We start from the raw sequence: 56,992 nt of genomic DNA, 5'->3' as shown, positions 1-56,992 counted from the left end.
GCGGCGGTGCTGCTCGTGGCGGGCGGCACCGCGGGGGTGCTGCAGTTCCTAGGCCCGCCGCCGGACGCGGTGCGGGTCGCGCAGACAGGGCAGGAGGCCCGGGGCGCTCCACAGGGCACCCCACTGGGCACCCCGGCGGACACCCCGCAAACCGTTTCCCCGGGTACCGCGAGCGTCGCGCCACCTTCGCCCGAGGTCACTGCCGCGCAGGCGCCGGCCACTCCCGCTGATCCCACGCAGGCCGCCGCTCCGGCGGTTCGCGACCCGGCGCCTCCTGACGGCGCACTTCCTGACCAGGCAGCCCCGGCCCCATCCGCCCCTGGCTTGTCCGATCCTGGCTTGTCCGATCCTGGCCTGGTGGCGGACGGCTCGGCGCCGCCCGGTGCCGGAACGACGCAGTCTGCTTCCGCCGAAACGCCCCGGCCCCAGGGCGCGCCCGCCGCCGCAACGCCTGCCGCCACGATTCCGGACGCGCCGGCAACCGCGGCACCGGTGGCGCCCGCACCGGTCGCCGCCTCGCCTCAGCCCTTCGTGGTGCCGCCGATCACGCCGCCGGACCCGGCCCTGCAGGAAGCATCCCGCCACGGCCCGCTGCCGAAAACCGGTGCCGACGGGCGAACCGCCATCCGCACCTACGCCCGCGCCTTTCCGCGCGACGAGACCAGGCCGCGCGTGGCCGTGGTGCTGGGCAATATCGGCCTGAACAACGCCCTGAGCGAGAGCGCGATCCGGCGCCTGCCGCCCGCCGTGACCCTGGCCTTCAGCCCCTACGCCACCCGCATCGCGCCGCTGGCGGACACGGCGCGGCAGCGCGGCATGGAGATGCTGGTGGCGCTGCCGCTGGAGCCCGCGGGCTACCCGCTCGATGATCCCGGGCCCAAGGCGCTGCTCACCACCCTGTCGGCCGCGGAAAACGCGGACCGGCTGATGTGGGCCATGGCGCGCCTGCAGGGCTATGTCGGCGCCGTGGGCGCGCTGGGCTCGATGCGGGGCGAGCGCTTCGCGCAGTCGCCGGAGTTGCTGGGCGGCGTGCAGGACGTGCTGCGCAACCGCGGCTTGCTCTACGTCGATCCGCGCCCCACCGCGGCGCCCGCGGGACGGGCGGCGCGGGCCTGGGGCCGCACCGTCGACGTGGTGCTGGATGAGCCCGCGACCCGCGCCGGGATCGAGCGCCGCTTCCAGGAGCTGGAACAGGTAGCGCGGGAACGCGGCGCGGCCCTGGGCATCGCGGGCGATCCCACCCCGGCGCTGGTGGAACGCCTGTCCGCCTGGGCGGCCGGGCTGGAAGAGCGCGGCCTCGTGCTGGCGCCCGTGACCGCCATGCTGCGCCGACCCGATCGCGGCGCCGACCCGGCGGCGGGGCCGGGGCCCGTCGCGGGGGCCGCCGTCTCCGAAACCCCACGGGAGAATGCCGCGCGATGAGCGACCTGCCCTACCGGCCCAATGTCGGCGCGGTGCTGTTCAACCACGAGGGCCGCGTCCTGGTGGCGCGCCGCGCGCCGCAGCCCGGGCGCGGCGAGACCGGCAGCGGCGCCTGGCAGCTTCCCCAGGGCGGCATGGACGAGGGCGAGAGCCCCCGCGCCGCCGTGCTGCGCGAGCTGGCGGAGGAGATCGGCACTGATCGCGCCGAGATCCTGGCCGAGCACGAGGAATGGCTGCACTACGACCTGCCGGAACACCTCGTCGGGGTGGTCTGGGGCGGGAAGTGGCGCGGGCAGCGGCAGCGCTGGTTCGCGCTGCGCTTCACCGGTCAGGACAGCGACATCCGCCTTGATGCCGACGCCCACCAGGAATTCGACGCCTGGCGCTGGGCAGCACTGGAGGAGCTTCCGGACCTCGCGGTGGCCTTCAAGCGGCCGATCTACGAAACGCTGGTGCGGAGCTTTGCCCGCTTCGCCGTGCCGGTGGCGGGTCAGCCCGGCGACGGAGCCTCGCCGCCCAGCAGCTGAGGCAGGCCTTCGCGCAGCACCGCGTCGTCGGGAAAGCGTCGCCAGGCCTCCTCGGTGTGCCGCTGGAGGGCTTCCCGTTCGCCCTCGTCATGCAGAAGCTGCGCGTGCAGCATCCAGGTATGACTGTCCCCGCCGCGTTCCATGGCCGCCCCGGTCTGCGCGAGGGCCGCGGCGCGGTCGCCGCGCAGTGCCTCGATCCGTGCGAGGCGCGTCCGGAGGTCCCAGAGTTCCGGACGCTCCGCCACGGCCAGTTGGGCCGCCTCGCGCGCGAGCGCGAGTTCGCCACGCTCCCGATGGTAGAGGCTCAGGAGGTTGCTGACGCGCCAACCCTCGGCACCGAGTTCCCGCAGCGCCTCCACCTCCAGGCGCGCGTCGTCCCATCTCCCGTCCCGTAAGGCCTGCCAGAAGCGGGCTTCACGGTATTCCGCGCTCTGCTCCACCGCCGGGCGTAGCGCGTCGAAGGCGTCGTCGAGGGCGGGTTCGGGCGCGTGCCGGCACAGCGCCGCCCAGGCCGATGCCGCCGCGCCGCCCGGCAGCTGGGCCGTGATCCACTCCCCCAGCGCGCCCCGACGGAGCGGCGGGATGGCCGGCAGCGTGCGCGCCACCTCCACGAAGCGGGGAACGTTTTTCATGAACTCCCCCACGCGCGCGAGGCCGGGTCCGTCGAGCACCAGCCCGGCCAAGAGGCGGATCAGCAGCAGCGCCGCGGCCTCCTCCGGCCGGCCACGCGCCCGCGCCGTGTCGGCGGCCACGGAAACGAGGCATTCCAGCAGGATCAGGGGCGGGTCGGTGCGCGCCACCGTATCCAGCGCCGCCTCCGCCGCCGCCAGTCGCCCATCTGCCACCGCGGTGGCCGCTTCCAGGATGGCCGTGAGACGCCCCCAGTCCGCGCCACCGGCAGCCTCCGCGCCGGGCGGCTGCCGGTGCAGCTCCTCCAGCAGGATCGCCCGGTTGCGCGGGTGACGGCGCGCGAAGTCCTCCACGATGCCCTGTCCGAGCTGGAGGCCGCGCACCTCCAGCCCGGTTCGCAGCACCTGGTCGTGCAGCTCCGCATGGACGCCGCGCCAGGGCCGGTCGACCGACAGCACCGCCTGCCCGAACAGCGCCGCGGTGATGTCGGCCGCCCGCGAGGAGCAGACGGTGAGCTGGTCCTGCGCGTGGCCGGGCCGCCACCCGCCCGCGAGGAGGTAGAGCGCACGCTCCAACTCCTTCACCGGCGGCAGGGCTCCGGGGGCTGGCGGCACCACGTCGGGCCGGAAGCGCACCACCATGTCGAAGCGCCGACCCCGCCGCGTTTCCTCGGCCCGCTTGAGGGCGTTGCAGCGCCAGGCCTTGTAGAGCATCCGCAGGCTGTTGCGGTCGACGGTCGCTTCCTCGAAGTCGAGGTGCAGCCTCTCGTCCTCGAGGTCGATCACCGCCTCGGGGAAGTAGCGGCGGAGCTCGTCCTCGCTGGCCTCCCGGCTGCCATCCTCCAGACGTGGCGCCAGTTCCGGCAGAAGCACGTGGAAGCGCGCCTGCATGGGGCGCGGCACGGCGAAGGCCACCTCGGCGCCAAACATCCGGATCAGCTGCGACGGGTAGGCCGCCCCGGCCGCCTTGGTGCCGCGCCGGCGCCAGGTGCTGAGAAACACCGTGGCCCCGAGTTCCCGCGCGATCCGCGCTGTCTGGGGAAAGGACAGGTGCTCGTCGCGCAGCTGGCCGAAGATGCAGAAGGCGATGCTGGGCAACCCGTCCCCTCCCCCGGATGCCGACGGCGCGGCGCGCGCCGGAGCGCCGGCGGTCAAGCGCTGCGGAAGGCGTCCACCATGGCTTGCCAGTAAACCTTGCGGTTGCCCTCCCAGTCCAGCGGCAGACCGCGGTGCAGCAAACCATCGGCTCGCTTCACGCCTGGATCGGTGACCAGCCAGGAATAGCGGTCGATCAGGCCCCAGGTCAGGAAGGTCTTCACCCCGCCCGCCAGGGCGGCGTCCACGAAGGACCGGACCCTGTCGGCCACCAGCTGGTCGCGCGCCGGGTAGCCGTCCGGCACGCGCCAGGACTCCCGTACGTCGAGCTCGGTGATCAGCACGCCCAAGCCTTCCGCCGCCAGGGCACGGCAGAAGGTGGTGAAGGAGGCCGGGTTAAAGGGCCGGTCCATCTGCAGGTGCGCCTGCAGTCCCACCGCGTCGAGCGGCGCGCCGGCGCGGCGGATGCTGCGCACCAGGTCGAGCAGCCGGCGGCGCTTTTCCAGGCAGTGCGGCGCTTCTTCCTCGACGCCGTACTCGTTCAGCACCAGCCGCAGCGTCGGGTCCTGCGCCCGCGCCAGCCGGAGGGACAGCGGGATGTAGTCCGGCCCCAGCGCCCGCAGCCAGGGGCTGTCGCGCAGGTCCCCGGGCGTCGACTGCGGCGTGTCGCTGCCGGGCGGGTCCGCCACGACCTCGTTCACCACGTCCCATTCGCGGATCGTGGGGCGGGTGTGGTCGAGCACCGTCCTGATATGCGCGTCCAGCAGCGCCCTGGCCCGGTCCGGCCCTTCCGCCAGGGCGGCGGTCAGCCAGTCGGGCATGGCGTTGTGCCAGACCAGCGCGTGGCCCCGCACGGTCTTGTTCTTCGCGCGGGCCCAGCCCGTCAGCGCGTCGAGGCCGCGGAAGTCGAACTTTCCTTCCGCCGGCTGGAGCGCGGCCCACTTGCCCTCGTATTCCGGCACCAGCAGGGCGCACTCGGTCTCGTAGGCCCGCGCGTAGCTCGCGTCGCGCTCCAGCATGGCGGCCTGCACCGCGGCGCCGTAGCGCAGGCCGTGGTCGCGGGCGACCTCGCCCAGGCCCGGACCTTCCCGGCCCGGCTGCCCGGCAGCGGAACCACCCGTCGCCGGAGCGGCTTGCCCCTGGCTTGCTGGACCTTGGCCTCCCTGGGCCGGGCCGGTCTGCGCCCAGGCGGGCGCGACACCGGCCGCCAGCAGCGCCGAATGCAGCAGGGCCCGGCGGCGGAGGTCCAGGCTCAGGCTGCCACCCGCCGCGCGGGCGTGTCGTCGTTCACCGCGCCGTCCTTCGCCAGCTGCTGCTCGTAGCGGCCCCGGCGCCACTTGAGCAGCTTCCAGGCCCCCTTGGCCGCGAGGTCGGACATGCGGCCGCGTGGCTCCAGCCCGATCGACTTGAACACCATGCCCATGCTGCGCTCGATGTGGCGGTAGCGGTAGAAGCGCATGGCGCGGCCCATGTACTGGGCGATGCAGCGCTCGTGGCTGTAGGTCGCGCCCTCCGCGTCGTTGCCGCAGTGGTAGGCGAAGGCCAGCTCGTCATCCTCGCTCTCTCCGATGCGGCCGGCCGCGACCTTGAGGCGCTGGAGGAAGCTCAGCTTCTCGCGCGCCAGGTAGCGCCTCATATGGTCGTAGAAGAGCTTGAAGTGGCGGTACTCATCCGCCGCGATCAGCCGGCAGACCTGCTTGAGCACCGGCTCCTCGGTCGCGTCGCCCAGCGCGGTGTAGTAGGAGGAGGTGCCGACCTCCACCATGCAGCGGGCGATCAGCTCGCCGGTGCGCGATCCACGGATCGAGGCATCGACCTTGGTCTCGATCTTGTAGCCCTCGCGGTAGCGGCGGAAAGCCTCGTCGAAGTCCCAGTCCGGGTCGGCCAGCTTCGCCCAGCGGCCCAGCGCGTCGCCGTGCTGCACTTCCTCCACCGCCCAGTTGTCGGCGGCCTGGCTGAAGTCAGGGTCGCCCACGAAAACGTTGCGCAGGTAGATCGCGTAGTCGAGCCCGTTCTTCTCCACCATCGCCGCCGCCTTGATCAGCGGGATGATCGCGGGATCGAGCTTGGAGCGGTCGAAACTGTCCCAGGCGATCTGTTCGAGGTGCCAGTGCTTCATGCTGTCTGTTCGGTTCCCGGAAGGGGCCGGCGCAGTCGGTGCCGGAGGAGGATTGTCTTTTGAACCCGCCGGCGCTTCAAGTCACGGCTGCTTGGGCTTTCCGGAAGGACGGAGCGACGGCATGCCAACGGACATCCTCGTGATGGTGGAATCCTCGGAGGCAAGGCTGGGCAGCCTCCGCAGCCTGGGCGAGGTGCACTACGCCCCCGGCGCCACCGAGCGCGCGGCCGTGATCGCGGCGCACGGGCCGAAGATCCGCGCCCTGGTGACCAACGGCTCCATCGGCGTGCAGGCGGCGGAGATCGAGCTCCTCCCAGCACTCGGCATCATCATCGCGGTGGGGGCGGGCTTCGAGAACATCGACCTCGCCGCGGCCAGGGCGCGCGGCATCGCGGTGGCGCATGGGCCGGGTACCAACGACGCGGCGGTGGCGGACCACGCCTTCGCTCTGCTGCTGGGGGTCGCACGCGACCTGCTCCATTCCGACCGGCAGGTTCGGGAAGGCCTTTGGGACGCCTCGCGCCGGATGCGGCCGGGCGTCGCCGGCAAGCGGCTGGGCATCCTGGGCCTGGGGCGCATCGGCCTGGGCGTTGCCCGCCGGGGCGAGGGCTTTGGCATGGAGATCGGCTACCACAACCGCCACCGGCGGGACGACGTGCCCTACCGCTACCACGCGAGCCTGCGCGACCTCGCCGAGGCCTCGGACTTCCTGGTGGCGGTGGCGCCGGGGGGGCCTGAGACGCGGCACATCGTCGATGCGGAGGTCCTGCGCGCCCTGGGACCCAAGGGCTTCCTGGTCAATGTCGGCCGCGGCAGCGTGGTGGACAACGCGGCCCTGGCCGCCGCCCTGCACGGCGGCACGATCGCGGGCGCCGGCCTGGACGTGCTGGATGGGGAGCCCAATGTGCCGGCGGAGCTGCTGAGCGCGCCGAACCTCCTGTTCACGCCGCACGTCGCCGGCCGCTCGCCGGATGCCGTGGCGGCCGGCCTCAGGCTGCTGATGAGCAACCTCGCGGCCTTCTTCGAGGGGCGGCCCCTCGTGACGCCAGTGCCCTGAACAGATCCATGCCCTGAACAGCAACGGGGCCGCGGAGGATATTCCTCCGCGGCCCCGTCGGTTCAGCCGTTCCGGCCGGTGGGCGGCCGGGTCGTTGTCAGGCGGCGCTGGCCGCGTCGCGCATGGCGCGGGCCGCCAGCAGGCGGTCCATCACCCGGTCGCGCACCGCCTCGGGCTCGGCCGCCGCGGCGGTCAGCGCGGCTTCCGCCTCGCTCAGCCGCGACTCGGCCTCGGCACGGGACAGTTCGGTCACCGGCGTCGCCTCGTCGGCCAGCACCGTCACGCGCTCGGGCGTGATCTCGGCGAAGCCGCCCATCACGAAGAGCCGCTCGGTCTCCGCCCCGTTCTCGCGCACCCGGATGATGCCGCCCTTGAGGGCGACCACCATCGGCGAGTGTCCGGGCAGGATGCCCATGTCGCCTTCCCAGGCCGGGATGGTCGCCATCTCGACCGGGCGCGACAGCAGCAGCTTCTCCGGGCTGACCAGCTCCAGTTCGAAGGTGGCGGCCATGGATCAGGCCGCCTGCTTCAGCGTCTCGGCCTTCTTCACCGCCTCTTCGATCGAACCCACCATGTAGAAGGCGGCCTCGGGGAGGTGGTCGTACTCGCCGGCCACGATGCCCGCGAAGGAGCGGATCGTGTCCTCGAGCTTGCAGAAGACGCCCGGCGTGCCGGTGAAGACCTCGGCCACGTGGAAGGGCTGGGACAGGAAGCGCTGGATCTTGCGCGCGCGCGCCACCACCAGCTTGTCCTCTTCCGACAGCTCATCCATGCCCAGGATGGCGATGATGTCCTGCAGCGATTTGTAGCTCTGCAGCACGCGCTGCACCTCGCGCGCCACGCGGTAATGTTCCTCGCCCACCACGCGGGGGTCGAGGGCGCGCGACGTGGAGTCCAGCGGGTCCACGGCCGGGAAGATGCCGAGCTCGGCGATCGAGCGGTTCAGCACCGTCGTGGCGTCGAGGTGGGCGAAGGACGTGGCCGGCGCCGGGTCGGTCAGGTCGTCGGCGGGCACGTAGATCGCCTGCACCGAGGTGATCGAACCCTTCTTGGTGGAGGTGATGCGCTCCTGCAGGGCGCCCATGTCGGTGGCCAGCGTCGGCTGGTAGCCCACCGCGGAGGGGATGCGACCCAGCAGCGCCGACACTTCCGCGCCCGCCTGGGTGAAGCGGAAGATGTTGTCGATGAAGAACAGCACGTCCTGGCCCTGCTCGTCGCGGAAGTATTCCGCCATCGACAGGCCCGACAGCGCGACGCGGGCGCGCGCACCCGGCGGCTCGTTCATCTGGCCGTACACCAGCGCCACCTTGGAACCCTCGGTGGAACCGTTCTCGCCCAGCTTGATGACGCCGGCGTCGATCATCTCGTGGTAAAGGTCGTTGCCCTCGCGGGTGCGCTCACCCACGCCGGCGAAGACCGACACGCCGCCGTGCCCCTTGGCGATGTTGTTGATCAGCTCTTGGATGGTCACGGTCTTGCCCACGCCGGCGCCGCCGAACAACCCGATCTTGCCGCCCTTGGAATACGGCGCCAGCAGGTCGATGACCTTGATGCCCGTCACCAGGATCTCGGCCGCTGTGGACTGGTCCTCGAAGGAGGGCGCCGGGCGGTGGATCGTGTAGGTCTTGTCGGCCGTGACCGGGCCGCGCTCGTCGATCGGCTCGCCGATGACGTTCAGGATGCGGCCCAGCGTGCCGCTGCCGACCGGCACGGCGATGCCCTTGCCGGTGTCCACGACCTCGGTGCCGCGCACCAAGCCGTCGGTGGTGTCCATGGCGATGGTGCGGACGGTGCGCTCGCCCAGCTCCTGCGCCACTTCCAGCACCAGCGTGCGGTCGCCGACCTTGGTGGTCAGCGCGTTCATGATGAACGGCAGCTCGGAGGGGAACTGCACGTCCACGACGGCGCCCAGGACCTGGGTGACCTTACCGACGTTGTTCTTCATGTTGCGGAATCCCCTCAGACGGCCGAGGCGCCGGAGATGATCTCGGTCAGCTCCGTCGTGATGTTGGCCTGGCGCGTGCGGTTGTAGTTGAGCGTCAGCTTGTTGATCATCTCGCCCGCGTTGCGGGTCGCGTTGTCCATCGCGTTCATCTGCGCGCCGTAGAAGCCCGCGACGGACTCCAGCAGGGCGCGGTAGATCTGGATGGACAGGTTCTTGGGCAGCAGCACGGTGAGGAGTTCCTCCTCGCCCGGCTCGTACTCGTAGAGCGCGCCGCCCACGGTCGCCTGGGCGTCGCTGGCCGCAGCCGGCAGGGCCGCCGGGATCATCTGCTGCTCGCTCGGGATCTGCGAGATCACGGAGCGGAAACGGTTGTAGATCAGCGAGCAGACGTCGAACTCGTTCTGCTCCAGCAGCGCGGTGATGCGGTCGGCCACGGCCTGCGCCTGCTCGAAGCCCATGCGCTTCACGCTGGCGTAGGAGATTTCCTCGATGATGCGCGAGCCGTACTCGCGCTTGAGGTACACGGCGCCCTTGCGGCCCACCGTGATCACCTTGACCGTCTTGCCCTCGGCCTCGAGCGCGCGGATGCGCGCGCGGGCGAAGCGGCCGGCATTGGTGTTGAAGCCGCCGGCCAGGCCGCGCTCGCCGGTGACGACCACCAGCAGGTGCACCTGGTCGCGCCCCGTGCCCACCAGCAGGCGCGGCGCGTCGGGGCTGCCCGCCACCGCGGTGCCCAGCGAGGCCAGGATCCGCTCCATGCGCTCGGCATAGGGGCGGGCCGCCTCGGCCTGCTGCTGGGCGCGACGGAGCTTGGCCGCGGCGACCATCTTCATGGCCTGCGTGATCTTGCGGGTCGACTTCACCGAGGTGATGCGCGCCCGCAGGGCCTTGAGGTTCGCCATCGGCCTATCTTTCCCCCGTCAGCCTCAGGCGAAGTTCTTCGCGAAGCCGTCGAGGAAGCTGACCAGCTTGCCCTCGGTCTCCTTGGAGATCGTGCCCTCGCTGCGGATCGCGTCGAGGATCTCCGGCTTCGTGGTCTTCACCTCGGCCAGCATGCGTGCCTCGAAGGTGGTGACCTTGTTCACGTCCACCTTGTCGAGGTAGCCGCGGGTGCCGGCGAAGATCGACACCACCTGCTCCTCGACGGGCACGGGCTGGAACTGCGGCTGCTTCAGCAGCTCCGTCAGCCGCGCGCCGCGGGCCAGCAGCGCCTGGGTGGAAGCGTCGAGGTCGGAGGCGAACTGCGCGAAGGCCGCCATCTCGCGATACTGGGCGAGGTCGAGCTTGATCTTGCCCGCCACCTGCTTCATCGCCTTGATCTGCGCCGCCGAGCCCACGCGGGACACGGAGATGCCGACGTTCACCGCGGGGCGGATGCCCTTATAGAACAGCTCGGTCTCGAGGAAGATCTGGCCGTCGGTGATGGAGATGACGTTGGTCGGGATATAGGCCGACACGTCGCCCGCCTGGGTCTCGATCACCGGCAGCGCGGTGAGCGAACCGTTGCCGGCCGCGTCGCCCATCTTCGCCGCGCGCTCCAGCAGGCGGGAGTGCAGGTAGAACACGTCGCCCGGATAAGCCTCACGACCGGGGGGACGGCGCAGCAGCAGCGACATCTGACGATAGGCCACGGCCTGCTTCGACAGGTCGTCGTACACGATCAGCGCGTGCATCGCGTTGTCGCGGAAGTACTCGCCCATGGCGCAGCCGGTGTAGGGCGCCAGGAACTGCATCGGCGCCGGGTCCGAGGCGGTGGCGGCGACCACGATGGAGTATTCCATCGCGCCGCGCTCCTCGAGCGTGCGGACCAGCTGCGCCACGGTGGAGCGCTTCTGCCCGATCGCGACGTAGATGCAGTAGAGCTTCTTCGACTCGTCGGTGCCGGCGTTCAGCGGCTTCTGGTTCAGGATGGTGTCGATCAGCACGGCGGTCTTGCCGGTCTGACGGTCACCGATCACCAGCTCGCGCTGGCCGCGGCCGATCGGGATCAGGGCGTCGATCGCCTTGACGCCGGTCTGCATCGGCTCGTGCACGGACTTGCGCGGGATGATGCCGGGCGCCTTGACCTCGACCAGGCGACGCTCGGTGGACTGGATCGGGCCCTTGCCGTCGATCGGGTTGCCCAACCCGTCCACGACGCGACCCAGCAGGCCCTTGCCCACCGGCACGTCCACGATCTGGCCGGTGCGCGACACCGTGTCGCCCTCGCGGATGCGGGTGTCGTCGCCCAGCACCACGACGCCGACGTTGTCGGCCTCGAGGTTCAGTGCCATGCCCTTCACGCCGGCGCCCGGGAACTCCACGAGCTCACCGGCCATGACGTTCTGCAGGCCGTAGACGCGGGCGATGCCGTCGCCCACCGTCAGCACGGTGCCGACCTCGGACACGTTCGCCTCGGCGTCGAAGCCGGCGATCTGCTTCTTGAGGATCTCGGAGATTTCGGCGGGACGGATGTCCATGGTCAGGCAGCCCCCTTCATGGCGTAGCTCAGGCGCTGGAGCCTGGACTTGATGGATGTGTCGTAAAGGCGGGAACCGATCCGGAGGATCATCCCGCCCAGGATGGACGGATCGAGGGTCTCGATCAGGCGCACGTTGCCGAAGCCGGCCTCGGTCAGGCGCGCGGCGATCTGGGTGCGCTGCGTGTCGCTGAGCGGGTGCGCGGTGGTCACTTCGGCCGTCTGCTGCCCGCGGCTCTCGGCCAGCAGGGTGGCGAAGCCGGTCGCCACCGTGGGCAGCACCGCGAGACGGCGGTTGTTCACCAGCACGCCCACGAGGTTGCGCACGTCGCCCGACACGCCGGCCCGGTCGAGCACCGCGAAGATGCCCTTCATCTGGCTGGCGGCATCGAGGCGCGGGTCGGACACGAAGGCGCGGAAAGTATCGTCGTCCCGCCAAAGGGCGAGAAGGGTCTCCATATCGGCCGCGACCTTGTCCACCGTCCGCCGCTCATTGGCGAGGTCGAGGAGCGCCTGCGCGTAGCGTTGCGCAAGTCCGGTGGCGCGGGGCGCGTCGGGCGAGACAGTGGTCGCGTCAGAGGCCACGTGAGTTCCCGTATCGTGAGTTGAGCCACGGTGGAGCACCGGGCGCGCCAGGAGAAGCCCTCTCGCGGCGTGGGCGCCTTACCATATGGAAAGGCAATTCGGCAACCGGGGTGGTAACGGTTCCGCTACCTTCTCCCCGCGCAACGCTTGAAAAATCCGCCTACAGGTCAGCAACTTGCGGTGGTGGTCCGGGAACCCAAGGCACTGCCGGACGCTCTGCTTCCCGGTAGCGGAACAGGAGAAACCGCATGAGTGACAGTCCACGTAATCCCGGGGCGGGTAATCCCGGACCGCGCGACCCGGACCGTACCGAGGATCAGGGCATCGACGAGGCCGTGGAGGAAAGCTTTCCCGCTTCCGACCCGCCCGCCTACGGTGGCGTCACCGGCCCGGTGATCGATCCGCTCGAGGAGCTGCCGCCCGAGGAACAGGGCGAGGCGCCGCACGAGGTCATCCGCGACTGGCGCGGCGAGTTCCCGCTGCGGGGCGGCTGAGCCTCCCAGGGGATTTCCGCCGCGTGGCGTGTCCCCGGGGAAGACCGCCCAGCCGGCCAGGGCGTTCGGGCAGCGCCAGGGTCGCACGGCGCTGCCAGGCTGGCCTCAGCCTTTCTCGGCCGCAACCACGCGGCCGCAGGCAACCTCGGCCAGGCCCGATCCGGCGCGCCCCCAGGAGGGCGCCACGTGCCGGCCGGGCCGCCAGGGCAGGAAACGCCCTTCGCGCAGCGAGGTCTCGATCTCCTCGAGCGAGCGCCCGGCGGTTTCCGGCACGCAGCGCAGCACGAACACGAAGGAAACGAGGTTCAGCGCGGCGTAGGTCCACATCATGCCGCTCACCCCGGCATAATGCACCAGGGTCAGCGCCGTCGCGGTGACCACGAGGTTGGAGCCCCAGAGCGTCGCGGCGTGGAGGCTGCTCGCCTTGCCGCGAATCGAGAGCGGAAACATCTCGGAGCCCAGCAGCCAGCCCACCACCTGGATGCCGCCGGCGTTGAACAGCATGAACACCAGCAGTGCGCCCACCACGAGCCAGGCATTCGCGTCATTGGCCAGCCCGGCGCGGAACAGTGCTCCCAGCACGGCGAGGCTCACCACCGTTCCTGGGATCATCACCAACATCAGCCCGCGGCGCCCGATCCGGTCCACCACCAGGCGGCCCAGAAAGGTCATGACGACGTACATCGCGGCGAGGCTCAGGCTCGACCACAGGGCGACGCCCTGCGAGAAGCCGGCGCCCGCCAGGATGGTGGGGGTGTAGTAGATCATCATCTCCAGCCCGGAGAGCTGGGTGAAGGCCGCGACACCCAGCGCCGCCACCAGGGCCGGGCGCAGCCAGGGCTGCGCCAGGGTGCGCCAGCCGGCCGCCGCATCGCGGCGCTCCTGGCGCGCCACCTCGCGGATCGCGCGCAGCTCCTGGGTTACGGTTCCGTCATCCACGCGGACGGAAGACAGCGCCCGCGCGGCCTCCTCCACCCGGTCGCGCTCCACCAGCCAGCGGGGGCTTTCCGGCAGCCGCAGCATGGCGGCCAGCAGCAGCGCGGCGGGCAGGATCGCCACCGCGATCATGCTGCGCCAGGACCACAGCTCATGGAGCGCCACGCCGACCACGTTGGCCAGCAGGATGCCCGCGCCGATCGCCAGGTTGAAGGTGATCACCAGCCGCCCGCGCTGCGCGGCCGGCGCCAGCTCCGCGATATAGACGGGCACCACCTGCGAGGAGCCGCCCACCGCCAGACCCAGGAAGACGCGCGCCAGGGCCAGCTGCGTGGCGCTGCCCGCCAGGCTCGACCAGAGGGCGCCCAGGCAGAAGACCGCGGCCACGATCATCACGGTCCAGCGGCGCCCCAGACGCTCCGACAACCAGCCGGTGGCGAAGGCCCCCAGCACCGCGCCCACGAGGATGGAGGCGGTCACGACCTCCTGCAGGCGGTGGTCGAGCGCGAACTCGTCGGTGATCTGGAGAAGGGCGCCGGAGATGATGCCGGTGTCGTAGCCGTACAGGAACCCCGCGATGGCCATGACCGCGGTGATGGCGAGGAGGAAACCACTCCCGCCGGATAAGGGATGGGCGGGGGCCGTGCTGCCGGAAGGGGATGGGCGGGGTGCCGCTTGCCGGGCGGCGGGAAGGCTGGTGCCTGCCAATGGATCGCTCCGCTGGTACGCGAAAGTCAGGCGCGTGCCGGGCGCGCGCCGAAACCTCCTGAGGGTTCATGGCCACAAGGCCGGGACAGGGCCGAAGCAACGGCCCGCGAGACGGTGCGACCCGGCTCAACCAGGTATCGCGGGATCAGCGATGAAGCCGATCAAACCGCCGTTGCATGCTGCAATGCAGCGAGGCATGTCGGACACGACCCTGCCATGTCAAGGCCACAATTCGTTCCAGATTCCGGCCAAGCCAATGGAATGTTTCACCCAGTTTACGAAGTAAACCGATGATTTCAGGCCGTTTCCCCGATTCGCTCAGAGGAAGCTGACCGGGTCCACATCCACCTGAACACGAACCGCTGAGGGGACCTCGACCCGGCTCAGCCAGTCCCACAACAGCGGCTGCACCGCCACGTCGCGACGCGCCTTGAGCAGCAGGCGCCGCCGGTGCCGCCCGCGCAGCAGCGACAGCGGTGCCGGGGCCGGGCCCAGCACCTGCACCCCTTCCCCGCCCGGCGCGCTCAGCCCCAGGTCGCGCGCCACGCGGTCGGCGGCGCGCTCGTCCTCCGAGCTCACGATCACCGCGGCCAGGCGCCCGAAGGGCGGCCAGCCGCCGGGGCGGCGGGCGGCAGCTTCCTCGGCCATGAAGGTGTCGAGGTCGCCCGAGATCAGCGCCTGCATCACCGGGTGGTCGGGGATCCAGGACTGCAGCAGCACCCGACCCGGGTGTTCGGCGCGGCCGGCGCGGCCGGCCACCTGGTGCAGCAGCTGTACCGTGCGCTCGGCGGCACGCAGGTCCCCGCCCGCGAGGCCGAGATCCGCATCCACCACGCCCACCAGCGTCAGGCCGGGAAAGTGCCAGCCCTTGGCCACGATCTGCGTGCCGATGATCAGGTCCACCTCGCGTTCGGCCACCTGCCGCGCGGCCTCCGCCGCCGCGGCCGGGCCGGGGATGGTGTCGGAGGCCATCACCAGCCGCCGCGCCTCGGGAAACAGCAGCGCTGCTTCTTCCTGCACGCGCTCCACGCCCGGGCCGATCGCGGTCAAACTGTTCTCGGCGCCGCATTCCGGGCAGGAGGGCGGCGTGGGCTCGGTATGGCCGCAGTGGTGGCACTGCAGGCGCCGCTGCGCCCGGTGCTCCACCAGCCAGGCGGTGCAGTTCGGGCAGCGCATCCGGTGGCCGCAGGTGCGGCACAGCGTCAGCGGCGCGTAGCCCCGGCGGTTAAGGAACAGCATCGCCTGCTCGCCGCGCGCCAGGGTCTCGTTCACCGCTTCCACCAGCGGGGGCGAGATGAAGCGCCCGCGCTCGGGCGGCACGCGCTTGAGGTCGAGCACCGTGATCTCGGGCAGCCCCGCCCCGCCGTGGCGGCGCGGCAGGCTGAGCGCGGTGTAGCGCCCGCCCTCGGCGTTGTTCAGCGTTTCGAGCGAGGGCGTGGCCGACACCAGCACGCAGCCCGCCTGGGAAAAGCGGGCACGCACCACCGCCATGTCGCGGGCGTGGTAGATCACGCCCTCCTCCTGCTTGAAGGCGGTCTCGTGTTCCTCGTCCACGATGATCAGGCCGAGGTCCGGGAAGGGCAGGAACAGCGCCGAGCGCGCGCCCACCAGCACCTTGGCCTCACCCTCCGCCACGGCGCGCCAGGTGTTGCGCCGCCGTCTGCCGCCGAGCTCGGAATGCCACAGCGCCGGCTCGCAGCCGAAGCGTTCCTGGAAGCGCTCCAGCCACTGGGCCGACAGGGCGATCTCGGGCAGCAGCACCAGCGCCTGCCGCTTCTGGCGCAGGCATTCCGCTACGGCGTCGAGGTAAACCTCGGTCTTGCCGGACCCGGTGACGCCGGCCAGCAGCGTCACGCCGAAGCGCCGCTCGCCCACGAGGTTGCGCAGGGAGGCCGCGGCCTCCTCCTGCTCGGGCCGCAGCTCAGGCCCGGGGTGCTCGGGGTCGGGACTCGGGAAGGCGGTGCGGCGCGGCAGCAGCGCCGGCTCCACCAGCCGCTGGTCCACCATGCCGCGCAGCACCGCGGCCGAGACGCCCGCTTCCTCGGTGATGTCGGCGCCGGCGCGGATCTCGCCCGGCAGCATGATGTCGAGGACGCTGCGCCGCCCTTCCGTCAGCCGGTAGCCGCCCCCGCCGGCGCGCGCCGCCTCGCCCGCCGGGCTCAGCCGCCAGCCCGCCTGCTGCCCCGGCGGCTCCAGCGCGGAGGGCACGCTCATCGCCATGCGCAGCACGGCACCCGGCGGCGCCATGGTATAAGCGGCCACCCAGTCGATGAAGCGGCGCAGGCTGTCGGTCATCGGCGGCACGATCAGCGTGCCCAGGATGTTCTTCAGCCGCCCTTCCGACAGGGTGGGGTCGGGCGCGCCGTCCCAGACCACGCCGCGCAGCTCCCGCCCGGCGAAGGGAACCTCCACGAAGCTGCCGGGCCCCGGCACCGCCATGCCCTCCGGCACGCCGTAGTCGTAGGCGCCGTCCAGCGGCAGCGGCAGCAGCACCTTCACGCGAGGACGCACCGGCCCGAGCAGCGCGGGCTGATGGGGCTTCTTGCGGGACTTCTTCTCGGGGGTCGGCATGGGCTATGGCTGCGGTCGCAGTTGGGGACAACGCCACATGAAATTCTTCGTCGACACCGCCGACGTTTCCGAGATCCGCTCCCTGGCCGAAACCGGCCTGCTCGACGGCGTCACCACCAACCCTTCCCTGATCGCCAAGGCCAACCGGCCGATGCGCGACATCATCGCCGAGATCTGCGAGATCACGCCCGGCCCCGTTTCGGCGGAAGTCACGGCGCTGGACTACGACGGCATGATGCGGGAGGGCGAGCACCTCCGGAAGATCGCGTCCAACGTCGTGGTCAAGCTGCCGCTCACGGAAGCGGGGCTGCGCGCATGCAAACATATGGTGAACGAAGGGGCCATGGTCAACGTGACCCTGTGCTTCTCGGCGGTGCAGGCGCTGCTCGCGGCCAAGGCCGGGGCGACCTACATCTCGCCCTTCATCGGCCGCCTCGATGACATCGGCCAGGACGGGATCGAGCTGATCGCCGACATCATGGAAATCTACGGGGCCTATCCGAACATCAAGACCGAGGTGCTGGCGGCTTCCGTGCGCCACCCGGTGCACCTGCTGCAATGCGCCAAGCTCGGCGCCCACGTCGCCACGCTGCCGCCGGCGGTGATCCGCTCGCTGGTGAAGCACCCGCTGACCGACAAGGGCCTCGACGCCTTCATGGCGGACTGGAAGAAGACCGGCCAGAGCATCCTCTGAACCGTCGCTGAGCGCGGGGCGGGCGCGATCCCGCCCCCATCCCGGGCACGGCCCCGGTCAGGGCCCGGCGCCTCGCCGCGGGGCCGCCCCGTCCGGCCTCTTCGGCCGGTGCGCCGTCAGTCGGCCCGGGCCGCCGCCGCGGCGCCTCGGGTGGCGGGGGGCACCATGTGCGCTACTTCCTCGTTGCGGCGGATGGTTTCGCTCAGCAGGCACTGCGCCTGCCCCAGGCGGTTCGGCTGGGCACCCTGCCGGACGCTGAGGCTGACGTAGTCGCACTGCGCGTCCCGGTATTCCCGCCACAGGCGCTGGGAGCGCACCAGCTGCCGCCGGCGCGGCTCCCGCCGGAGCTCGCTGCTGAGCTTTTCCACCGCCGCGTCCAGGCGGCGCTCCTCGGTGCGCGCCAGCCGCTCCACGCAGTCCGTCGCGTCGGTTCCGGCGGCGCGGCAGCTTTCCGGCACCGGCGGGGCCGCCCGGGCAGGGGTGGGCGCCGGGGTTTCGGCGGCCTGCGCCCATGGTGCGGTGACCGGCAACAGCAGGGTCACGAGCAGCACCGGCAGCATCGGGCAGATGGGGGTCGGCATGGCGGGGCGGGATCTCCGGGGAAGCGGTGCGACGGTGTCCAGGTCTCGCACCCGGGGGACATGCCGCAAAGCGATTTCCCCGCACTCCTGGCCCCCGGGCAAGGCCCCCTCCTGTCACGAGCGCCGGCGGGGCCGGTCCCGGCTTGCCAGAGGGCCCAAGGGAAATAGCGGCTGGCCCCGCCCGCCCCGTCGGGGCAGGATTGGGCCAGATGCTGCCACCCAGCCCTTCCATCGCACCACAGCCCCCGCCCGATGAGGATGAGGAAGCCGGTCGCGTCGCGGCCTGGCTGACGGCGCGCCCGGGCTTCCTGGCGGACCGGCCGGCCCTGTACCGGCGGCTGGTGCCCCCGCGCCGTGTCCACGGCGAACGGCTGGCCGACCACATGGCGGCGATGCTGGGGGCCGAGCGCGACGCGGCGCGCGCGATCACCGAGGCGGCCCGTTCCGGCGGCGGCCTGCAGCTGCGGGTGCAGCGCGCGGTGCTGGCGCTGATCGCGCCGGCGGGGCGGCATGGCGACCCGGCCGAGGTCATCGCCGCCGAATGGCCCGCCCTGCTGGGTCTCGACAGCGTGGCCGTGGCCGGCAGCGGCACGCCGGCGCGGCACCTGCGCCCGCTGCCGGCGGGGCTCGCGACGCAGCTGCTTCCCCCCGGCCGCGAATGGCGCCTGCGCGACGCGACGCCGGACGGCCTGCCGGAAGCCAACCTCCTCCACGGCGAGGCCGCGCCGCTGATCCTGCGCGACGCCCTGCTGCGGCTGCCGGCGGGGCGACTGCTGGTGCTGGGCACGCGCGAGGCCGCGATGCTGCCCGAGCGCGGGGCCGGCCAGGCGCTGCTGTTCCTGGCCCGCGCGGCCGCCGCGGCGCTGGGCATGCCATGACGGGAGGCGCCGTGACGGGGCAAACCACGGCCGCGCAGACCGTGACCGGGCAGACCGCAGCGGGGCAGACCGCAGCGGGGCAGACCCCGGCTGGGCAGGCCATGACGGGCGCCGGGGCGCGGGAAGCCTTTCTCGGCTGGCTCGCCACCGAACGGCGCGCCAGCCCGCATACGCTTGCCGCCTACGGGCGCGACCTCGCGGACTTCCTGGGCTTCCTCACGAATCACCTCGGGGGAGAGCCCGATCTCGCGGCCCTGGGGCGCCTGCGGACCGCGGACCTGCGCGGCTTCCTGGCCCATCGCGCGGCGGCCGGTGTCGGCAACAGCACCCGTGCCCGGCAGCTCGCGGCGGTTCGCAGCTTCCTGGGCTGGCTGGGCCGCCAGCACGGCGTGCCGGTCACGGGGCTGACGGGCCTGCGCGGCCCTCGGCCGCGGCCGCCGGTGCCGCGGGCGCTGACCGTCGAACAGGCCCGCGACGTCGCGGGTGGCATCGGCGGCAACCAGGACGACGCGGCGCTGGCAGCGCGCGACGTGGCGCTGTTCACCCTGCTCTACGGCTGCGGCTTGCGCATCTCCGAGGCGCTGTCGCTCGACATCCGGGACGTGCCGCGCGCGGGCCAGGCGCTGCGGGTGCGCGGCAAGGGCGGCAAGGAGCGGCTGGTGCCGATGCTGCCGGTGGTGGCGGAAGCGTTATTGGCCTCGCTGCGCCACCGGCCCGGTGCCCCGGGCACGGCGCCGCTCTTCCTGGGTGCCAAGGGGGAGCGCCTCAACGATGCGGTGGCCCGCAAGGTGATCCAGAACTACCGGCGCCTGGCCAACCTGCCGGAGCACGCCACGCCGCACGCCATGCGGCACTCCTTCGCGACGCATCTGCTGGGCGGCGGGGCCGATCTGCGCGTGATCCAGGAACTCCTGGGTCACAGCAGCCTGTCCACGACGCAGCGCTACGCCGCGGTGGACGCCAAGGGGCTGCTGGACACCTGGAAGCGGGCCCATCCGCGGGCCGGGGCGCCCGCGGCGGATGAGGCATGAGGCCGGACTCCGCGAAGCACCAGCCTTGAGGAGCGCCGTTCTTCCGGCCTTTCCTCCTTGCCGCCGGGAATTGCCCTCCTGGCCCCCGAGCAGGATTTCCGTCACCGTCGGGGCACGACGGTGACCGCCGGTTCCAGGCTCGACCGCCTCCGCAGGCAGGCACGCGCCGCGACCCTGTTTGCCCCACTGAGCCTGCCCGAGGCCGTGCAGCGGCTGGGCTTCGTGCAGGCGGATCCCATCCGTGCCCCTGCCCGCGCGCAGGACCTCATTCTCCGGCACCGCGTGCGGGGATACCGCGCCGGGGACCTGGAACGCCGCTTCGCACGCCTCGGGCTGGAGGAGGACTTCCTTTACGCCTACGGCTTCATGCCCGCCGCGACCCGACAGCTGCTCCATCCCCGCATGGACCCTTTGGGGGTGGAAGGCCGTCATGCTCCGACGGGCCTCGCGCTCGAGGTGCTGGACTTCGTGCGTGCACGGGGCCCGACCCATCCCGCGGAGCTGGAAAAGCGCTTCGGCCGGGAACGTGCCGTCAACGGCTGGGGCGGCTTCTCCAAGGCCACCACGCGGGCCCTGGAAAACCTTCACCATTACGGGCTGCTGCGCGTGGCCCGTCGCCGCGAAGGTATCCGGGTTTACGAGTGCGCCTCGCCGATAGCGGCCGTGGCCGGACATGGCGACCGGGCCGCGCGCGCCGTGATGCTGGTGGCCCGCATCCTGGCACCGGTTTCCCTGCCCAGCCTCCGAGGCGCGCTGGCGCTGATGTCGCGCCGCAACCCCGGCCTCGGGCCTCTCGCACCGGTTGTCGCCACCGCGCTGGGAAGCGGGGAGCTGCTGCGCGAGGAGATCGACGGCGAAAGCTACGTCTGGCCCGCCGGCGAGACGGCAGGGCACGGCGAGGCGAGCGCGCGCGATGTCCGCCTGCTGGCGCCCTTCGATCCCCTGGTCTGGGACCGGCGCCGCTTCGAGCACCTTTGGGGCTGGGCCTACCGCTTCGAGGCCTATACGCCACCGGCACGCCGGCAGCTCGGCTACTACGCCCTGCCGATGCTCTGGGGGGATGCGGTGATCGGCTGGGCCAACCTCGCCCTCACCCGCGGAAGCCTCGAGGTGGAGCTGGGCTATGCCCAGGCGGCCCCACGCAGCCAGGCGTTCCGCCGCGCGCTCGACGCCGAGCTGACGCGGATGGAGCGCTTTCTCCGGCACAGGGGCACGCCTTCGCTGGCAGCCGACGCCTGAGCGCGGCAACGGCGCGGGCGGCAGCAACGTCGCGGATCGTGCCGGGGCGGGAGGGCGCCGATCATTCCCGACATACAGCCCGCGACGGCGACGGTGCCGCACCCCGCGGGAAGCACCATGGGCCGCGTGGTGGAGCCCCGAACCGGCGCGGGTGAAAACTATCGGACCGCGACAGGGTCCGCCTTCAGTCCGGACCCTGTTCCCCGGCCCGGGGCACGCGGATCGCGCCACTTTCCTGCCAGGCCCGGAGCTCCGCCTCCGAAGCATCCAGCACGTTTCGGAGAACCTCCTCCGTGTTCTCCCCCAGCAGGGGCGGGGCGCGATCCTGCTGCAGCGGCGTGCGCGAGAAGCGCAAGGGGCTGGCCACGCTCGGCACCTTGCCCAGCAGCGGGTGTTCCAGCGCGCGCACCATGCTGCGCGCCTGGACCTGCGGGTCGGCAAAGGCGGCGGCGAGGCCGTTCACCGGACCGCAAGGCACGCCCAGCGGCTCCAGGATGCGCAGCCACTCGGCGGTCGGCCGTTCGCGCAGCATCTCGGTCAGCAGCGGCACCAGCAGGGCGCGGTTGCGCACGCGGTCGGCATTGGTGCGGAAGCGCTCATCCACGCCGAGCTCCGCCCGGCCGCCCGCGGTGACGAGGCGCCGGTACTGCTCGTCATTGCCCACCGCCACCACCATGTCGCCGTCGGCCGTGGGAAAGGACTGGTAGGGCACGATGCTGGGATGGGCGTTGCCCAGCCGCCGCGGCTCGCGGCCCGACACCAGAAAGCTCGAGGCCTGATTGGCCAGCGTCGCCACCTGCACGTCGAACAGGGCGAGGTCGATCCACTGCCCTTCGCCGCTGCGCGCGCGCTCGTGCAGCGCGGCCAGCACGGCGGTGACGGCGTAGAGACCGGTCAAGAGGTCGGTGATGGCGACGCCGACCTTCATCGGCTCGCCCTCCGGGTCGCCGGTCACGCTCATCAGCCCGCCCATGGCCTGAAGCAGGAAGTCGTAGCCCGACCTTGCGCGGTACGGCCCGGTCTGCCCGAAGCCGGTGATCGAGCAGTAGATCAGCCGCGGGTTCACCGCGCGCAGGCTCTCGTAGTCCAGCCCATACTTGCGCAGCCCGTCGACCTTGTAGTTCTCGAGGAGGATGTCGCACTCACCCGCGAGGCGCCGGATGATCGCCTGGCCCTCGGGGCTGGCGAACTCCACCGCGACGGAGCGCTTGCCGCGGTTGGCGGCCAGGAAGTAGGCGCTGGCCGAGGCCCCGCCCTCCCCCTCGTGATAGGGCGGTCCCCAGCCGCGGGTGTCGTCGCCGGCGCCGGGGCGCTCGACCTTGATCACCTCGGCGCCCAGGTCGGCCAGGGTCTGGCTGGCCCAGGGGCCGGCCAGGATGCGGCTCAGGTCGAGGACGCGGATGCCCTCCAGCGGCGCGGCCATATCCGTGCCCGTCAGAAGGCGTTCAGCCCGGTCTGGGCACGGCCCAGGATCAGCGCGTGGACGTCGTGCGTCCCCTCATAGGTGTTCACCGCCTCCAAGTTCACCATGTGGCGGATCACATGGTACTCGTCGGCAATGCCGTTGCCGCCGTGCATGTCGCGGGCGGCGCGCGCGATCTCCAGCGCCTTGCCGCAGGAGTTCCGCTTGATCAGCGAGATCATCTCCGGCGCCGCGCGGTGCTCGTCGAACAGCCTCCCCACGCGCAGCGCCGCTTGGAGCCCCAGCGTGATCTCGGTCTGCATATCCGCGAGTTTCTTCTGGATCAGCTGCGTCTGCGCCAACGGTCGCCCGAACATCTTGCGCTCCAGCGTGTAGCTTCGCGCGGCGTGCCAGCAGAACTCGGCCGCGCCCAGCGCCCCCCAGGCGATGCCGTAGCGCGCGCGGTTGAGGCAGGCGAAGGGCCCGGCCAGGGACTTCACGCCGGGCAGGCGGTTCTCCTCCGGCACGAAGACCTCTTCCATCATGATCATGCCGGTGGTGGACGCGCGCAGCGACATCTTGCCCTCGATCTTGGGCGCGCTCAGCCCCTTCATCCCCTTCTCCAGGATTAAGCCGCGCAGGATCCCTTCATCGTCCTTGGCCCAGACCACGAAGACGTCGGCGATTGGCGAGTTGGTGATCCAGGTCTTGGACCCCGACACGAGGTAGCCGCCATCGACCTTCTTCGCCCGCGTGCGCATCGAGGACGGGTCGGACCCCGCATCCGGCTCGGTCAGGCCGAAGCAGCCGACCCATTCGCCGCTGCGCAGCTTGGGCAGGAACTTCTCGCGCTGCGCCTCGGAGCCGAAGGCGTGGATCGGAAACATCACCAGCGACGACTGCACCGAGAAGGCGGAGCGGTAGCCGCTGTCCACCCGCTCCACCTCGCGCGCGATCAGGCCATAAGACACGTAGCCGACGCCGGCGCAGCCGTAGCCCTCCAGCGTGGCACCCAGGAAGCCCTGCTCGCCGAACTCGTTCATGATCTCGCGGTCGAAGCGCTCGTGCCGGTTGGCCTCCAGGATGCGGGGCATCAGCCGGTCCTGGCAGAAGGCCTGGGCGGCGTCGCGCACCATCCGCTCCTCCTCCCCTAGCTGGTCCTCCAGCAGCAGGGCGTCGTCCCACTGGAAGCTGGCGCGCGGCGTGCCGGGCTTGGCGCCGAGGTCGGCGCCGGCCGTGGCTTCGGGGCGGGCCTCGGGCGGCAGGGTGGCGCTGCTCGCGGCGTGCGACGTGTGGTTCATTCCCGGGCGTCCCTCGTACTTGTTCCGCGCTTCCCCGTACCGTCGACCGCCTCGCGGCACTGCGGGCGCGAAGCGGTTCCGGCCCGCCGGGAAGCCTGGCCATGACCATCTTGGGACAAATTCCCGGCCAGGGCGACAGGCGGGGCCTCGGCCATCACGCCGGCCCCCGGTATCAACGGCTGCCCGCCTCCGCGTCCACCGGCCCGGCGGCGGCCGCCAAGACCAGCGCCGGCCTCAGGCCGCGGCGGCGACGCCGCCGGCGCGCTGCGTGGCCGGCGTGACGGTGCCCGACAGGTTGTAGGCCGTGTTCACCAGCGCGATGTGCGAGAAGGCTTGCGGGAAATTGCCCAGCATGCGCCCGGCGGCCGCGTCGTATTCTTCCGACAACAGGCCGACATCGTTGCACAGCCCGCGCAGCCGCTCGAACATCCGCTCCGCCTCGGCCCGGCGCCCCTGGAGGATCCAGGCATCGGCGAGCCAGAAGGAGCAGGCGAGGAAGCTCCCCTCCCCCTTCGGCAAACCGTCCTCGCCACCGCTGGTGTCGTAGCGCAGCACCAACCCCCCGGGCCCGACCAGCCGCTGTTCCACCGCGCGGATCGTGCCGGCGATGCGCGGATCATCCGCCGGCAGGAAGCCCACGGCAGGCAGCAGCAGCAGGCTCGCGTCCAGTTGCGTGGAACCGTAGGACTGCACGAAGCTGTTCAGCGCCGCGTCGAAGCCTTGCTGGCAGACCTGGGCGTGGATCTCGTCGCGCAGCTGCCGCCAGTGCGCCACCGGGCCGGGCAGGCCGAACTCCTCGGCCGAGCGCACGGTGCGGTCCACGGCGACCCAGCACATCACCTTGGAATGCACGAAGTGCCGCGGCGGCCCGCGCATCTCCCAGATCCCCTGATCCGGCTCCCGCCAGGCCTGTTCCAAGTGGCGCATCGCGACGACCTGCAGGCCCCAGGCGTGCTCGTCCTCCGGCAGGCCGCTCACCCGCGCCTGGTACAGCGCATCCATCACCTCGCCCGAAACGTCGAGCTGGCGCTGCTCGTGCGCGGCGTTGCCGACCCGCACGGGGGCGGAGTTCTCGTAGCCGCTCAGCCAGGGCACCTCCCATTCCTGCAGGCGGCGCTCGCCGGCCAGGCCGTACATGATCTGCGCCTGGGCCGGGTTTCCCGCGATCGCCCGCAGCAGCCAGTTGCGCCAGGCCCCCGCTTCCTCGATGTAGCCACCATGCAGCAGCGCCAGCAGGGTCAGCGTGGCGTCGCGCAGCCAGCAGGCGCGGTAGTCCCAGTTGCGTGGGCCACCGATCCATTCCGGCAGCGAGGTGGTGGGCGCCGCCACGATCCCCCCGGTCGGCGCGTAGGTCAGGGCCTTGAGCGTCAGCAGGGAGCGCTGCACCGTGTCCGACCAGCCATCCGCGACGCCGCAGCGGCCGGACCAGTCGCGCCAGAACCGCTCCGTCTGCGCGGTCAGCTCCGCCGGCTCCGGGGCGGGCGGTGCCGGCAGGTGGGAGGGCGTGTAGCACAGCACGAACACCGCTTCCTCGCCGGCCCGCAGGGTGAAGTCGCCCTCGGTGTGGAGGTTATGGCTTTGCAGCGGCACGGCGGTGCGCAGCAGCACCATGTCCGGCCCCGCCACGGCGCGCAGGCCGCCGTCGGGCAGCTGGCTGACCCAGGGAATGCTGGCGCCCATGCCGAAGCGCAGCACGAATTCGGTGTGCATCGCGACCTGCCCCGCCTCGCAGCGCACCTGCCGCAGCAGGGTCGGGCAGGCGGCCCCCACGGGCATCAGGTCCGTCACCACCACGACGCCCCCCGTTTGGGAACCACCGGAGCCGGGCTCGCCATCCCCTGCCGGCACGGTCCAGCGGGTTTCCAGGATCATGCTGCCGTCGCGGTAGCGTCGCTCCGCGGTGGCCGCGGCGGAGCGGGGCGCCAGCAGCCAGCGGCCGTTCTCACGGCTGCCCAGCAGCGCCGCGAAGCAGGCGTCGGCGTCGAACTTCGGCCAGCACAGCCAGTCGACCGAGCCGTCGCGGCCGATCAGGGCGGCGCTGGCGCAGTCGCCGACCAGGGCATAATCCTCGATACGCAGGGCCATCGGGCCGGATCCTCCGCTTCAACCTCATGCTGCCGCGTCATCGGGCCCTGCTCCAGGCCCGGCAGCGGTGTCACGCAGGGAACGCGCCGACGCAGGCCAAGGTCGACGGACCGGATCAGGCCAGGCCCAGAAAGCGGTACAGCCACAGCGCCGGGGGCCAGGCCGCCGCGACGGCCTCGTGGCGCAGCAGCAGCACCGCGACCAGGCCGGCCACCACGCCCAGCGACGCGATCCAGCCCAGCAGGAGAGCGGGTCGGGTCCGCCGCGGCTCCAGCCGGTCCCGGCGCGGGCCCGCGACCGGCGGCAGCAGCCGCACCTCCTCACCGGCGGCCCCGTCCGGCGCGGCGGGCGTCCCGGGATCGGCCACGGCCGTCCCGGCCTCCGGCACCGCAAGGTCGGGGGCCGTGAGATCGGGCGCCGCGAGGTCTGGTGTCCCTGGGCCGGTTTCCTGGGCGGGTGTCCCCTGGCCGGGCACCACGGGGTCCGGCACCAGCGGGACCGGTGCTTCCGTTTCCTCCGGCCTGGCCCCGGCGGGCGGCGGCAGCGGCGCCCATCGCGCGCCGCAACGGGCGCAGCGAACGGTCCGCCCCGCCGACAGGCCGGAGGAGAGCATCATCTCCGGCACCTCGTAGGCGGCCTCACAACGGGGACAGATGATACGCATGCGACTCCTCGACGACCCATCCTAGCCTCACGCGCCGCCCCGTGGCACACCCCGCCCCATGGTGCGCTTCAGCGACGCAGGCCTGCGCTACCCCGATCCCGCCGGCGGAGAAGGACAGGTGGCGCTGCACGGCCTGCGCTTCTTTCTTCCCCCCGGCTCCTTCACCTGGCTGACCGGCGCCTCGGGCGCCGGCAAGACCACGCTGCTGCGGCTGATGCAATGCGCGCTGCGCCCCAGCGAGGGCGAGATCGAGGTGCTGGGCGTTCGGCTGTCGCGCGCGCGCCGCTCCGCCCTGCCGCCGCTGCGCCGGCGCATCGGCGCGGTGTTCCAGGATTACCGCCTGCTGCCCTACCTGAACGCCTTCGACAACGTGGCCCTGCCGCTGCGCCTGGCCGGGCGGCTGGAATCCTCGCTGCGCGCCGACGTGACCGAGATCCTGCGCTGGGTCGGCCTCGCCAGCCGCGCCGACGCGCTGCCGCAGCAGCTCTCGGGCGGCGAGCAGCAGCGCGTGGCCATCGCCCGCGCCGTGGTGGCCAGGCCGGAACTGCTGGTGGCCGATGAGCCCACCGGCAACCTCGACCCGCGGCAGGCGCACCGCACCCTGGCCTTGCTCACCGAGATGAACCGCCTCGGCACCACCGTGGTGATCGCCACCCACTCGCAGGAACTGGTGGACGCCTTTCCGGCGCCGGTGATGCGCCTGTCGCACGGCCGTCTCGTGAGCTTCGAGGGGCACGACCCCGGCGAGGTGGAGGCCTACGGCGCCGAAACCAGCCCGCCGGCACCGGGCAGCAAGAACGAAACCGAACCGGACGACGAGGCCGACCCCGACGAGGAGGATGAGCGGAATGGCTGAGCGCCGCCGCCGCTCCCGCGACCCGCTCGGCCTGCGCCGGGCGCTGTCGAGCCGCCTCCTGCCCGGTCTGGTCGCGGCCATGTCGCTGCTGGCGGCCCTGGCCCTGGCCGGGGCGCACGGCGCTGCCGCCCTGGCCGAGCGCTGGCAGCAGGGCGCCGCCGCCGCCGTCACTGCGCAGGTTCCCGACCCGACGCCCGAGCGCATGGACGCCGCGCTCGCGGTGCTGCGCGCCTCACCCTCGGTTGCCACGGCGGAACCGGTGGACCCCGCGCGCCTGGGGGCGCTGCTGCGCCCCTGGCTGGGGGAAACGCCGGCCCTGTCGCTGCCGGGCGTGATCGAGGTGCATCTGCGCGACCTGGGCGGCGACCTGCCGGCGCTGGCGGACTCGCTGCGCGCCCGGGTGAGCAACGCCGAGCTCGAGTCGCACGGCCTCTGGGTCGCCCGCCTCGCCGCCCTGGCGCGCAGCGTGCAGGGGATCGCGGTGGCGGCGCTGGCGCTGGTGGCGGCGGTGTCGGCCGCGGTGGTGGCGGTGGCCACCCGCGCCGGCCTCGCCGCGCGGCGCGAGGCGATCGGCATCCTCCACGACCTCGGCGCCACGCACGGCGCCATCGCCGGGCGTTTCGCGGCACGGGTCGGCGGCCTGGCCGCGGCCGGCGCCGTGCTGGGGGCGATCGTGGCGATGCCCGCGCTGCTGGCGCTGGCGCAGCTGGCGGCGCCCTTCGCGGGCGGCCGCGCCGAGGGCATCCCCTGGGACAGCCTGCCCTGGGGGGGGCTGCTGATGCTGCCGCCCTTTGCCGGGCTGATCGGCTGGTTCACCGCCCAGGCGACCGTCCGACGCTGGCTGCGCCGCCTGCCCTGATGCGCCGCGTCTCGATGCTGCGGAACTCGCTTCGCCGTAGCGTGACCCTGCTGACCCTGGCCGCCCTGCTGGTGCTGGGCGCGGGCTATGCCTGGTACCTCGACGCCAGCGGCCGGCCGCGCCCGGCCGCCACGCCTGAAACCATGGGAATCGCGGTGCTGACGGGCGGGCCCGACCGTGTGGAAACCGGGTTGCGCCTCGCCGCCCAGCACCGCGCAGCGCGGCTGATCATCTCGGGCGCCGGCGCCTCCACCGACCTCGCCGCCCTGACGCGCGAGGCCGGGATGGAGCCCTTCGCCTTTCTCGGCCGCACCACCGTCGGGCGCGACGCGCGCTCCACCCGCGGCAACGCGCGCGAGGTCGCGGCCTGGGCGCTGGCGGGCGACATCCGCAGCATCACCGTGGTGACCGCGGGCTTCCACATGCCGCGCGCCCTGCTGGAGCTGCGCCGCGCCCTGCCGGTCGCCGAACTCGTGCCCTACGCGGTGGAGCCGCACCGGGCGCGGCTGCCGGCGATGCTGCGCGAATACTTCAAGCTGGTGGGCGCCTGGATGGGGCTTTCGGCCTATGGCAGCACTGAGCCGGCGCCGCTGGACGAGGAAGGCCCCGCGATCCAGCCGCCCGAGGACGGGGACGACACCCCCGCCGTGCCGGGGATGGAGGGCGCCTCCGGTGCCGGCGCTCCGGCCCCGCCGGCCGTGCCCGGCACGCTGCCCGCCCCGACGTCGTCCATGCCGCCGCCGTCCACGCCGGCGTCTTCTATTCTGGCGCCGTCCACTCCGGTGCCATCCACTCCGGCATCGTCTGCCCCGACGTCGTCCACACCGGCAGCGTCCGCTCCGGCATCACCCACCCCAGCCTCGCCCGCCCTGGCACCATCCGCCCCGGCGCTGTCCGCCCCCCTTTCGGAGCCTTCCCGGTGATCGCCCTGCGCTCGGCCGTGTTCAACGCCATCTTCCTGTTCGCCATGGCGGTGTTTCCCTGGGTGGGCCTGCTGCTGCCGCGCCGCCTGGTGCGCCCTTTCGTCGCCGGCTGGGCACGCTGGATCATCCGCTGCATGGCGGTGATCTGCGGCATGCGGCTGCGGGTCACAGGGATGGAGAACCTGCCGCAGGGGCCCGCGATCCTGGCTTCCAAGCACCAGTCCGCCTTCGACACCTTTGTCTGGCTCACCCTGCTGCCACACCCGGTCTACATCATGAAGCAGGAACTGCTGCGCCTGCCGGGCTGGGGGGCGCTGGCGCGTCGCTTCGGCTCGGTCGGGGTGGACCGTGCCGGCGGGGGTGCGGCGCTGAAGTCCATGGTGCGGCAGTCCCGCGAATTCGCCGAGCGCGACGGCGCGCAGCTGGTGATCTTTCCCGAGGGCACCCGCACCGCGCCCGGCGAGCGCGTCACCTGGCAGCCCGGGGTCGCGGCGCTGGCGAGTGCCACCGGCCTGCCCGTGGTGCCGGTCGCCACCGACAGCGGCCTGCTGTGGGGCCGCCGGGCCTTCAGCAAGCGTCCCGGCACGATCACCCTGGCGATCCTGCCGCCCCTGCCCGCCGGCCTGCCGCGCGCCACGCTGATGCAGCGCCTGGAGAACGAGGTCGAGGAGGCATCCGCCCGGCTTATCCGGGGCCGCGCAACCCCCTGTGGATAATTTGGTGGAAGAGCTGCGGCCCGATTTTGCCGCCTTGTGCAAAGACTACGCGTCAAGGGCTTGCCAAAGCTGGATTCCGAACTTTCCGCCCGTGAACCTGATTCGTTCTACAGCCAACAAGAACAATGACTTAACCAGGGTTCAGGCGGTTATCCCGACCCGTGTGTGAGTAACTGCCCTGCGAAGCGGCGGAAGCTGGGGACGACTCGACCTAGCTTGTGGAAAACTCTGAGGAAAGCTCGCTCAGCCCTCGGTTCCGGCAGGCGGAAGCAGCACCGCCAGCCGCTCCAGCCCCAGGTCCCGCACGCCGCGCGCTCGCAGTTGCGACAGGGTGTTCAGCAGGTAGTCCCGGTTGGACCCCATGCCGCCCGCGGACCCGGCGATGGCCGCCGCCACCGTTTCCGGCGTCAGCACGCCGCAGTAGCTCGCCGCGCGGCGATCCACCACGTAGCTCACCGCCCGCACGTCGCGCCCCTGGTCGAGCAGCCGCACCCGCAACCGCATCTGCCGGTAGGAGCCGCCGGACATTTCCCGCTCCGTCAGGTAGCGCATGACGGGTTCCGCCTGCTCCGCCGCGACCTGCAGCGCCACGCCCCGGCAGGAGCCGCCCCGGTCCAGCCCGAGCACCAGCCCCGGACGCTCCGGCGTGCCGCGATACCGCGTGGAGCGGACGCAGAAGTGCCGGTGGTAGCCCCGCAGCAGCGCTGCGTGCTCGGCTTCGGTGGCGAAGCCCGGCTTCCAGATCAACGAGCCGTAGGCGAAGACGTAGAGCTTGCCGTCCGCGTCCAGCAGTTGGGAAAGCGGCAGGTCGGGGCCGGAAGGGTCAGGGGTCATGCGCGGGATCGAGGGCCGCGCTATAGCGGCGGCCGTGAGCACCGAGAAGATCCCTCTCCCCGCCCGCAGGGCATGGCTGGTCCACCCCGCGCCGGTCACGCGACGCGCGGCCCTCGGGCGCCCGCTGTCCCGATGAGCCGCCCCGTGCGTGTCCTGCGGCCGCTGGTCGCCCTGCTGGTGCTGCTCGCCCTGATGGCCGCCGGGCACGCCTTCCTGTGGCACCTGATGGCCGAGCGGCTCCAAGACGGCTTCGATCAGTGGGCCCAGGCACGGCGCGCGCAGGGCTGGCGGGTGGAGTACGGCGCGCCGCAGCGCGGGGGCTGGCCGCTCTCGGCCACCCTGCGCCTGCCCGATTTCCGACTTCAGGGCGCGGCGCTGGGCCTGCCCGGAGGGATGGAATGGCAGTCCCCGGCCCTGGTGCTGCAGGTGTCGCTGCCCTGGCTGGACGCCCTGCGGATCGAGCCGCGCGGACCGCAGCGGCTGCGGCTCGGCACGCTGGAGCTTCCCTTCGCAGCGGACCGCATCACCGGCCGCCTTCCCCTGCAGAGCGGCGTTCCGCCGCGCGGCGGCGAGCTGGAAGCGGAGCGTCTCCGCCTCGGCCTGCCGTTCCGCCGCGAAGGGCTGGAGATCCGGCACCTGCAGGGCAGCCTCGCCACCCGCAGCACCGCCATCGAGGGCGAGAACGCGGTGACGGTGGGCGCGCGGGCGGAAGACATCACCCTGCCGCCGCCGCAGCCGGGTGAGGTCTGGCCGCTCGGCCCCGCCATCGCCGAGGCGGGGCTGCAGGCGGCGCTGACCGGCCCACTGCCGGGCACCCGCCAGCCCCCGGCCCAGCGCGCCGCGGCGTGGCGCGACGCGGGCGGCGTGCTGGAACTGCGCGACGTCACCCTGCGCTGGGGACAGCTTGCCGCCTCCGCCGCGGCGACCATGGCGCTGGATGAGCAGCTGCAGCCGATGGGCGCCGGCACGCTGCGCCTGTCCGGCGCCGAGGAAGCCGTCGCGGCCATGAGCGCCGCGGGCGTGATCCAGCCCTCCGTCGCGCAGCTGGCGCAGTCGGTGGTGCGGCTGCTGGCCCGCTCGCCCGCCCCGGGCGAGGCGGCGCAGGTCGAACTGCCGGTGACCCTGGAAGACCGGCGCCTGTCGCTGGCGCGCCTTCCCGTGACGCGGCTGCCGCCGCTCGCCTGGCCCACGGGCGCCGATCCGGCCGGCACGCGCCGGCCCTGACGGGCGCGTCCGGAGACAGGCGGGAGAGAGCCGGGACCCTGCCCTGTCACGAAGCGCGGCGCTGAACCCTTGCGGGGCGGCGGGGCCGGGCCCAGGCTTTGTTTCCGCCCGCACATCCGGGAAAGACCGTTCCATGCCCGTCCGCTCCGTCGTCGCCGACGTCACCGATCGTATCATCCGCCGCAGCGCCGAGGGGCGCGCGGCCTACCTGCGCCGCATCGAGGCGGCCGCCACCGCCGGCCCGCGCCGCAGGGGGCTGGGCTGCGCCAACCAGGCGCACGCCTTCGCCGCCTGCCTGCCCGGCGACAAGGCGGAGCTCCTGGGCGGCGATGCCCCGAACCTCGCCATCGTCACCGCCTACAACGACATGCTCTCGGCGCACCAACCCTACGAGCGTTTTCCCGAGCTGATCCGCGAGACCGCGCGCCGCGCCGGCGCCACGGCGCAGGTGGCCGGCGGCGTGCCCGCCATGTGCGACGGCGTGACGCAGGGCGAGGCCGGGATGGAGCTGTCGCTCTTCTCGCGCGACGTGATCGCGCTGGGCACCGCGGTGGCGCTGTCGCACGCGACCTACGACGCGGCGGTGTACCTCGGCATCTGCGACAAGATCGTGCCTGGCCTGGTGATCGGCGCGCTGAGCTTCGGCCATCTGCCCGGCGTCTTCATCCCTGCCGGCCCCATGACCTCGGGCCTGCCCAACGACGAGAAGGCGCGGGTGCGCCAGCTCTTTGCCGAGGGCAAGGTCGGCCGCGACGCGCTGCTGGAGGCCGAAAGCAAGAGCTATCACGGCCCGGGCACCTGCACCTTTTACGGCACCGCCAACACCAACCAGATGCTGATGGAGATCATGGGTCTCCACCTGCCCGGCGCCTCCTTCGTGAACCCGAACACCGGGCTGCGCGACGCGCTGACCACGGAAGCGGTGCGCCGCGCGCTGTCGATCACCGCCAACGGCAATGCCTACACCCCGATCGGCCGCGTGCTGGACGAGCGCGCCTTCGTCAACGGCATCGTGGGCCTCCACGCGACGGGCGGCTCCACCAACCACACGATCCACCTCGTGGCCATGGCGGCCGCGGCCGGCATCAAGCTGAGCTGGGACGACTTCAGCGACCTCGCCGCGGTCACGCCGCTGCTGTGCCGCATCTATCCGAACAGCAAGGCCGACGTGAACCACTTCCACGCCGCCGGCGGCATGGGCTTCCTGATCCGCGAGCTGCTGGACGGCGAGTTGCTGCACGAGGACGTCAACACCGTCTGGGGCAGCGGCCTGCGCGACTACGTGCAGGAACCGGGCGTCGGCCCGGAAGGCGAGCTGGTCTGGCGCGAGGCGGCACGCGAGAGCGGCGACCCGAAGATCCTCGCCGGCATCGCAACCCCCTTCGCGCCGACCGGCGGCCTCAAGGTGCTGGACGGCAACCTGGGCCGCGCCGTCACCAAGATTTCCGCCGTGGCGCCGGAGCGGCACGTGATCGAGGCCCCGGCCCGCGTCTTCCACGACCAGGCCGAGCTCCAGGCCGCCTTCAAGCGCGGCGAGCTCACCGGCGACTTCGTGGCCGTGGTGCGCTTCCAGGGCCCCAAGGCCAACGGCATGCCGGAGCTCCACAAGCTGATGCCGCCGCTGGGCGTGCTGCAGGACCGCGGGCAGCGCGTGGCGCTGGTGACGGACGGCCGCATGTCGGGCGCTTCCGGCAAGGTGCCCTCGGCCATCCACGTCACGCCGGAAGCCGCCGATGGCGGGCCGATCGCCCGCATCCGGGAAGGCGACATGATCCGCCTCGACGCCACCGCTGGCCGGCTGGAGGTGCTGGTGGACGCGGCTGAGTGGGCGGCGCGCGAACCGGCGCAGGACGACATGGCGTCCTCGCAGTTCGGCACGGGGCGCGAGCTGTTCCGCAACTTCCGCGCCGTGGTGGGGTCGGCCGAAGCCGGCGCCGCGGTGTTCTGAACCCGAACCGACGCGAAAGCACCGCTGAATGGCCCGCATCCTCCCCGTTCCCGCCTTCGACGGCGTCGTCTTCGGCGCCACCGGCGACCTGACCATGCGAAAGCTGCTGCCGTCGCTCTACCTGCGCTACCGCGACAGGCAGTTCGGCGACGAGAGCCGCATCATCGCCGCCGCCCGTTCCGAGATGACGGAAGACCAGTACCGCGCCCGCGCCGAGGAAGCGCTGCGCTCCTTCGTGGGAGCGGGGGAGCTCGAGCAGGACACCGTGACGCGCTTCCTCGCGCGCCTCACCTACCTGCGCGTCGACGCCGTGGGCGAGGCGGGCTGGAGCGACCTTGCCTCCCTCCTGGCCGAGCGCCCCGACGTCGTGCGCTCCTTCTACCTCGCGACCTCGCCCGAGCTTTACGGCTCGATCTGCACGCGGCTGCGCGACTGCGGCGCCATCTCGCCCCAGTCGCGCGTGGTGCTGGAAAAGCCGATCGGCCACGACCTCGATTCCGCGCGCGCCATCAACGATGCGGTGGGCGAGGTCTTCGAGGAACGGCAGATCTACCGGATCGACCACTACCTGGGGAAGGAGACGGTGCAGAACCTGCTGGCACTGCGCTTCGCCAACCCGATCTTCGAGCGGCTGTGGAACGCCGACATCATCGACCACGTGCAGATCACCGTGGCCGAGACGGTCGGCGTCGAGGGGCGCGGCGGCTACTACGACAAGTCCGGCGCGCTGCGCGACATGCTGCAGAACCACATGCTTCAGCTGCTGTGTCTGCTGGCGATGGAGCCGCCCGTCACGCTGGATGCCGACGCGGTGCGCGACGAGAAGCTCAAGGTGTTGCGCGCCCTCCAGACGATCCGCCCGCACGAGGTCGCGACGCACACCGTGCGCGGCCAGTACGCGGCGGGTGTCGCGGGCGGCAAGCCGGTGGAAGGCTATCTCACGGACCTCAACACCGGTGAGCGCAGCACCACCGAAACCTTCGTGGCGCTGAAGGCGCAGGTGAATTCCTGGCGCTGGGCCGGCGTGCCCTTCTACCTGCGCACCGGCAAGCGCCTGCCGCGCAAGGTGTCGGAGATCGTGGTGCAGTTCCGCAAGCCGCCCTTCAGCCTCTTCCCCGACGAGGTCACGGGCAGCGAGCCGAACCGGTTGCTGATCCGCCTGCAGCCCGAGGAGGGCATGCGGCTCGAGATCATGACCAAGGAGCCCGGCCCCGGCGGGCTGCACCTGCGCCCCACGCCGCTCGACATCAACTTCGCCGAAACCTTCGGCCGCGGTTTCCCCGACGCCTATGAGCGGCTGCTGATGGACGTGGTGCGCGGCAACGCCACGCTGTTCATGCGGCGCGACGAGGTGGAAGCGGCCTGGAGCTGGGTGTCGCCGCTGCTCGATGCCTGGGCCGAGAAGCCGGAGATGCCCAAGCCCTACGCCGCCGGCAGCTGGGGCCCCACCGCGGCGATCGCGCTGATCGAGCGCGACGGCCGCACCTGGTACGAGTAGGGCCGCGCGAGCCCCGCCACCGGCCTTCGCGGTGGCGGGAGCCTCGTGCTCAGGCGGCGAGCGGCCCGGCCGCGCGGAGGCTGCCGACCTCGATCCCGTTCCAGTTGCGCAGCACGGGTTCGGCCAGGGGACGCAGCGCTTCACGCGCAGCGTCGTCGAGCGGCAGGAGACGCCGCAGCAGCGTGGCCATCACCAGCTCCGCCCCGCGCCCGGCGCCGTCGTCGCACTTGATCGCGATGCCCAGGCCCAGCTCCGGCAGCGCGGCGCAGTGGACGCCCTCCGCCCCCACCTTCACGAAGGCCCGCGCGCCCAGCGCCTCCATGATGCGGGTGTCAGCCCGGCCGCTGCCCGCCACCATGAAAGGATGCGCCGCCACCGCCGCCCGCAGCCGCGCCGCCGCGGCGGCCCGCGCCGTGCCCAACCCTTCGCCGCTGCCGATGCGCGCGAAGCCGCGCGCCATGGCACGCAGCGGGATCGGGTAGGTCGGGATGGAGCAGCCGTCGGTACCGCGATCCTCGGGAGCCAGGGGGGCGCCGGTGACGCTTTCCAGCGCCTCGCGCACCATCTCCTGCACCGGGTGTTCCGCCCGGACGTAGCCGGCGGGGGCGTGCCCGGTGGCGCAGGCGGTGCACAGGAAGCCCGCGTGCTTGCCGGAACAGTTGTTGTGCAGGGCGCTCGGCTCCTCGCCGGCCCGGGCCAGGGCGCGCGCGGCGCCGCTGTTGCTGGGCCAGTGCGTGCCGCATTCGAGGCAGTCCGGCTCCAGCCCCGCCTTGCGGAGCATGGCGGCGGCGGCGGCGACGTGCGCGGGCTCCCCGGAATGGGAGGCGCAGGCCAGCGCCAGTTCCGCCTCCTCCAGCCCGAAGCGGTCGGCCGCCCCGGACTCGATCAGCGGCAGGGCCTGGATCACCTTGACGGCGGAGCGCGGGAACACCGGGCGCCCGATGTCGCCGGCCGACAGCACCACGCCGCCATCCGCATCCACCACCGCGAAGGCGCCGGCATGGCGCGACTCGACGCTGCGTCCGCGAAGGACCTCAATCAGAACAGGATCTTCCATGCGTCGTTCCTGTCACGCATGGACCCGGCTGGCCAGGGGAGGCGCGGGGAATGCGCGGGAAAGCGCCGCATCCGTTCCCGTCCGGACCAGCGCCCCGAGGCCGCTCAGGCCGTCACCGGCGGGCCGGATCGCCCGCCGCGCCCGCGTCCGGCCTCCGCCCCTCCTGTCCCGCCCCTGCCCCGCGCCCCGGCTCAGAGCGCCCGCAGCGAAGGGGCCGGCACCACCGGCAGTGCCGTGCCGGGAACGTCCTCCAGTTCCACCGCTTCCACCCGGCCGCTGGCCCGGACGATCTTCTCGGTGGTGATGTCGATCATCCGCACGTCTTCCTGCATGTCGGAGAAGTGCTTCTTGAGCTTGGTCACCCGGCTGTCGAGCCGCCCGACCTCGGTGACCATGCGCTTGACCTCGTCCTGGATGCGGCGGGCCTCGGCACGGATGCGCACGTCCTGCATCAGCGCACGCATCGTCCCCAGCACAGCCCAGAGCGTGGAAGGAGAGACAATGTACACGCCCTTGCGCGCCGCTTCCTCGACCAGCGCCGTCTGGGTGCTGTGCAACTCGGCATAGATCGCCTCGGACGGCACGAAGAGCAGCGCGCCCTCGGCCGTTTCGCCGGGGATCAGGTACTTCTCGCTGATGTCGGTGACGTGCTTGCGGACATCCGCCGCGAAGGCCTTGGCCGCCGCGTCGCGGGCGGTTCCTTCCGCGTCCCGGTGGGCGAGCCAGCCTTCCAGCGGGAACTTGCTGTCCACCACCACCGGCCCGGGCGGATGCGGCAGGCGGATCAGGCAGTCGGCGCGGTGACGGTTGCTCAGCGTGTGCTGCCAGGAAAACCCGTCCGCCGGCAGCCGGTCCTCCACCAGCCGGCGCAGCTGCACCTCGCCGAAGGCGCCACGGCTCTGCTTGTTGGCCAGGATGCCGGCGAGCGTGGTGACCTGCGCGCCCAGGGCCTCGATGTTGCCGCGCGCCGCGTCGATCACCGCCAGGCGCTCGCCGATGGACTTCGCGGTTTCCTGCGTGGCGGCGAACTGTTCCGAAAGCTGCCGGGTGACGCGCTCGCTCTGGCCGGTGAGCGCGCTGTTGAGCCGCTCATTCTGCGCCGCCACCGCCTCGTTGATGCGCCGCCCCTGCTCGATCAGGCTGTCGGTCATGGTCAGCGTCGCCTGCGCCACCCGCTCGGCCAGGGCGTTCTCCTGCGCCCGGGCGCGCTCGGCCGCCGCCGCCTGGGCTTCGGCCAGCCGCTGGTTCTGGGCGGCCAGGGCGGCCTCGACCTCGCGCGCCTGACGCTCCAGCTGCTCGCCCACGCCGGACTGCAGGGCGCCGAGGCGTTCCACCACCGGCAGCAGCGCCTCGCCATCCAGGCCCACGGGTGGCCGGCGCAGCATCACGAAGAGCAGGGCCGCCGTCCCCGGAAGCACGGCCAGCACCACGAGAAGCCAGGGTTCCAAGGACGATTTCCCGGTCTGTTCTCCGTGGTTCTACAGTTTTCCGTCGCCGGCTGCACAGGCTTTGCCGCCGGCGCTCCCTGCCGGCACGGGCAGCCGCCGCCCGCACCGGCCCCGTGCCTCAGGCGGCCGCGGCCTCCGGCGCGATCATGGCGAGCGCCCGGGTGATCCGTGCCGTGCTGTCCGGGTCCTGGCGGAAGGCGACCGCCAGGACGCCGTCGCGCGCCCCGACCACGCGCGCCGAGACCGGTGCGCCGTCGCCGGGAAGCCCGACCAGGATTTCGTCGCCCTGCTCGCAGGGCCAGGCGCAGCGCAGCGCCACGCCGCCCAGCGAAACGTCGATGATCGACGCCTGCACCGTGCCGCGACGGGCGCAGCGCAGCCCGGCGACGTGGCCACTGCCGGGGATGCGCTCGTAGCGGCGGCGGTCCTTGGCGTTCTGGCTGCGGCGCATGGCATCGAGGAAGTGGTCCACCTCCTCCTGCAGGGTCCGTGACACGTCGGCGACCTCGCCCGCCGTGCCCAGCACCATCTGGCTGGTGGAGCCCGAACGCTCCGCCATCAGCGACACGTCGCGCATGGCGCCGGTGGCCCTGTCGGTGGTGCGGGCCACGTTCTGCACCTGCGCCGCGATCTCGCGGGTGGAAGCGCCCTGCTCTTCCACCGCCACCGCGATCGCCGCCGCGACCTCGCTTACCCGGTCGATGGCCGCGGCCATGCCGCGCACCGTGCCGACCACCTCGCCGGTGCTGTTCTGGATCGCGGTCACCTGGCTGCCGATGCGGCTGGTGGCCTGCGCCGTCTGGGCGGCGAGCTGCTTCACCTCGCCCGCCACCACGGCGAAGCCCTTGCCGGCCTCGCCGGCCCGGGCCGCCTCGATCGTGGCGTTGAGCGCCAGGAGGTTGGTCTGCCCGGCGATGTCGCTGATCAGCCGCACCACCTCGCCGATCTGCGCCGCGGCCTCGCTGAGGCTCTGCACCGTGGTGTCGGCCGATCGGGCCTGTGCCACGGCGTCGTGTGCGGCCTGCGCCGCATGGGCCACCTGGCGCGAGATCTCGCCGACGCTGGCGCTCAGCTCCTCGGTGGCGCCCGCCACGGTGGCCAGGCTTTCGGAGGACAGCGCGGCCTCCTCGGCGGTGGACAGCATGTCGCGCCGCGTGTGCTCGGCGGCATCGGCCATGCCGCCGGCCGCTTCGCGCATCCCGACGGCGGAACTGCCCAGGGTTCGCAGCACGCCCGACACCGAGGTTCCGAAATCCTGCGTCAGCCGGTCCATGGCTTCCTGCCGCCGGTCCTTGGCCCGGCGCTCCTCGGCGACCTGCGCCTCGAGCTGCCGCGACTGCCCCGCGCCGGTGCGCAGCAGTTCCACCGCGCGGCCGATCTCGCCCAGCTGGTCGGTGCGGTCGGCGCAGGGGGCGGGGCGGTCCAGGTGGCCTTCGGCAATGTCGCGCACGGCATGCGCGAGGTCGCTCAGCGGCCGCACGGTGCTGCGCAGGATCTGCCAGCGCGCGAGGCCCACGACGACGACCACCGCCGCACCAACCAGGAGGCTGTGCGTGAGCACCACCCCGCGCAGCAGCCGCAGTTCCTCCACCACCTCCGGCCGCGTCATCCGGGCTTCCTCGAGGGCCAGGAGGTGCAGGGTCCAGGCCTGCACGGCCGCGACCGCCAGCACCACGGCCAGCAGCGAGGCCACCAGCAGGCGCGGGACGATCCCCATTCGGCCCAGGATTTCCCAGGGAGCCTTCCAGGAGGCTTTCCAGGCACGGGGGACGGTGTTCATGAGCGGCTTTCCAGGCGGCGGAGCATGGAAGCTGCGGCAGAAAGGTTAAGGAACCGGTGCGCGGCTCACGGAAACGTCAAGCCGTGACCTCTCCCGCGCGGCGACCGAGGGGCGCGGTTTCCGGCAGCGCCAGCAGCACCAGCAGGAAGGACAGCAGGCCTGCCACGCCCAGCATCGCGAAGGCCGCCCCCGGGCCCAGCCAGCTCGCCACCGCGCCCGCCACCGTGGTGCTCAGCGTGCCGCCGATCCCGACCGCCAGGCCGAACACGCCGATGCACAGGTTGAAGCGATTGGACCCCTGCGTGAGGTCGGCCGCCAGCAGCGGCAGGAGGATGCCCAGCACCGCCGCGCTGATGCCGTCGAGCGCCTGCACCAGCACCAGCACCAGCGGGTCGTCCACCAGCGCCAGCAGCAGGCCACGCAGCGGCAGGGCGCCGAAGCCCAGCAGCAGCGCGATGCGACGCCCCCGCCGCTCCGCCAGGCGGCCCATCCAGGGCGAGATCAACGCCACAACGAACTGCGGCAGGACAATGCAGGCGGCGATGATCAGGTTGGCTTCCTCGCCGGCGTTGCGCGTCACCTCGGCGCCGGCGAGCGGCAGCATGGCCGCGTTGGCCAGGGTGAAGAGGCCGCAGCAGATCGCGAACACCACCACGCCGCGCAGCCGCAACAGGTCCAGCAGCCCGCGCAGGCTGGGCCCCTCGCGGCGTTCCGCCGCGGGCAGGCTGGGGCGCAGGTCCTCACTGCGGATAAACACCAGGGCGACGAGGCTGGGGATGGCTAAGATCGCCGTCAGCCAGAAGACCGAGGCACCGGACAGGTAGGTTCCCGCTGCCCCCAGCGCCGCGGCGGCGAGGCCGTTGCCCACCGCGGCGTAGCGGGCATTGCGCCCCAGCCGCTCCCCCAGGGCCGCCCGGCCCACCAGGGCCAGGCTGATCGCCGCGATGGCGGGCGCCAGGACGCAGCTGGCGACGCCGTGCAGGATTTCCGACGCGATCACCGGCAGGCCGGTGGGCCAGATCGCCAGCAGCAGCGCGCTGGCCGGGATCGCCAGCAGCGCCACCAGCGCCGCCGCGCGCTTGTGCGGGGTGCTGTCCACCATCGCACCGGCAGGCAGCTGGCTCAGCACCGTCGTCAGCGTGCCGATGCTCAGCGCCATGCCCACCTCGAACTCGGTCCAGCCCTGCGCGGTGAGGTAGACCGCCACGAAGGGGCCGAAGCCGGTCTGCATGTCCGCGACGAAGAAGTTCAGCCAGTCGAGGCCGCGCGTGCTGCGCCTGCTTGCCATGCCCGGTTACGGCGCCGGCACGGAAGGCGTGTCCGACGCGGGGCCGGAAGGCGGGGTGCGCGCGGCGTCCGGCGCAGCGGAGAATCCCCCGGGCTGGAGCGATGGCGGGCTGGCGGCCGGGGGGTGAGCCGCCGGCTGGGCAGGAGGCTGGGCCGGGGCCGCGGGAGTGGCCGGCGCGCCGGTGGCGGGCGCGCCGGCCGTCACCCCGCTCACCGTTCCGGCCGGGCTTCCGGCCACGGGGGCCGCCGCCTCGGCCGGCGGGATCGCGACGCGCGCCGAGGGTTCGCTTTCCTTGTATTCCGGAAAGGTCCGCAGCTGGTCGCGCGACAGGTCCAGGGTGATGCCCTCGGCGGTGAAGTGCAGCATCCGCCAGGCCACCGCCAGCCGCCGCTTCCCCACCCCGAGGAAGCCGCCGTAGTCCAGCACCGCCGCCTGCGGCTCCCCGGCCTCGTCCACCAACACGTTCACCACCTGCGCCACGACGGTGCCGCCCGGCCCCTTCACGTCGCGCCCGAACACCCGGAGCGACTGGTTGGGTGCCAGGGTTTCCTGCGCGGCGAGCGATCCGGCGCCGGCGGCCGGGGGTGGCGCGGCGGCCGGGGCGGCAGGGGCTGCCGGAGCCGGCGGGGCTGTCGCGGCCGAGCCCCCTTCAGGAGCAGCGGGCGCCTCGGGCGCGGCGGGCGTGCCCGCGGGGGCCTGGCTGTTCTGGACGGGCGTGCCCGGCGGGGTGCCCGGCGGTGGGTTGGCAGGCAGCGGGGTGGCGGGGGCCGCGGGAACGGGTGCCACGGCGGGCGGCGCAGCCTCCGGCGCCGGGCTCCCCGAAGCGCCCGCGGGGGGCGCATCCGGCGGCGTGGCCGGTCCCGTGTCCCCGGGTGCGGCGGCGGCGGGGTCCGCCGCCTGGGCCAGTCCCGACAGGGGCAAGGCCACCGAGCACGCGATCAGAACGGCCATCAGGGTGGCGGAGCGGGCATCTGCGGTCATGGTCAGCCGGGTCCGAAGGGTTCTGGCAGAAGGGTTCTGGCAGAAGGGTTCTGGCAAGGGGGTCGCGGAGCGGCCGCTCAGCCGGCGCAGCCACCGCCATCGAGGCGCTGCTCCCTGGCCATGGTGCTATCACGCCGCAGCGCCGGGTTCGATGGCGGAAGCGCCCGGACGCTCTGCACGCGCGATCGTCATGCGCGCACGGGATACATGCCACGGAGCGAAGCCGGTCGCCGTGCCGCCCGCCGGCATCCCGGCGGCGCGGCGGTGGCCGGCACCGGGGCTCGGTGCTGGGGGTTCAGTGCCGGAAGTGCCGCATCCCCGTCAGCACCATGGCCAGCCCCGCCTCGTCGGCCGCCGCGATCACCTCGTTGTCGCGCATCGAGCCGCCGGGCTGGATCACCGCCGTGGCCCCCGCCGCGGCCGCCGCCTGCAACCCGTCGGCGAAGGGGAAGAAGGCATCCGACGCCACCACCGAGCCCTGCGCCAGCGGCGCGTCGAGGCCGGCGGCCTTGGCGGCCTCGGCCGACTTCCAGGCGGCGATGCGGGCGCTGTCCACCCGGTTCGGCTGGCCCATGCCCACGCCCACCGTGGCCTCGCCCTTGGCGTAAACGATGGCGTTGCTCTTCACGTGCTTGCAGACCCGGAAGGCGAACAGCAGGTCCGCCATCTCCTGCGCAGTAGGCGCGCGCTTGGTCGCCACCCGCAGATCCGCCTCGGTGACGCGGCCCGCGTCGCGGTTCTGCGCCAGGAAGCCCCCGGAGACGGAGCGGAAGGTCATCCCCTCGGCCACTGGGTCGGGCACGGCGCCGGTCAGCAGCAGGCGCAGGTTCTTCTTGCGGGCGAAGACGGCCTTGGCCTCCTCCGAAGCGTCGGGGGCGATCACCACCTCGGTGAAGATCGCCGCGATCCGCTCCGCCGCGGCGGCGTCCAGCACGCGGTTGGCCGCTACGATGCCGCCGAAGGGCGAGACCGGGTCGCACAGGAAGGCCTTGTCCCAGGCCTCGCTCAGGTCGGCGCCCAGCGCCACGCCGCAGGGGTTGGCGTGCTTGACGATCACGATCGCCGGGCGGTCGAACTCCGCCACCGCCTCGAAGGCCGCGTCGGTGTCGTTGATGTTGTTGTAGGACAGCTCCTTGCCCTGCACCTGCCGCGCGGTGGCGATGCCCGGCCGGTCCGTGCCGTCGGCGTAGAAGGCCGCGCGCTGGTGCGGGTTCTCGCCGTAGCGCAGCGTCTGCCGCAGCACGCCCGGCACGCTCAGGCGCTGCGGGAACTCCTGCGCTTCCTGCTTCGCGAACCAGGCGGCGATCGCGGCGTCGTAGGCAGCGGTGCGGGCATAGGCGGCGGCCGCCAGGGTGCGGCGCAGCGCCAGCGTGGTGCCGCCGGCCGTCAGCGCCGCCGACACCTCGGCGTACTGCGCGGGCGAGGTCAGCACCGCCACGTGGGCGTGGTTCTTGGCCGCCGAGCGGATCATCGCCGGGCCGCCGATGTCGATATTCTCGATGCAGTCGTCGAAGGACGCACCACGCGCCACGGTGGCCTCGAAGGGATACAGGTCGACGCAGACGAGATCGATCGGCGCGATCGCGTGCTCCTCCGCCTGCGCCACGTGCTCGGGCAGGTCGCGGCGATACAGCAGCCCACCATGGACCTGCGGCACCAGCGTCTTCACGCGGCCGTCCAGGATCTCCGGGAAGCCGGTGTGCTCGCTCACGTCCTTGACGGGCAGGCCAGCGGCGCGGATCGCGGCGGCGGTGCCGCCGGTGGAGAGCAGTTCGGCCCCGTGCGCCACCAGCGCCCGCGCGAACTCGATCAGCCCTCCCTTGTCGGAAACGGAAAGCAGGGCGCGGCGGATCGGCAGGGCGTCGGTCATGGCGCGGGTTTCTGCCGCCACCCGCACGGGGAAACAAGCGCGAAAGGCGTGATCGCCGCCATGTGTCGGGCGGGAAACGACCTCAAGCCGGCCCGCAGGGTGGCGCCACGCCGCGACACGGTCGCCACGGGGCATCCGGTCCGAGGGTGCCAGCCTGGGATGCCAGCCCGGCGTGTCAGCCCGGCGAGCCGGTCCGGGGCGCCGGCCACCGCGTCAGCGCATGGAGGTGTCGCCGGGCTGCGCGGCGCCGGCCGGGCGGACGAACTCCACGCCGCCCGCCACCGGCTGCCCGTTGCGGCGCAGGCAGGCCACGGTGCCACGGGACTGCGCCGCGGAGACCTCGTCCTTCCAGCGGGCGAACCACATGGCGTTCTCGTTGGGCGGCTGCTGCTGCATCAGCGCCTTGACCTCCGGCGAGCGGGAGGCCTCCTCGCGACAGGCCACTTCCTGGGGCGAGGACGGCAGGGGCGCCGGGTTGGAGATGGCGCCACAGCCGGCCAGCAGCAGGGGCGCGCCGGCCAGGAGGCACCGGCGCGCGGCACGGAGGGGAAAACGCATCAGGGAGACTCCAACCAGTCCTCGATCAGTCGCCGCGCGATGGAATCCGCCCGCGGAAGCCGGATGCCCAGGGCCTCGGGCCGCCGCAGGTCGTCGCGGCTGAACCAGCGGGCATCGCGAATCTCGCTGGGATCGATCGCGATCTCCTCCGTCAGCGCCTCGGCGTGGAAGCCCAGCATGATCGAGGCCGGAAAGGGCCAGGGCTGCGAGGAGTGGTAGAAGGCCCGTCCCACCCGGATGCCCGATTCTTCCAGCACCTCGCGCCGGACGGCCTCCTCCAGGCTCTCGCCCGGTTCCACGAAGCCCGCCAGCGTCGAGTACATGGTGTTGTCCGGGAAGCGCGTGGAATTGCCCAGGAGGCAGCGGTCGCCGTGGATCACCAGCATGATCACGGCCGGATCGGTGCGCGGAAAGTGGGAGGTGCCGCAGTTGGTGCAGACCACGACGTTGCCGGCCGAGCGCGGCTCGCAGGTGGCGCCGCAAACCCCGCAGAAGCGGTGGCGCGTCCGCCAGTGCATCATGCCGCGCGCATGCGCCAGGATGCTGGCCTCGCCCGCCGGCAGGAGGCTGGCCAGGGGCCGGATGTCGGTGAACTCGCCCGCGCCCTCGGGCAGCAGCGGCAGCGGGTCCTCGGCGTCGGAACAGTCGAGGGCATAGACCGGCGTGGCGCCCAGGCGATCGCCCGCGACGTCCTTCGCCTCCGGCCCCAGCAACCCCAGGAAGCACCAGGCCCCGCCCGCCGCCCGCAGCGCCCCGGCCGCACCGTTGCGCAGCATCACGGTTTCCGGCCGGTTCTCGCCGACGCCGCGCAACAGGGAGCGGCCGCGCCAGACCGGCACGAACAGCGCGTCGTCGCGCGCCAGCAGCGCCTCCATCACACCCGCGTCGTCGCGCAGGTCCGATGCGCGGTCGAGCGGGTTGCCGGTGTAAACGTTGGGGCGGCTGGCGGGGATCGAGAGCATGGGCGACGCGGAGGGTGCCACGCGCCCGCCACCGGGTCCATCGCGCGGCCGGTCACGTCCGCGCGCCGTGCGCGTGTGGGCCTGCCGGGTGGCATGTCGGATGGGCGCGGGCCGGCCTGGGGGTGTCCCCTCCTCGCAGGAGCCCGCCATGACGGGCCGGCCGCGAAACAGGCGCTGAGGAGGCGTGCTCCGGGAACTGGTTCCAGGCGACAGGTGCCGGGAGTCGGTCCCGGGGACTGGTCCCGGGGAACTGGTCGGGTTCGCCGCGCCGGGGCAACTCTGCCGCACCCCGCCGGTTGTTGTGCCGCTGCCCCGCGGTTCGCGGTCGGCCTCCCGAAAACGAAGCAGGTTCTGCCCCGAATGTCCGACGCCTTGCCCGCCCCCGGCCAAGCCAATCTGGCGGCCGCCTCCGTGAACCGTGAGATCCGGGTCCGCGAGGGCCGTCCCTTTCCGCTTGGCGCCACCTGGGACGGGCTGGGCGTGAACTTCGCGCTGTTCTCGGCCAATGCCACCAAGGTCGAGCTCTGCCTCTTCGACCCCAAGGGCGAGCGCGAGATCGATCGCGTGGTGATGCCGGAATACACGGACGAGGTGTTCCACTGCTACCTGCCCGATGCCCGCCCGGGCACGGTCTACGGCTACCGCGTCCACGGCCCTTACGACCCCGCCAACGGTCACCGCTTCAACCCCAACAAGCTGCTGCTCGACCCCTACGCCAAGGGCCTGGTGGGGGAGCTGAAGTGGGACCCGTCGCATTTCGGCTACGTGATGGAAAGCGGCGACGACACCACCTTCGACGAGCGTGACAGCGCCCCCTTCATGCCCAAGAGCCGCGTCGTCGATCCGGCCTTCACCTGGGGCCAGGACCGCTCGCCCAACGTGCCCTGGTCGGAGACGATCTTCTACGAGACGCACGTCAAGGGCTTCACCAAGCTCCACCCCGCCATCCCGGAAGAGCTGCGCGGCACCTATGCCGGCCTCGGCCAACGCGAGATCGTGGACTACATCCGCTCGCTCGGCGTCACCTCGGTGGAGCTGCTGCCAGTGCACGGCTTCGTGCAGGACCAGCACCTGACCGACAAGGGCCTCGCGAACTACTGGGGCTACAACACCATCTCCTTCTTCGCGCCGGAGCTCCGCTATTCCGCTTCCGGCTCACTGAGCGAGTTCAAGGAGATGGTGGCACGCCTCCATGACGCCGGCCTCGAGGTCATCCTCGACGTGGTGTACAACCACACGGCGGAAGGCAACGAGCGCGGCCCGACCCTTTCCTTCAAGGGCATCGACAACGCCAGCTACTACCGGCTGCTGCCCGACCAGAAGCGCTACTACATCAACGAGACCGGCACCGGGAACACGGTGAACCTCAGCCATCCGCGCGTGCTGCAGATGGTCACCGACAGCCTGCGCTACTGGGTGCAGGAAATGCACGTTGACGGCTTCCGCTTCGACCTCGCCACCATCCTGGGCCGCGAACCCTACGGCTTCGACGAGGGCGGCGGCTTCCTCGACAGCTGCCGCCAGGACCCGATCCTGTCTTCCGTGAAGCTGATCGCCGAGCCCTGGGACATCGGCCCCGGCGGGTATCAGGTCGGCGGCTTCCCGCCCGGCTGGGCGGAGTGGAACGACAAGTACCGCGACACCGTGCGCGAATACTGGAAGGGCGACGAGGGCAAGCTGTCGGAGATGGCGACGCGCATGACCGCCTCGGGCGACCGCTTCAACAAGCGCGGCCGGCGTCCCTGGAGCTCGGTGAACTTCATCACCGCGCATGACGGCTTCTGCCTCAACGACCTCGTCTCCTACAACGAGAAGCACAACGAGGAGAACGGCGAGAACGGTCAGGACGGCCATTCTGACAACAAGAGCTGGAACTGCGGCGCGGAAGGCCCGACCGACGACGAGGAGATCATCAAGCTCCGCGAGCGGCAGAAGCGCAACTTCCTGGCGACGCTGCTGCTGTCGCAGGGCACGCCGCTGATCCTGGCGGGCGACGAGCTCGGCCGCACGCAGAACGGCAACAACAACACCTACTGCCAGGACAACGAGCTGAACTGGGTGGACTGGGAAAACATCACCGAGGAAGGGCACTCACTTATCGAGTTCACCCGCAAGGTGATCGCCCTGCGCAAGGCCCTGCCGATCCTGCGCCGCGGCCGCTTCCTGACCGGCCGGCACAATGCGGAGCTGGACGTCAAGGACGTGGAGTGGTTGTCCCCGGCCGGCACGACGATGCCCGACGAGGCCTGGGGCGACCCGTCCGCCCGCTGCCTCGGCATGCTGCTGGACGGCCGGGCGCGCGCCACCGGCATCCACCGCCCGGCGATGGACATCACGGCGCTGATCGTCATCAACTCCTACCACGACGTGGTGAACTTCACCCTGCCGGAGGTGGTGGGCGGCAAGACCTGGCACTGCCTGCTGGACACCAACCAGCCCGAGGGGATCGAGATCGAGAACTTCGACAGCGGGCAGGAATACGTGGTGACGGGCCGCTCCACCCTGCTCTTCGCGCTGGAGCCGGACGAGGGCGACAGCATTGCCCTGCGCCGCGCCCTGCGCGCCCTGCGCGGCCTGACGGAGCGCCCGGCTCCCGTGCCGGCACAGTCGTCGGAAGGCTGAACCCCACCGCCCCGGCCCTTCTTCGCGAGGGCCGGGGCGGCTGGCCTACCACCCTGCAACCAGAACGCGTGGTCGCCCTTTACCGCCCCCAGGGGGACGGTTAACACGCCCGCGTGGTTGCTCCGCCGTCGCCGATGGTGGAGCATCCCTTACCATGGTCGGCGGAGTGCGTCCGGGTTGAGCCTGATCTCCTATGCCCAGAACCTAGAGGACGTCATGCTCTGGCGCGCGTTGCGCGACGTCGGACAGGGCTTCTACATCGACGTGGGCGCCTGGAGACCGCGCGAGGACTCCGTCACCCTCGCCTTCTACGAACACGGCTGGAGCGGCATCAACGTCGAGCCCGACACCGTCGGGTACGCCGCGATGGCCGAGGCGCGCCCGCGCGACATCAACCTGCAACTGGCGCTGGGGGAGGAGGCCGGGGAAGCCACCTTCTTCCGCATCGGGGAAACCGGCCTCTCGACCCTCGACCCGGAATTCGCCCGGCAGCACCAGGTGGCTGGCCACAAGGTGGAGCGGCACCAGGTGGAGGTCAGCACGCTGGCCCTGGTCTGCGAGCAGCACGTCCGCTCCGCCATCCACTTCCTGAAGATCGACGCCGAGGGTGCTGAGGCCGAGGTCCTGCGCGGCGCCGACTTCGTCCGCTTCCGCCCCTGGATCGTGCTGGTCGAGGCCACGCTGCCCAACTCGCCGGAGCCCTCGCACGAGGCCTGGGAAGGCACGTTGCTGGAGGCGGGCTACGTCTTCGCCTGGTTCGACGGGCTGAACCGCTTCTACGTCGCGCGCGAGAAGGCGGAGGCGCTGCTGCCGCGCTTCCGTGAGCCGCCCAACGTCTTCGACGACTACGTCAGCATCGCGGCCATCCGCAAGGCGGTGGCGGCCGAGGGGCACGGCACCACGATCGCCGAGCTGGAGGCTTCCGCCACGGCCGAGCAGGCACGGGCGGCGGCCGAGGCATCCCGGCAGGAGCTGCAGCGCAGTAGGGAGGAAGCCCGCGAGGCCGAGGCACGCCTGCTGGCCAAGGCCGTGGCCGCCGAGGATGCCGCGCGCGAGGCGGAAGCGCGCTGGCAGGCCAGGGCGGCGGAGGCCGAGGACGCCGCCCGGCAGGCGCAGGCCCGCGCCCTGGAAGCCGAAACGCAGCGTCTGCTGGCCGAGGCCGAGCTGACCGCCCAGCCGGCGCAGGCGAATGCGGAGGTGACGCTGGCGGGGGGTGCGAACCGCGCCACGCAGGCCCGCGTCGCCTCACCCGCACGCACCAAGGGGCCGCGGGTCTTCTTCGACGCCTCGCTGACCCTGTACTACGGGATGCGCACGCCGGTGGGCATCGTGCGCGCCGAGCACTACGTGGCGGAGTTCCTGGCCCATGCGCCGGACGTGCCGCTGGACTTCGTAATCTTCGACGGCGAGCTGCGGGCCTACCGGCCGCTTCAGCCATCGGAGCGCCGGCTGCTGCGCCGCATCCTGTTCGAGCGCTACGCCGCGGACCAGGCCACGGCCATGGACCTGGGCCAGGACCCGCTGCCGGAAGCCGACGCGGACGAGGCGGATGACGCGGACGACGCGGCGCAGGACAACAAGGCGCCCGAGGTATCGGTTCTCCCCCGGCCCGAGCCGCCCCTCCCCGAGCCCGAGGCGCCCAACCTCAGCCCCGGGCAGCTGCTGCGCCGCCGCCTGCGCAGCGCCACCAGGCTGCGCCCGCAGGACTTCAACACCATCCTGATCCGCGACGCGGCGCGCCTGTTGCCGGTGCGGCCGGATCAGTCGGGCCTGCGCCGCCTGGGCACCCGCATCCTGCGCCGGATCGGCCTTCACACGGCGCGCGGCGGCCACGCCGTGCTGTTCCGCGGCGCCAGCGCCCTGGGTCACGCGGCCCGCCTCGGGCGCAGCGCGGTGCGGCCCGACAATCCTCCGCCGGGCATGGACGAGACCCTGGAGGAGGCGGCCGCGGCTGATGCGCCGACCGAAGCGGCGGCGATCGAAGCCGCGGCCGAGGCGGTGCAGGAAGCGCCCGTGCCCGAGGGCGCCATGCGCTTCCGCCCAGGCGACGTCGTGCTGTCGATGTCCAACACCTGGGACTACATGGACTACGGCTATCTCAGCCGCATCTGCGGGCGCGACGGCGTCCGCTTCGTGGCGGTGATCTACGACGTGATCGCGATGCGCCATCCCTACACCACGCCCAACGACCCGCACATGTATCAGCGGCACTGGGTGGAGATCGGCCACTTGGCGGCGCAGCTGGTCTCGATCTCGGAACACAGCACCGACACCTACCGGCGCTACGTGGCCGAGCCGAACGATCTCGACCCGCCGATCGTCCACGCCTACCTGCCGAACTTCCTCAAGGCGCGCGCGGCGGAGATCGGCGAGGTCGCCATCCCGGAGCTGGATGGGGAAAGCTTCGCCTTCTTCTGTTCCACCATCGAGACCCGCAAGAACCACCAGCTACTGTTCCACGCCTGGGACCGGCTGGTGGAGGAGCGCGGCATCGACGCGGTTCCGACGCTGGTCTTCGTCGGCAAGTGGGGCTGGGGCACGGAAACCGTGCGCCTGCTGGTGGAGCGCAACTGGCGCTGGCGCAAGCGCCTCCTCGTGCTGGACCAGGTGTCCGACGCGCAGCTCATCTGGCTGTACCGCCATGCGCGCTTCACGCTCTTCCCCTCCATCTCGGAAGGCTTCGGCCTCGCCGCGGCGGAAAGCCTGTCCTTCGGCACGCCGGTGGTGGTGTCGAGCTGCCCGGCGCTGGTGGAGGCCTCGGAAGGGCTGATGCCGGCGATCGACCCCTTCGACCTGCCGGCCTGGGTCGATGAGATCCGCTCGCTGATCGTGGACGACACCCGGCTGGACGCCCTGCGCGAGGCGGCAGGGCGCTACCGCGGTCCGGCCTACGAGGATTTCGGTCAGGTGGTCCACGACACGGTGCTGCGCCTGGCCTTCCCCGACGGGGTTCCCGCGGCCGGCGCCGCGGCATCGTCTGGGGGCGCATCCGACCCGGTCCGGAACGGCTGAAGGGAGGACGCAGGATGCCGCACTGCCTGATCATCACGCCCTTCCCGCTCTCCGCGCCCAAGCATGGCGGTCAGGTCCGGGCCGCCAGCGTGGCCTGGGCCCTGCGCCATGCCGGCTGGCAGGTCGACATGGCCGGGATCTTCCACGAGCGCTTCTTCCCGCCCGAGGAATGGGGCCCCCACGACATCGTCCTGCAAGGCGACGCGCTGGCCGACCGCGCCCTGGGCGACATCCTCTTTGCCGACCTGCACGTCGCCCGCGCCGCCGCGCGGCAGCCCGAGGTGGTGGCGCAGCTCCGCCGCCTGCTCGCCCGTCTGCGCCCCGACATGGTTCACGTGGAACATCCCTGGGACTGGCTGGTGCTGCGCCAAGCCCTGCCCGATTCCGGCCCGCGCCCCCGGATCGTGTATTCCAGCCAGAACATCGAGTGGAGCGCCCGCGCGCCCTTCTTCCGCCTCGGCATGAAGCGCCCGGGCGACGACGCGCTGGTGCTGGCGACCCGGGCGCTGGAGCTCGACTTCGCCCGGGCGGCCGACCTGGTGTTCTCGATCTCCGACCTGGAAGCGGCCGAGATCGAGCAGGAAAGCGGCCGGCCCGTGGTCTACCTGCCCGCCGTGTCCGACCTGGCGCAGCCGACCAGCACCGCCGGCGGCCGCTTCGCGCGTGAGGCCGGGGCGGCCGGCATCCGCTACGCCGCCACCATGGGCAGCGCCTACTGGCCCAACGTGGAAGGCTTCTTCGATGTCTTTCCCCAGGGTCTGGGCTTCCTGGCTCATGACGAGCAGATCTGGGCCGCCGGCGCGCTGGGCCGCGCGATCCACGAAGATAAGCGCTACAACGACTTCCGCACCATCAACGAGACCCGCTTCCGTGCCACCGGCTACGTCGAGGACAGCGAGAAGGCGGGCTTCTTCGCGGCCGCCGCCTGCGTGCTGGTGCCGGTGCGGATCGGCGCCGGCGCCAAGCTGAAGATGGCCGATGCCGTGGCCAGCGGCTGCGCGGTGATCGCCACGCCGCACGCCGTGGAAGGCTACGGCCCCCTGGTGGCCGAGGCGATCGACGACGGCATCTACGTCGCCGACACCCCGCGCGACTACCGCGCCCTGGTGCGGCGCGCCCTGCGCGAAGGCCTGCCCGGCTGCTCGCCCGCCGTCCGCGCGCGGCTGGGCCTGGGCCACATGGCGGGGATCATGGTGGGGGCGCTGGCGACGCTGCCGGGCCTCCAGGACCACTGAGGCGAGTCCCCAGGCCGCGGCGGCGTGGCCCGGGAACACCCTCCGGAAACATCCCGCCCACCCTGTTCCCCAACCGGACCCGGCCAGGGAATGCTCTTGCCGGATTGCCTTCCGGCCGCGGGGAGGCCATATCTGCCGGCGGAAGGCCGGCCGCGGACGGGCGCCTCGCCAACCCGGTCAGGTCCGGAAGGAAGCAGCCGCAACGAGTTTCCGCCCGGGTCGCGTGTCGGTCTTCCACCGGAATGCGGCCACCTTCCCGCAGGCCCTCGCGCTCCAGCTCCCGGAACCGGATGCCCAGCGACCACGCCGACCAAGACGCGCCCGCTTACGACGAGATCCCCGAGCCGCCCGCCGACGGCCCCGGTCTCTTCGGCGAGGCACCCGCCGCGGCGCCCGTCCCGGCGCCGCTGCCGGAACCCGAGCCCACCCAGCCCTATCGCGTCCTGGCCCGGAAATACCGGCCCACCACCTTTGCCGACCTGGTGGGGCAGGAGGCGATGGTGCGCACCCTGCGCAACGCCTTCGCCCAGAACCGCATCGCCCACGCCTTCATGCTCACGGGCATCCGCGGCGTCGGCAAGACCACCACCGCCCGCATCATCGCCCGCGCGCTGAACTGCACCGGGCCGGACGGCAATGGCGGCCCGACCGTGGACCCCTGCGGCGTCTGCCCCAACTGCCGCGCCATCCTCGCCGACCGCCACCCCGACGTGACCGAGCTCGACGCCGCCAGCAACAACGGCGTCGACAACGTGCGGGAACTGCGCGAACAGGTGCGCTTCCGCCCCGTCCAGGGCCGCTGCAAGGTCTTCATCCTGGATGAGGTCCACATGCTGTCGGGCCCGGCCTTCAACGCGCTTCTCAAGACGCTGGAGGAACCGCCGCCGGGCGTGCGCTTCATCTTCGCCACCACCGAACTGCGCAAGGTTCCGGCGACCATCCTGTCGCGCTGCCAGACCTTTCACCTGCGCCGCATGTCGCAGGCCGAGTTGTCGGGCCTGTTCACCCGCATCGGCGAGCGCGAGGGCGCGAAGCTGGAGCCCGAGGCGCTGGCGATGATCGCCCGCGCCGCCGACGGCTCCGCCCGCGACGGGCTGTCGCTGCTGGATCAGGCGATCGCGCTGTCGGAGGAAGGCGGCCTCGTCACGGCCGGTGCCGTGCGCGACATGCTGGGCCTCGCCGACCGCACCCTGGTGCTCGACGTGATGGAGGCCGCGATGCGCGGCGACGTCGCCGCCATGCTGCGGCAGATGGACCGCGCGCACGAACACGGGGCCGATGCCGGCGTGCTGCTCTCCGACCTGGCCGAGCTCACGCACCAGCTAACCCGCCTGCGCTCCGTGCCCGCGCTGCGCGACGACCCGGGCCTGCCGGAGGAGCTGCGCACCCGCGGCAGCGCCCTGGCCGCCAGCCTGTCGGTGCCGGTGCTGGGACGCGCCTGGCAGATGCTGCTGAAGGGCCTGGAGGAACTCGCCCACGCGCCCGACCGCCGCGCCGCGGCGGAGATGGTGCTGATCCGCCTCGCCCACGTGGCGGAGATGCCGACGCCGGGCGAGATTCTGCGGCGCCTGTCCAACGGCGCGCCGGCGCTCGGCACTGGCGCGCAGGCTGGCACCGCGCAGGGGAGTGCGAACTCCGATCTCGCCGGCTCCAATGGTTCCAGCTCCGGCAGCGTGGCTGGTTCCGCATCCGGCACGCCGAACGGCGGTTTTTCCCCAGCCGAGCCCGGAATGCCGCCCGGCGGTGGCGCCGCGACGCAGCCGCCCGACGGCATCCGCATGGCCGCCGGCGGGGAGATGCCGGTGGCGGCCGCGGCCCCCGCGCCCGCCCCGCAGCCCAGCTCCTTCCGCGAGGTGGTCATGCTGGCCTCGGGCCGCCGGCCGATGCTGCACGCCCACCTCGTGCACAGCGTCCACCTCGTGGAGTTCGCGCGCGGCCGAATCGAGCTGCGACCCCTGCCCCAGGCCCCTCGCGACCTGGCCGCGCAGCTGACGGTGCTGCTGGCGGAAACCACGGGGCAGCGCTGGACCGTGGTGCTGTCCAACGACGCCGGCGAGCCGACCCTGGCCCAGCAGGGCAAGGCCGTCGCGGCGCAGACCCGCGAGCTGGCGCTGAGCCACCCGCTGGTCCAGGCCGTGCTCGCCGCCTTTCCGGGCGCGCAGATCGGCGAGGATGCGGTGCGCGACGAGTCGCTCGACGAGTACGGCCTGCCGCCCGCGGCCCTCGAGGAAGCGGCGGAAGGCACGGCGGGGATGGAAGAGGGCGACGAGCGGGAGTTCGCCCCGCCCGACGCCGAACCCGCGGGGCTGTCGGACTTCGACTGAGCCGCTGCCGGGCCGGCACGCCCGGTTCCCGGCTTCCGCCCTTCGGCTTCCGCAGCATTCCCGCGTCGCGACGGCGGGCACCGGCCGTCGGGCCGGGCGGACGACGCAGAACCCTGAACTTCCGCAGGAATAGCCACGCCGACCTCGGCGGCCGGCGCGCAGATGACGAAAATGCAACTTGCATGCTAGTATGTCTTTTATAAGAGTGCCCGCATGCGAAGCGACATCCGGGAGCGAGGGACCTTTGTGGCGGCACCCCTGCGGAGCGGCCGCCCCGCCACCGCGGCCTTGCAGCTCCATCAGTTGATCCGGGGCCGCATCGTTTCCGGTCACTACCCTCCCCTGCAGACCCTGTCGGAAAAGGAGTTGGCGCAGGATTTCGGCGTCAGCCGCACGCCGGTGCGCGAAGCGCTGAGCAAGCTGGAAGAGGAGGGCCTCGTCTCGATCCAGCCGCAGCGCGGCACCCTCGTGTCGCCGATCTCGACCGCGCGCATCCGCTCAAGCCAGTTCGTGCGCGAGGCGCTGGAATGCGCAGCCGTCGGCCTGGGCGCAGCGCTGCGCACGCCCGCGCAGGTCACGGAGCTGCGCCTCCTGCTGGACCGGCAGCGGCTCTGCGACAGCGAGGCGGAGTTCCTCGCGGCCGACGAAGCGCTCCACCAGCAGCTGATGGCGCTGGCCGGGCAGGCGGCGGCCTGGACCGTGGTGGAGATGGCGCGGATTCATCTCGACCGCATCCGCTACCTGTCGGTGCAGCGCCCCTCGAAGCGGCAATCCGTCCTGGAGGAACACGCCCGCATCATCGACCGCATCTCCGCCGGGGATGCGGCGGGCGCCACCGAGGCGATGCGCCACCACCTGCGCGGCGTCTTCGTGTCCACGGAGGAAGTGATGCGGGATCACCCGACGCTCTTCGAGGACGCACCGGACAGCTTCCGCCCTCTCCGACGCCGCTCCCGGCCCGCGGCCGCCGGCGGTGCCCAGGAGCCCTCTCAACCCCAGTCGGCCGCACCGCCCTGACGCTGCGGCGCGACTGATCCCCAAAACTGCCCGCCACGCCAGGCGGCTTGCACAGCAGAGTCCTCGAGGAACCGCTTCCATGTCATCAGCCGCTCTCACCGCGGAGGTCAGGAAAGGCCGCGTCCGCTTCGGCATCGTCGCGATGCTGTTCGCCGTCACCATGGTGAACTACGCCGACCGCGCCACGCTGGCGATCGCGGGTCCGGCGCTCTCGAAGGAACTGGGCTTCAGCCCGGTGGAGATGGGCTTCGTCTTCTCGGCCTTCGGCTGGGCCTACGTGATCGGGCAGATCCCGGGCGGCTGGCTGCTGGACCGCTTCGGCTCCAAGAAGGTGTATTTCGGCAGCATCTTCCTGTGGTCGATCTTCACCTTCCTCCAGGGCAGCGTGGAGCTGATGGCCACGGCGGCGGCGCTCTACGCCCTGTTCGCGCTGCGCTTCCTGGTGGGCTTTGCCGAGGCGCCCTCCTTCCCGGCCAACAGCCGCCTCGTCGCCGCCTGGTTCCCCTCCAACGAGCGCGGCACGGCGTCCGCCATCTTCAACTCGGCGCAGTACTTCGCCACCGTGTTCTTCGCCCCCGTGATGGGCTGGCTCACCTCCTCCTACGGCTGGCCCTATCCCTTCTACTTCATGGGCATCGTGGGCATCGTCATCAGCCTGATCTGGCTCAGGACCATCTACAGCCCGCACGAGCACCCGCGCCTCGGCCGCGCCGAGATGGACTACATGGCCGAGGGCGGCGCGCTGGTGAACATGGACGAGACCGAAAGCCGCGCCGGCAAGAAGGAAGGCCCGCAGCTTTCCTTTATCAAGGACCTCGTCAGCAACCGCATGATGCTGGGCATCTATCTCGGCCAGTTCTGCATCAACGCGCTGACCTACTTCTTCATCACCTGGTTCCCCGTCTACCTCGTGCAGCAGCGTGGCATGTCGATCCTCAACGCCGGCTTCGTGGCCTCGATCCCGGCGATCTGCGGCTTCACCGGCGGCGTGCTGGGCGGCATCTGGTCGGACGCCATGCTGCGCCGCGGCTACTCGCTCACCGCTGCCCGCAAGACGCCGATCGTGGCGGGCATGCTGATGTCGGTCAGCATGGTGCTGTGCAACTACGTCGACGCGCAGTGGCTGGTGGTGTTCATCATGGCCGTGGCCTTCTTCGGCAAGGGCGTGGGCGCGCTGGGCTGGGCCGTGATCTCCGACACCGCGCCGCGCGAGATCGCGGGGCTGAGCGGTGGGCTGTTCAACATGTTCGGCAACATCTCCTCGATCACCACGCCGATCATCATCGGCTACATCATCCAGAGCACCGGCTCCTTCAACGGCGCGCTGGTGTTCATCGGCGCCAACGCGGTGGTAGCGGCACTGAGCTACCTCGTGGTGGTGGGCGAGATCCGCCGCTTCGCCCTGCCGAGCCGCTCGGCCGTCTGATCGGGGTTGGGCTCTGTCCCGGGGGAGAGAAGGAATTCTCTCCCCCGCTCCCCCTCTCATCTTTTTCCGGGACGCTGCCGCGGGAACGTTGAAAGCCCGTCGCGGTACGACGGCCGCCAGCACTGCCCGGAAG

General features: G+C 72.2%; 45 protein-coding genes and 1 other RNA gene. 22 read left to right on the top strand and 24 right to left on the bottom strand.

Annotated elements, in window-relative coordinates; all coding sequences use genetic code 11:
- The first annotated feature begins 339 nt into the window (after window positions 1-339).
- Entirely contained in the window at window positions 340-1,422 is a 1,083-nt protein-coding gene (locus tag ACFFGY_RS21270) for a divergent polysaccharide deacetylase family protein (protein WP_377046544.1), read from the top strand.
- Window positions 1,419-1,949 (top strand): RNA pyrophosphohydrolase, encoded by a 531-nt coding sequence (locus ACFFGY_RS21265; protein ID WP_377046543.1) that lies wholly within the window; start codon window positions 1,419-1,421, stop codon window positions 1,947-1,949. The genes ACFFGY_RS21270 and ACFFGY_RS21265 overlap by 4 nt, the downstream gene beginning before the upstream one ends.
- On the opposite strand, the gene ACFFGY_RS21260 is transcribed toward ACFFGY_RS21265, so the two are convergent.
- Genes ACFFGY_RS21260 through ACFFGY_RS21250 form a run of 3 tightly spaced genes read right to left on the bottom strand, consistent with a single transcriptional unit; the run spans window position 1,913 to window position 5,792 of the window.
- A complete protein-coding gene (locus ACFFGY_RS21260) occupies window positions 1,913-3,676 on the bottom strand; it encodes a tetratricopeptide repeat protein (RefSeq protein ID WP_377046542.1) in 1,764 nt (587 codons plus the stop codon). The two genes, ACFFGY_RS21265 and ACFFGY_RS21260, sit on opposite strands and share 37 nt — an antisense overlap.
- Before the next feature lie 53 nt (window positions 3,677-3,729).
- Window positions 3,730-5,010, bottom strand: a complete 1,281-nt coding sequence (locus ACFFGY_RS21255) for an endo-1,4-beta-xylanase (protein WP_377046541.1) — start codon at window positions 5,008-5,010, stop codon at window positions 3,730-3,732.
- Entirely contained in the window at window positions 4,926-5,792 is an 867-nt protein-coding gene (locus tag ACFFGY_RS21250; RefSeq protein ID WP_377046540.1) for a ferritin-like domain-containing protein, read from the bottom strand. Before ACFFGY_RS21250 ends, ACFFGY_RS21255 begins: the two co-directional genes overlap by 85 nt.
- A 121-nt stretch (window positions 5,793-5,913) precedes the next feature.
- On the opposite strand from ACFFGY_RS21250, the gene ACFFGY_RS21245 reads away from it, so the two are divergent.
- The gene (locus ACFFGY_RS21245; protein ID WP_377046539.1) at window positions 5,914-6,849 is read left to right on the top strand and encodes a 2-hydroxyacid dehydrogenase; all 936 of its coding nucleotides are present in this window, start codon (window positions 5,914-5,916) and stop codon (window positions 6,847-6,849) included.
- A gap of 97 nt (window positions 6,850-6,946) precedes the next feature.
- Here the strand turns inward: ACFFGY_RS21245 and atpC are convergent, their stop codons facing one another.
- The 5 genes from atpC to ACFFGY_RS21220 are packed head-to-tail and all read right to left on the bottom strand — an operon-like array spanning window position 6,947 to window position 11,837.
- Window positions 6,947-7,360, bottom strand: a complete 414-nt coding sequence (gene atpC / locus ACFFGY_RS21240) for an ATP synthase F1 subunit epsilon (RefSeq protein ID WP_377046538.1) — start codon at window positions 7,358-7,360, stop codon at window positions 6,947-6,949.
- A 3-nt stretch (window positions 7,361-7,363) separates the two neighbouring features.
- Window positions 7,364-8,794 (bottom strand): F0F1 ATP synthase subunit beta, encoded by a 1,431-nt coding sequence (gene atpD / locus ACFFGY_RS21235; protein WP_377046537.1) that lies wholly within the window; start codon window positions 8,792-8,794, stop codon window positions 7,364-7,366.
- 14 nt (window positions 8,795-8,808) lie between these two features.
- Window positions 8,809-9,696 carry a F0F1 ATP synthase subunit gamma gene (locus ACFFGY_RS21230; RefSeq protein WP_377046536.1) on the bottom strand — a complete coding sequence of 296 codons (888 nt, stop codon included), beginning with the start codon at window positions 9,694-9,696 and terminating at the stop codon, window positions 8,809-8,811.
- Window positions 9,697-9,720: 24 nt separating this feature from the next.
- Complete coding sequence (gene atpA, locus ACFFGY_RS21225) at window positions 9,721-11,253, bottom strand: F0F1 ATP synthase subunit alpha (protein WP_377046535.1); 1,533 nt, start codon at window positions 11,251-11,253, stop codon at window positions 9,721-9,723.
- Between the two features lie 2 nt (window positions 11,254-11,255).
- Window positions 11,256-11,837 (bottom strand): F0F1 ATP synthase subunit delta, encoded by a 582-nt coding sequence (locus ACFFGY_RS21220; RefSeq protein ID WP_377046534.1) that lies wholly within the window; start codon window positions 11,835-11,837, stop codon window positions 11,256-11,258.
- Between the two features lie 248 nt (window positions 11,838-12,085).
- On the opposite strand from ACFFGY_RS21220, the gene ACFFGY_RS21215 reads away from it, so the two are divergent.
- Window positions 12,086-12,331: a hypothetical protein gene (locus tag ACFFGY_RS21215; protein ID WP_377046533.1), complete on the top strand. Its 246-nt coding sequence runs from the start codon at window positions 12,086-12,088 to the stop codon at window positions 12,329-12,331.
- A 105-nt stretch (window positions 12,332-12,436) separates the two neighbouring features.
- Here ACFFGY_RS21215 and ACFFGY_RS21210 read toward each other — a convergent pair whose 3' ends face one another.
- Complete coding sequence (locus tag ACFFGY_RS21210; RefSeq protein ID WP_377046532.1) at window positions 12,437-13,975, bottom strand: sugar porter family MFS transporter; 1,539 nt, start codon at window positions 13,973-13,975, stop codon at window positions 12,437-12,439.
- Between the two features lie 318 nt (window positions 13,976-14,293).
- Window positions 14,294-16,546 carry a primosomal protein N' gene (locus ACFFGY_RS21205; RefSeq protein WP_377046531.1) on the bottom strand — a complete coding sequence of 751 codons (2,253 nt, stop codon included), beginning with the start codon at window positions 16,544-16,546 and terminating at the stop codon, window positions 14,294-14,296.
- A gap of 37 nt (window positions 16,547-16,583) precedes the next feature.
- Between ACFFGY_RS21205 and fsa the strand changes: the two genes are divergently transcribed.
- Window positions 16,584-17,240 (top strand): fructose-6-phosphate aldolase, encoded by a 657-nt coding sequence (gene fsa, locus ACFFGY_RS21200; RefSeq protein ID WP_377046530.1) that lies wholly within the window; start codon window positions 16,584-16,586, stop codon window positions 17,238-17,240.
- 116 nt (window positions 17,241-17,356) lie between these two features.
- On the opposite strand, the gene ACFFGY_RS21195 is transcribed toward fsa, so the two are convergent.
- Window positions 17,357-17,821 (bottom strand): lysozyme inhibitor LprI family protein, encoded by a 465-nt coding sequence (locus tag ACFFGY_RS21195; protein WP_377046529.1) that lies wholly within the window; start codon window positions 17,819-17,821, stop codon window positions 17,357-17,359.
- A 209-nt stretch (window positions 17,822-18,030) separates the two neighbouring features.
- Here ACFFGY_RS21195 and ACFFGY_RS21190 point away from each other — a divergent pair, with 209 nt between their 5' ends.
- The 3 genes from ACFFGY_RS21190 to ACFFGY_RS21180 all read left to right on the top strand — a co-directional run bounded on the left by ACFFGY_RS21190 (window position 18,031) and on the right by ACFFGY_RS21180 (window position 20,969).
- On the top strand, window positions 18,031-18,699 hold the full coding sequence (locus ACFFGY_RS21190) for a hypothetical protein (protein ID WP_377046528.1): 669 nt from the start codon (window positions 18,031-18,033) through the stop codon (window positions 18,697-18,699).
- A 101-nt stretch (window positions 18,700-18,800) separates the two neighbouring features.
- Window positions 18,801-19,730 (top strand): tyrosine recombinase XerC, encoded by a 930-nt coding sequence (locus tag ACFFGY_RS21185; protein ID WP_377046622.1) that lies wholly within the window; start codon window positions 18,801-18,803, stop codon window positions 19,728-19,730.
- Window positions 19,731-19,850: 120 nt separating this feature from the next.
- The gene (locus tag ACFFGY_RS21180) at window positions 19,851-20,969 is read left to right on the top strand and encodes a DNA glycosylase AlkZ-like family protein (protein WP_377046527.1); all 1,119 of its coding nucleotides are present in this window, start codon (window positions 19,851-19,853) and stop codon (window positions 20,967-20,969) included.
- A gap of 184 nt (window positions 20,970-21,153) precedes the next feature.
- On the opposite strand, the gene ACFFGY_RS21175 is transcribed toward ACFFGY_RS21180, so the two are convergent.
- From ACFFGY_RS21175 to ACFFGY_RS21160, 4 genes are all read right to left on the bottom strand, one after another.
- A complete protein-coding gene (locus tag ACFFGY_RS21175; protein WP_377046526.1) occupies window positions 21,154-22,392 on the bottom strand; it encodes a CaiB/BaiF CoA transferase family protein in 1,239 nt (412 codons plus the stop codon).
- An 11-nt stretch (window positions 22,393-22,403) separates the two neighbouring features.
- Window positions 22,404-23,672 (bottom strand): acyl-CoA dehydrogenase, encoded by a 1,269-nt coding sequence (locus ACFFGY_RS21170; RefSeq protein WP_377046525.1) that lies wholly within the window; start codon window positions 23,670-23,672, stop codon window positions 22,404-22,406.
- A 234-nt stretch (window positions 23,673-23,906) separates the two neighbouring features.
- The gene (locus ACFFGY_RS21165; RefSeq protein WP_377046524.1) at window positions 23,907-25,757 is read right to left on the bottom strand and encodes a glycoside hydrolase family 15 protein; all 1,851 of its coding nucleotides are present in this window, start codon (window positions 25,755-25,757) and stop codon (window positions 23,907-23,909) included.
- A 115-nt stretch (window positions 25,758-25,872) separates the two neighbouring features.
- Window positions 25,873-26,421 (bottom strand): zinc-ribbon domain-containing protein, encoded by a 549-nt coding sequence (locus ACFFGY_RS21160; RefSeq protein ID WP_377046523.1) that lies wholly within the window; start codon window positions 26,419-26,421, stop codon window positions 25,873-25,875.
- A 58-nt stretch (window positions 26,422-26,479) separates the two neighbouring features.
- Here ACFFGY_RS21160 and ACFFGY_RS21155 point away from each other — a divergent pair, with 58 nt between their 5' ends.
- From ACFFGY_RS21155 to ACFFGY_RS21140, 4 genes are read left to right on the top strand one after another with little or no spacing between them, the layout of a single operon-like run.
- Window positions 26,480-27,277 (top strand): cell division ATP-binding protein FtsE, encoded by a 798-nt coding sequence (locus ACFFGY_RS21155; RefSeq protein ID WP_377046522.1) that lies wholly within the window; start codon window positions 26,480-26,482, stop codon window positions 27,275-27,277.
- Complete coding sequence (locus ACFFGY_RS21150) at window positions 27,270-28,136, top strand: cell division protein FtsX (RefSeq protein ID WP_377046521.1); 867 nt, start codon at window positions 27,270-27,272, stop codon at window positions 28,134-28,136. The genes ACFFGY_RS21155 and ACFFGY_RS21150 overlap by 8 nt, the downstream gene beginning before the upstream one ends.
- Entirely contained in the window at window positions 28,136-29,059 is a 924-nt protein-coding gene (locus ACFFGY_RS21145) for a YdcF family protein (protein WP_377046520.1), read from the top strand. Before ACFFGY_RS21150 ends, ACFFGY_RS21145 begins: the two co-directional genes overlap by 1 nt.
- A complete protein-coding gene (locus tag ACFFGY_RS21140) occupies window positions 29,056-29,775 on the top strand; it encodes a lysophospholipid acyltransferase family protein (protein ID WP_377046519.1) in 720 nt (239 codons plus the stop codon). Before ACFFGY_RS21145 ends, ACFFGY_RS21140 begins: the two co-directional genes overlap by 4 nt.
- Before the next feature lie 243 nt (window positions 29,776-30,018).
- On the opposite strand, the gene ACFFGY_RS21135 is transcribed toward ACFFGY_RS21140, so the two are convergent.
- Window positions 30,019-30,609, bottom strand: coding sequence for a gamma-glutamylcyclotransferase (locus ACFFGY_RS21135; protein WP_377046518.1), 591 nt, complete (start codon window positions 30,607-30,609; stop codon window positions 30,019-30,021).
- 132 nt (window positions 30,610-30,741) lie between these two features.
- On the opposite strand from ACFFGY_RS21135, the gene ACFFGY_RS21130 reads away from it, so the two are divergent.
- From ACFFGY_RS21130 to zwf, 3 genes are all read left to right on the top strand, one after another.
- Window positions 30,742-31,833, top strand: coding sequence for a DUF2125 domain-containing protein (locus ACFFGY_RS21130; protein WP_377046517.1), 1,092 nt, complete (start codon window positions 30,742-30,744; stop codon window positions 31,831-31,833).
- A gap of 133 nt (window positions 31,834-31,966) precedes the next feature.
- Window positions 31,967-33,781, top strand: a complete 1,815-nt coding sequence (gene edd, locus ACFFGY_RS21125) for a phosphogluconate dehydratase (RefSeq protein WP_377046516.1) — start codon at window positions 31,967-31,969, stop codon at window positions 33,779-33,781.
- A gap of 28 nt (window positions 33,782-33,809) precedes the next feature.
- Window positions 33,810-35,279 (top strand): glucose-6-phosphate dehydrogenase, encoded by a 1,470-nt coding sequence (gene zwf, locus ACFFGY_RS21120; protein ID WP_377046515.1) that lies wholly within the window; start codon window positions 33,810-33,812, stop codon window positions 35,277-35,279.
- A 49-nt stretch (window positions 35,280-35,328) separates the two neighbouring features.
- Here the strand turns inward: zwf and ACFFGY_RS21115 are convergent, their stop codons facing one another.
- From ACFFGY_RS21115 to nudC, 8 genes are all read right to left on the bottom strand, one after another.
- Complete coding sequence (locus ACFFGY_RS21115) at window positions 35,329-36,336, bottom strand: asparaginase (RefSeq protein ID WP_377046514.1); 1,008 nt, start codon at window positions 36,334-36,336, stop codon at window positions 35,329-35,331.
- A 191-nt stretch (window positions 36,337-36,527) separates the two neighbouring features.
- Window positions 36,528-37,784: a DNA recombination protein RmuC gene (locus tag ACFFGY_RS21110; protein ID WP_377046513.1), complete on the bottom strand. Its 1,257-nt coding sequence runs from the start codon at window positions 37,782-37,784 to the stop codon at window positions 36,528-36,530.
- Window positions 37,785-37,902: 118 nt separating this feature from the next.
- Complete coding sequence (locus ACFFGY_RS21105) at window positions 37,903-39,564, bottom strand: methyl-accepting chemotaxis protein (RefSeq protein WP_377046512.1); 1,662 nt, start codon at window positions 39,562-39,564, stop codon at window positions 37,903-37,905.
- A 76-nt stretch (window positions 39,565-39,640) separates the two neighbouring features.
- The gene (locus tag ACFFGY_RS21100; protein ID WP_377046511.1) at window positions 39,641-40,852 is read right to left on the bottom strand and encodes an MFS transporter; all 1,212 of its coding nucleotides are present in this window, start codon (window positions 40,850-40,852) and stop codon (window positions 39,641-39,643) included.
- A gap of 6 nt (window positions 40,853-40,858) precedes the next feature.
- Complete coding sequence (locus tag ACFFGY_RS21095) at window positions 40,859-41,833, bottom strand: hypothetical protein (RefSeq protein WP_377046510.1); 975 nt, start codon at window positions 41,831-41,833, stop codon at window positions 40,859-40,861.
- A gap of 295 nt (window positions 41,834-42,128) precedes the next feature.
- A complete protein-coding gene (gene purH, locus ACFFGY_RS21090) occupies window positions 42,129-43,703 on the bottom strand; it encodes a bifunctional phosphoribosylaminoimidazolecarboxamide formyltransferase/IMP cyclohydrolase (protein WP_377046509.1) in 1,575 nt (524 codons plus the stop codon).
- A 213-nt stretch (window positions 43,704-43,916) separates the two neighbouring features.
- A complete protein-coding gene (locus ACFFGY_RS21085; protein ID WP_377046508.1) occupies window positions 43,917-44,261 on the bottom strand; it encodes a hypothetical protein in 345 nt (114 codons plus the stop codon).
- Window positions 44,261-45,244 carry an NAD(+) diphosphatase gene (nudC, locus tag ACFFGY_RS21080; RefSeq protein WP_456316178.1) on the bottom strand — a complete coding sequence of 328 codons (984 nt, stop codon included), beginning with the start codon at window positions 45,242-45,244 and terminating at the stop codon, window positions 44,261-44,263. The genes ACFFGY_RS21085 and nudC overlap by 1 nt, the downstream gene beginning before the upstream one ends.
- 339 nt (window positions 45,245-45,583) lie before the next feature.
- On the opposite strand from nudC, the gene glgX reads away from it, so the two are divergent.
- The 7 genes from glgX (at window position 45,584) to ACFFGY_RS21045 (ending at window position 56,859) form a co-directional block, all read left to right on the top strand.
- Complete coding sequence (glgX, locus tag ACFFGY_RS21075) at window positions 45,584-47,845, top strand: glycogen debranching protein GlgX (protein ID WP_377046507.1); 2,262 nt, start codon at window positions 45,584-45,586, stop codon at window positions 47,843-47,845.
- Between the two features lie 177 nt (window positions 47,846-48,022).
- Window positions 48,023-50,857 carry an FkbM family methyltransferase gene (locus tag ACFFGY_RS21070; protein WP_377046505.1) on the top strand — a complete coding sequence of 945 codons (2,835 nt, stop codon included), beginning with the start codon at window positions 48,023-48,025 and terminating at the stop codon, window positions 50,855-50,857.
- Window positions 50,858-50,871: 14 nt separating this feature from the next.
- Window positions 50,872-52,092, top strand: a complete 1,221-nt coding sequence (locus ACFFGY_RS21065; RefSeq protein ID WP_377046504.1) for a glycosyltransferase — start codon at window positions 50,872-50,874, stop codon at window positions 52,090-52,092.
- A gap of 141 nt (window positions 52,093-52,233) precedes the next feature.
- An RNA gene (gene ffs / locus ACFFGY_RS21060) (signal recognition particle sRNA small type) lies at window positions 52,234-52,330 on the top strand.
- 52 nt (window positions 52,331-52,382) lie between these two features.
- A complete protein-coding gene (locus ACFFGY_RS21055) occupies window positions 52,383-54,416 on the top strand; it encodes a DNA polymerase III subunit gamma/tau (RefSeq protein ID WP_377046503.1) in 2,034 nt (677 codons plus the stop codon).
- Window positions 54,417-54,629: 213 nt separating this feature from the next.
- Complete coding sequence (locus ACFFGY_RS21050; protein WP_377046502.1) at window positions 54,630-55,433, top strand: GntR family transcriptional regulator; 804 nt, start codon at window positions 54,630-54,632, stop codon at window positions 55,431-55,433.
- A gap of 79 nt (window positions 55,434-55,512) precedes the next feature.
- Window positions 55,513-56,859, top strand: a complete 1,347-nt coding sequence (locus ACFFGY_RS21045; RefSeq protein ID WP_377046501.1) for an MFS transporter — start codon at window positions 55,513-55,515, stop codon at window positions 56,857-56,859.
- Window positions 56,860-56,992: the final 133 nt, after the last annotated feature.

This window comes from Roseomonas elaeocarpi, from assembly GCF_042433915.1.
GTDB classification, from domain to species: domain Bacteria; phylum Pseudomonadota; class Alphaproteobacteria; order Acetobacterales; family Acetobacteraceae; genus Roseomonas; species Roseomonas elaeocarpi.
Note: the sequence above shows the minus strand (reverse complement) of the source record. Positions and strands in the feature narration are given on the sequence as shown.

What these genes read in the sequence shown, in the direction of transcription:
- ACFFGY_RS21265 (WP_377046543.1), top strand. Translation starts at nt 1,419, where the DNA reads ATGAGCGACCTGCCCTACCGGCCCAATGTCGGCGCGGTGCTGTTCAAC.
- ACFFGY_RS21250 (WP_377046540.1), bottom strand. Translation starts at nt 5,792, where the DNA reads ATGAAGCACTGGCACCTCGAACAGATCGCCTGGGACAGTTTCGACCGC.
- ACFFGY_RS21245 (WP_377046539.1), top strand. Translation starts at nt 5,914, where the DNA reads ATGCCAACGGACATCCTCGTGATGGTGGAATCCTCGGAGGCAAGGCTG.
- atpC (WP_377046538.1), bottom strand. Translation starts at nt 7,360, where the DNA reads ATGGCCGCCACCTTCGAACTGGAGCTGGTCAGCCCGGAGAAGCTGCTG.
- atpD (WP_377046537.1), bottom strand. Translation starts at nt 8,794, where the DNA reads ATGAAGAACAACGTCGGTAAGGTCACCCAGGTCCTGGGCGCCGTCGTG.
- ACFFGY_RS21230 (WP_377046536.1), bottom strand. Translation starts at nt 9,696, where the DNA reads ATGGCGAACCTCAAGGCCCTGCGGGCGCGCATCACCTCGGTGAAGTCG.
- atpA (WP_377046535.1), bottom strand. Translation starts at nt 11,253, where the DNA reads ATGGACATCCGTCCCGCCGAAATCTCCGAGATCCTCAAGAAGCAGATC.
- ACFFGY_RS21215 (WP_377046533.1), top strand. Translation starts at nt 12,086, where the DNA reads ATGAGTGACAGTCCACGTAATCCCGGGGCGGGTAATCCCGGACCGCGC.
- ACFFGY_RS21205 (WP_377046531.1), bottom strand. Translation starts at nt 16,546, where the DNA reads ATGCCGACCCCCGAGAAGAAGTCCCGCAAGAAGCCCCATCAGCCCGCG.
- fsa (WP_377046530.1), top strand. Translation starts at nt 16,584, where the DNA reads ATGAAATTCTTCGTCGACACCGCCGACGTTTCCGAGATCCGCTCCCTG.
- ACFFGY_RS21195 (WP_377046529.1), bottom strand. Translation starts at nt 17,821, where the DNA reads ATGCCGACCCCCATCTGCCCGATGCTGCCGGTGCTGCTCGTGACCCTG.
- ACFFGY_RS21190 (WP_377046528.1), top strand. Translation starts at nt 18,031, where the DNA reads ATGCTGCCACCCAGCCCTTCCATCGCACCACAGCCCCCGCCCGATGAG.
- ACFFGY_RS21185 (WP_377046622.1), top strand. Translation starts at nt 18,801, where the DNA reads ATGACGGGCGCCGGGGCGCGGGAAGCCTTTCTCGGCTGGCTCGCCACC.
- ACFFGY_RS21175 (WP_377046526.1), bottom strand. Translation starts at nt 22,392, where the DNA reads ATGGCCGCGCCGCTGGAGGGCATCCGCGTCCTCGACCTGAGCCGCATC.
- ACFFGY_RS21170 (WP_377046525.1), bottom strand. Translation starts at nt 23,672, where the DNA reads ATGAACCACACGTCGCACGCCGCGAGCAGCGCCACCCTGCCGCCCGAG.
- ACFFGY_RS21165 (WP_377046524.1), bottom strand. Translation starts at nt 25,757, where the DNA reads ATGGCCCTGCGTATCGAGGATTATGCCCTGGTCGGCGACTGCGCCAGC.
- ACFFGY_RS21160 (WP_377046523.1), bottom strand. Translation starts at nt 26,421, where the DNA reads ATGCGTATCATCTGTCCCCGTTGTGAGGCCGCCTACGAGGTGCCGGAG.
- ACFFGY_RS21155 (WP_377046522.1), top strand. Translation starts at nt 26,480, where the DNA reads ATGGTGCGCTTCAGCGACGCAGGCCTGCGCTACCCCGATCCCGCCGGC.
- ACFFGY_RS21150 (WP_377046521.1), top strand. Translation starts at nt 27,270, where the DNA reads ATGGCTGAGCGCCGCCGCCGCTCCCGCGACCCGCTCGGCCTGCGCCGG.
- ACFFGY_RS21145 (WP_377046520.1), top strand. Translation starts at nt 28,136, where the DNA reads ATGCGCCGCGTCTCGATGCTGCGGAACTCGCTTCGCCGTAGCGTGACC.
- ACFFGY_RS21135 (WP_377046518.1), bottom strand. Translation starts at nt 30,609, where the DNA reads ATGACCCCTGACCCTTCCGGCCCCGACCTGCCGCTTTCCCAACTGCTG.
- ACFFGY_RS21130 (WP_377046517.1), top strand. Translation starts at nt 30,742, where the DNA reads ATGAGCCGCCCCGTGCGTGTCCTGCGGCCGCTGGTCGCCCTGCTGGTG.
- edd (WP_377046516.1), top strand. Translation starts at nt 31,967, where the DNA reads ATGCCCGTCCGCTCCGTCGTCGCCGACGTCACCGATCGTATCATCCGC.
- zwf (WP_377046515.1), top strand. Translation starts at nt 33,810, where the DNA reads ATGGCCCGCATCCTCCCCGTTCCCGCCTTCGACGGCGTCGTCTTCGGC.
- ACFFGY_RS21115 (WP_377046514.1), bottom strand. Translation starts at nt 36,336, where the DNA reads ATGGAAGATCCTGTTCTGATTGAGGTCCTTCGCGGACGCAGCGTCGAG.
- ACFFGY_RS21105 (WP_377046512.1), bottom strand. Translation starts at nt 39,564, where the DNA reads ATGAACACCGTCCCCCGTGCCTGGAAAGCCTCCTGGAAGGCTCCCTGG.
- ACFFGY_RS21100 (WP_377046511.1), bottom strand. Translation starts at nt 40,852, where the DNA reads ATGGCAAGCAGGCGCAGCACGCGCGGCCTCGACTGGCTGAACTTCTTC.
- ACFFGY_RS21095 (WP_377046510.1), bottom strand. Translation starts at nt 41,833, where the DNA reads ATGACCGCAGATGCCCGCTCCGCCACCCTGATGGCCGTTCTGATCGCG.
- purH (WP_377046509.1), bottom strand. Translation starts at nt 43,703, where the DNA reads ATGACCGACGCCCTGCCGATCCGCCGCGCCCTGCTTTCCGTTTCCGAC.
- ACFFGY_RS21085 (WP_377046508.1), bottom strand. Translation starts at nt 44,261, where the DNA reads ATGCGTTTTCCCCTCCGTGCCGCGCGCCGGTGCCTCCTGGCCGGCGCG.
- glgX (WP_377046507.1), top strand. Translation starts at nt 45,584, where the DNA reads ATGTCCGACGCCTTGCCCGCCCCCGGCCAAGCCAATCTGGCGGCCGCC.
- ACFFGY_RS21065 (WP_377046504.1), top strand. Translation starts at nt 50,872, where the DNA reads ATGCCGCACTGCCTGATCATCACGCCCTTCCCGCTCTCCGCGCCCAAG.
- ACFFGY_RS21055 (WP_377046503.1), top strand. Translation starts at nt 52,383, where the DNA reads ATGCCCAGCGACCACGCCGACCAAGACGCGCCCGCTTACGACGAGATC.
- ACFFGY_RS21050 (WP_377046502.1), top strand. Translation starts at nt 54,630, where the DNA reads ATGCGAAGCGACATCCGGGAGCGAGGGACCTTTGTGGCGGCACCCCTG.
- ACFFGY_RS21045 (WP_377046501.1), top strand. Translation starts at nt 55,513, where the DNA reads ATGTCATCAGCCGCTCTCACCGCGGAGGTCAGGAAAGGCCGCGTCCGC.